At 37.4% G+C, this 49,977-nt stretch carries 53 protein-coding genes (1 of these 53 only partly in view); 24 read left to right on the forward strand and 29 right to left on the reverse strand.

What is annotated here, in order from left to right:
• The 4 genes from P5G61_RS22335 to P5G61_RS22350 all read right to left on the reverse strand — a co-directional run.
• A protein-coding gene (locus P5G61_RS22335; protein ID WP_024633671.1) for a thioredoxin domain-containing protein crosses the window boundary here: on the reverse strand, window positions 1-174 show its start. The gene continues 285 nt to the left of window position 1, outside the view; 174 of the gene's 459 nt are visible here — the first part of the coding sequence; it begins with the start codon at window positions 172-174; the stop codon falls past the left edge of the window.
• A gap of 177 nt (window positions 175-351) precedes the next feature.
• Complete coding sequence (gene nusG, locus P5G61_RS22340; protein WP_024633670.1) at window positions 352-1,065, reverse strand: transcription termination/antitermination protein NusG; 714 nt, start codon at window positions 1,063-1,065, stop codon at window positions 352-354.
• Window positions 1,066-1,085: 20 nt separating this feature from the next.
• Window positions 1,086-1,490 (reverse strand): hypothetical protein, encoded by a 405-nt coding sequence (locus P5G61_RS22345; protein ID WP_024633669.1) that lies wholly within the window; start codon window positions 1,488-1,490, stop codon window positions 1,086-1,088.
• Window positions 1,491-1,623: 133 nt separating this feature from the next.
• Complete coding sequence (locus tag P5G61_RS22350) at window positions 1,624-1,851, reverse strand: helix-turn-helix transcriptional regulator (RefSeq protein ID WP_217506324.1); 228 nt, start codon at window positions 1,849-1,851, stop codon at window positions 1,624-1,626.
• A 301-nt stretch (window positions 1,852-2,152) separates the two neighbouring features.
• Between P5G61_RS22350 and P5G61_RS22355 the strand changes: the two genes are divergently transcribed.
• The gene (locus P5G61_RS22355) at window positions 2,153-2,851 is read left to right on the forward strand and encodes a helix-turn-helix transcriptional regulator (protein WP_024633667.1); all 699 of its coding nucleotides are present in this window, start codon (window positions 2,153-2,155) and stop codon (window positions 2,849-2,851) included.
• 143 nt (window positions 2,852-2,994) lie between these two features.
• Here P5G61_RS22355 and P5G61_RS22360 read toward each other — a convergent pair whose 3' ends face one another.
• From P5G61_RS22360 to P5G61_RS22410, 11 genes are all read right to left on the reverse strand, one after another.
• A complete protein-coding gene (locus P5G61_RS22360) occupies window positions 2,995-3,750 on the reverse strand; it encodes a peptide arginase family protein (protein WP_024633666.1) in 756 nt (251 codons plus the stop codon).
• A 200-nt stretch (window positions 3,751-3,950) separates the two neighbouring features.
• Window positions 3,951-4,751 (reverse strand): hypothetical protein, encoded by an 801-nt coding sequence (locus P5G61_RS22365; RefSeq protein ID WP_024633665.1) that lies wholly within the window; start codon window positions 4,749-4,751, stop codon window positions 3,951-3,953.
• A gap of 226 nt (window positions 4,752-4,977) precedes the next feature.
• Window positions 4,978-5,967, reverse strand: a complete 990-nt coding sequence (locus P5G61_RS22370) for a site-specific integrase (protein ID WP_024633664.1) — start codon at window positions 5,965-5,967, stop codon at window positions 4,978-4,980.
• Window positions 5,968-6,021: 54 nt separating this feature from the next.
• Complete coding sequence (locus tag P5G61_RS22375; RefSeq protein ID WP_024633663.1) at window positions 6,022-6,903, reverse strand: coiled-coil domain-containing protein; 882 nt, start codon at window positions 6,901-6,903, stop codon at window positions 6,022-6,024.
• A 405-nt stretch (window positions 6,904-7,308) separates the two neighbouring features.
• A complete protein-coding gene (locus P5G61_RS22380) occupies window positions 7,309-7,848 on the reverse strand; it encodes an imm11 family protein (RefSeq protein ID WP_024633662.1) in 540 nt (179 codons plus the stop codon).
• Window positions 7,849-8,016: 168 nt separating this feature from the next.
• Complete coding sequence (locus P5G61_RS22385) at window positions 8,017-8,883, reverse strand: hypothetical protein (protein ID WP_024633661.1); 867 nt, start codon at window positions 8,881-8,883, stop codon at window positions 8,017-8,019.
• 25 nt (window positions 8,884-8,908) lie between these two features.
• Window positions 8,909-9,673: an abortive infection family protein gene (locus P5G61_RS22390; protein WP_052016829.1), complete on the reverse strand. Its 765-nt coding sequence runs from the start codon at window positions 9,671-9,673 to the stop codon at window positions 8,909-8,911.
• Window positions 9,674-9,764: 91 nt separating this feature from the next.
• Window positions 9,765-10,808 carry a S16 family serine protease gene (locus tag P5G61_RS22395; RefSeq protein ID WP_024633659.1) on the reverse strand — a complete coding sequence of 348 codons (1,044 nt, stop codon included), beginning with the start codon at window positions 10,806-10,808 and terminating at the stop codon, window positions 9,765-9,767.
• A 573-nt stretch (window positions 10,809-11,381) separates the two neighbouring features.
• Window positions 11,382-11,924 (reverse strand): hypothetical protein, encoded by a 543-nt coding sequence (locus tag P5G61_RS22400; protein ID WP_024633658.1) that lies wholly within the window; start codon window positions 11,922-11,924, stop codon window positions 11,382-11,384.
• Window positions 11,925-12,163: 239 nt separating this feature from the next.
• On the reverse strand, window positions 12,164-12,340 hold the full coding sequence (locus P5G61_RS22405) for a hypothetical protein (RefSeq protein ID WP_301248467.1): 177 nt from the start codon (window positions 12,338-12,340) through the stop codon (window positions 12,164-12,166).
• A 33-nt stretch (window positions 12,341-12,373) separates the two neighbouring features.
• Window positions 12,374-12,595 (reverse strand): hypothetical protein, encoded by a 222-nt coding sequence (locus P5G61_RS22410; RefSeq protein WP_024633657.1) that lies wholly within the window; start codon window positions 12,593-12,595, stop codon window positions 12,374-12,376.
• A gap of 537 nt (window positions 12,596-13,132) precedes the next feature.
• On the opposite strand from P5G61_RS22410, the gene P5G61_RS22415 reads away from it, so the two are divergent.
• Entirely contained in the window at window positions 13,133-13,576 is a 444-nt protein-coding gene (locus P5G61_RS22415; protein WP_024633656.1) for a hypothetical protein, read from the forward strand.
• A 499-nt stretch (window positions 13,577-14,075) separates the two neighbouring features.
• Window positions 14,076-14,684 (forward strand): hypothetical protein, encoded by a 609-nt coding sequence (locus P5G61_RS22420; protein ID WP_024633655.1) that lies wholly within the window; start codon window positions 14,076-14,078, stop codon window positions 14,682-14,684.
• A 79-nt stretch (window positions 14,685-14,763) separates the two neighbouring features.
• Here the strand turns inward: P5G61_RS22420 and P5G61_RS22425 are convergent, their stop codons facing one another.
• Together P5G61_RS22425 and P5G61_RS22430 are read right to left on the reverse strand one after the other, a co-directional pair.
• Window positions 14,764-15,597, reverse strand: a complete 834-nt coding sequence (locus P5G61_RS22425; RefSeq protein ID WP_024633654.1) for a tyrosine-type recombinase/integrase — start codon at window positions 15,595-15,597, stop codon at window positions 14,764-14,766.
• Window positions 15,598-15,787: 190 nt separating this feature from the next.
• Window positions 15,788-16,444 (reverse strand): hypothetical protein, encoded by a 657-nt coding sequence (locus P5G61_RS22430; protein ID WP_024633653.1) that lies wholly within the window; start codon window positions 16,442-16,444, stop codon window positions 15,788-15,790.
• A 129-nt stretch (window positions 16,445-16,573) separates the two neighbouring features.
• Here P5G61_RS22430 and P5G61_RS22435 point away from each other — a divergent pair, with 129 nt between their 5' ends.
• A complete protein-coding gene (locus tag P5G61_RS22435; protein ID WP_024633652.1) occupies window positions 16,574-18,706 on the forward strand; it encodes a type IA DNA topoisomerase in 2,133 nt (710 codons plus the stop codon).
• A gap of 642 nt (window positions 18,707-19,348) precedes the next feature.
• Window positions 19,349-20,350: a hypothetical protein gene (locus tag P5G61_RS22440; protein ID WP_024633651.1), complete on the forward strand. Its 1,002-nt coding sequence runs from the start codon at window positions 19,349-19,351 to the stop codon at window positions 20,348-20,350.
• A gap of 44 nt (window positions 20,351-20,394) precedes the next feature.
• On the opposite strand, the gene P5G61_RS22445 is transcribed toward P5G61_RS22440, so the two are convergent.
• The 3 genes from P5G61_RS22445 to P5G61_RS22455 all read right to left on the reverse strand — a co-directional run bounded on the left by P5G61_RS22445 (window position 20,395) and on the right by P5G61_RS22455 (window position 22,792).
• Window positions 20,395-21,738 (reverse strand): FtsZ/tubulin family protein, encoded by a 1,344-nt coding sequence (locus P5G61_RS22445; protein WP_024633650.1) that lies wholly within the window; start codon window positions 21,736-21,738, stop codon window positions 20,395-20,397.
• Window positions 21,739-21,742: 4 nt separating this feature from the next.
• Window positions 21,743-22,105 carry a hypothetical protein gene (locus P5G61_RS22450; RefSeq protein WP_024633649.1) on the reverse strand — a complete coding sequence of 121 codons (363 nt, stop codon included), beginning with the start codon at window positions 22,103-22,105 and terminating at the stop codon, window positions 21,743-21,745.
• A 516-nt stretch (window positions 22,106-22,621) separates the two neighbouring features.
• Window positions 22,622-22,792: a hypothetical protein gene (locus P5G61_RS22455; RefSeq protein WP_161634274.1), complete on the reverse strand. Its 171-nt coding sequence runs from the start codon at window positions 22,790-22,792 to the stop codon at window positions 22,622-22,624.
• A gap of 455 nt (window positions 22,793-23,247) precedes the next feature.
• On the opposite strand from P5G61_RS22455, the gene P5G61_RS22460 reads away from it, so the two are divergent.
• On the forward strand, window positions 23,248-23,487 hold the full coding sequence (locus P5G61_RS22460; RefSeq protein WP_024633647.1) for a helix-turn-helix domain-containing protein: 240 nt from the start codon (window positions 23,248-23,250) through the stop codon (window positions 23,485-23,487).
• A 153-nt stretch (window positions 23,488-23,640) separates the two neighbouring features.
• Here the strand turns inward: P5G61_RS22460 and P5G61_RS22465 are convergent, their stop codons facing one another.
• Both P5G61_RS22465 and P5G61_RS22470 read right to left on the reverse strand, forming a co-directional pair.
• Window positions 23,641-23,775: a hypothetical protein gene (locus P5G61_RS22465; RefSeq protein WP_268870912.1), complete on the reverse strand. Its 135-nt coding sequence runs from the start codon at window positions 23,773-23,775 to the stop codon at window positions 23,641-23,643.
• On the reverse strand, window positions 23,772-24,695 hold the full coding sequence (locus P5G61_RS22470; RefSeq protein ID WP_024633646.1) for a hypothetical protein: 924 nt from the start codon (window positions 24,693-24,695) through the stop codon (window positions 23,772-23,774). Before P5G61_RS22470 ends, P5G61_RS22465 begins: the two co-directional genes overlap by 4 nt.
• A gap of 159 nt (window positions 24,696-24,854) precedes the next feature.
• Between P5G61_RS22470 and P5G61_RS22475 the strand changes: the two genes are divergently transcribed.
• Window positions 24,855-25,403, forward strand: coding sequence for a hypothetical protein (locus P5G61_RS22475; RefSeq protein WP_024633645.1), 549 nt, complete (start codon window positions 24,855-24,857; stop codon window positions 25,401-25,403).
• Window positions 25,404-25,968: 565 nt separating this feature from the next.
• Complete coding sequence (locus P5G61_RS22480; RefSeq protein ID WP_024633644.1) at window positions 25,969-26,880, forward strand: ATP-dependent DNA ligase; 912 nt, start codon at window positions 25,969-25,971, stop codon at window positions 26,878-26,880.
• Between the two features lie 82 nt (window positions 26,881-26,962).
• Here the strand turns inward: P5G61_RS22480 and P5G61_RS22485 are convergent, their stop codons facing one another.
• From P5G61_RS22485 to P5G61_RS22495, 3 genes are all read right to left on the reverse strand, one after another.
• Window positions 26,963-27,814, reverse strand: coding sequence for a hypothetical protein (locus tag P5G61_RS22485; RefSeq protein ID WP_024633643.1), 852 nt, complete (start codon window positions 27,812-27,814; stop codon window positions 26,963-26,965).
• A 138-nt stretch (window positions 27,815-27,952) separates the two neighbouring features.
• A complete protein-coding gene (locus tag P5G61_RS22490) occupies window positions 27,953-28,492 on the reverse strand; it encodes a hypothetical protein (RefSeq protein WP_024633642.1) in 540 nt (179 codons plus the stop codon).
• A gap of 133 nt (window positions 28,493-28,625) precedes the next feature.
• On the reverse strand, window positions 28,626-29,324 hold the full coding sequence (locus tag P5G61_RS22495) for a phosphodiester glycosidase family protein (RefSeq protein ID WP_024633641.1): 699 nt from the start codon (window positions 29,322-29,324) through the stop codon (window positions 28,626-28,628).
• A gap of 389 nt (window positions 29,325-29,713) precedes the next feature.
• Between P5G61_RS22495 and P5G61_RS22500 the strand changes: the two genes are divergently transcribed.
• The 5 genes from P5G61_RS22500 to P5G61_RS22520 all read left to right on the forward strand — a co-directional run bounded on the left by P5G61_RS22500 (window position 29,714) and on the right by P5G61_RS22520 (window position 33,384).
• Entirely contained in the window at window positions 29,714-30,196 is a 483-nt protein-coding gene (locus P5G61_RS22500; RefSeq protein ID WP_236642283.1) for a hypothetical protein, read from the forward strand.
• A gap of 29 nt (window positions 30,197-30,225) precedes the next feature.
• A complete protein-coding gene (locus P5G61_RS22505; RefSeq protein ID WP_024633640.1) occupies window positions 30,226-30,549 on the forward strand; it encodes a hypothetical protein in 324 nt (107 codons plus the stop codon).
• A 467-nt stretch (window positions 30,550-31,016) separates the two neighbouring features.
• Window positions 31,017-31,325: a LytTR family DNA-binding domain-containing protein gene (locus P5G61_RS22510; protein WP_024633639.1), complete on the forward strand. Its 309-nt coding sequence runs from the start codon at window positions 31,017-31,019 to the stop codon at window positions 31,323-31,325.
• Window positions 31,326-31,591: 266 nt separating this feature from the next.
• A complete protein-coding gene (locus tag P5G61_RS22515) occupies window positions 31,592-32,593 on the forward strand; it encodes a hypothetical protein (RefSeq protein ID WP_024633638.1) in 1,002 nt (333 codons plus the stop codon).
• Between the two features lie 281 nt (window positions 32,594-32,874).
• Window positions 32,875-33,384 (forward strand): AbrB/MazE/SpoVT family DNA-binding domain-containing protein, encoded by a 510-nt coding sequence (locus tag P5G61_RS22520; RefSeq protein WP_024633637.1) that lies wholly within the window; start codon window positions 32,875-32,877, stop codon window positions 33,382-33,384.
• Window positions 33,385-33,526: 142 nt separating this feature from the next.
• Here P5G61_RS22520 and P5G61_RS22525 read toward each other — a convergent pair whose 3' ends face one another.
• The gene (locus tag P5G61_RS22525; RefSeq protein ID WP_024633636.1) at window positions 33,527-34,390 is read right to left on the reverse strand and encodes a hypothetical protein; all 864 of its coding nucleotides are present in this window, start codon (window positions 34,388-34,390) and stop codon (window positions 33,527-33,529) included.
• 169 nt (window positions 34,391-34,559) lie between these two features.
• Window positions 34,560-35,684, reverse strand: coding sequence for a replication initiator protein A (locus tag P5G61_RS22530; RefSeq protein ID WP_024633635.1), 1,125 nt, complete (start codon window positions 35,682-35,684; stop codon window positions 34,560-34,562).
• Between the two features lie 489 nt (window positions 35,685-36,173).
• Between P5G61_RS22530 and P5G61_RS22535 the strand changes: the two genes are divergently transcribed.
• The 8 genes from P5G61_RS22535 to P5G61_RS22570 all read left to right on the forward strand — a co-directional run bounded on the left by P5G61_RS22535 (window position 36,174) and on the right by P5G61_RS22570 (window position 43,851).
• Window positions 36,174-36,695, forward strand: a complete 522-nt coding sequence (locus P5G61_RS22535; protein ID WP_024633634.1) for a DUF2321 domain-containing protein — start codon at window positions 36,174-36,176, stop codon at window positions 36,693-36,695.
• Window positions 36,696-36,931: 236 nt separating this feature from the next.
• On the forward strand, window positions 36,932-37,423 hold the full coding sequence (locus tag P5G61_RS22540) for a hypothetical protein (RefSeq protein WP_024633633.1): 492 nt from the start codon (window positions 36,932-36,934) through the stop codon (window positions 37,421-37,423).
• Window positions 37,424-37,759: 336 nt separating this feature from the next.
• Window positions 37,760-37,960: a hypothetical protein gene (locus tag P5G61_RS22545; RefSeq protein WP_024633631.1), complete on the forward strand. Its 201-nt coding sequence runs from the start codon at window positions 37,760-37,762 to the stop codon at window positions 37,958-37,960.
• A gap of 1,237 nt (window positions 37,961-39,197) precedes the next feature.
• Window positions 39,198-40,052: a helix-turn-helix domain-containing protein gene (locus tag P5G61_RS22550; protein WP_024633630.1), complete on the forward strand. Its 855-nt coding sequence runs from the start codon at window positions 39,198-39,200 to the stop codon at window positions 40,050-40,052.
• A gap of 127 nt (window positions 40,053-40,179) precedes the next feature.
• Window positions 40,180-41,517, forward strand: a complete 1,338-nt coding sequence (locus tag P5G61_RS22555) for a hypothetical protein (protein WP_024633629.1) — start codon at window positions 40,180-40,182, stop codon at window positions 41,515-41,517.
• A gap of 455 nt (window positions 41,518-41,972) precedes the next feature.
• Window positions 41,973-42,590 carry an SH3 domain-containing protein gene (locus P5G61_RS22560; protein WP_301248469.1) on the forward strand — a complete coding sequence of 206 codons (618 nt, stop codon included), beginning with the start codon at window positions 41,973-41,975 and terminating at the stop codon, window positions 42,588-42,590.
• Between the two features lie 37 nt (window positions 42,591-42,627).
• Window positions 42,628-43,368: a hypothetical protein gene (locus P5G61_RS22565; RefSeq protein WP_024633625.1), complete on the forward strand. Its 741-nt coding sequence runs from the start codon at window positions 42,628-42,630 to the stop codon at window positions 43,366-43,368.
• Between the two features lie 243 nt (window positions 43,369-43,611).
• Window positions 43,612-43,851: a helix-turn-helix domain-containing protein gene (locus P5G61_RS22570; RefSeq protein ID WP_024633624.1), complete on the forward strand. Its 240-nt coding sequence runs from the start codon at window positions 43,612-43,614 to the stop codon at window positions 43,849-43,851.
• A 198-nt stretch (window positions 43,852-44,049) separates the two neighbouring features.
• On the opposite strand, the gene P5G61_RS22575 is transcribed toward P5G61_RS22570, so the two are convergent.
• Window positions 44,050-44,574 (reverse strand): zinc-ribbon domain-containing protein, encoded by a 525-nt coding sequence (locus P5G61_RS22575; protein WP_024633623.1) that lies wholly within the window; start codon window positions 44,572-44,574, stop codon window positions 44,050-44,052.
• Window positions 44,575-44,827: 253 nt separating this feature from the next.
• On the opposite strand from P5G61_RS22575, the gene P5G61_RS22580 reads away from it, so the two are divergent.
• The 3 genes from P5G61_RS22580 to P5G61_RS22585 all read left to right on the forward strand — a co-directional run bounded on the left by P5G61_RS22580 (window position 44,828) and on the right by P5G61_RS22585 (window position 48,418).
• Complete coding sequence (locus P5G61_RS22580; RefSeq protein ID WP_024633622.1) at window positions 44,828-45,718, forward strand: DUF6710 family protein; 891 nt, start codon at window positions 44,828-44,830, stop codon at window positions 45,716-45,718.
• 105 nt (window positions 45,719-45,823) lie between these two features.
• Entirely contained in the window at window positions 45,824-46,036 is a 213-nt protein-coding gene (locus P5G61_RS32080; RefSeq protein WP_435874268.1) for a transposase-like zinc-binding domain-containing protein, read from the forward strand.
• 381 nt (window positions 46,037-46,417) lie between these two features.
• On the forward strand, window positions 46,418-48,418 hold the full coding sequence (locus tag P5G61_RS22585) for a C1 family peptidase (protein WP_301248470.1): 2,001 nt from the start codon (window positions 46,418-46,420) through the stop codon (window positions 48,416-48,418).
• Between the two features lie 109 nt (window positions 48,419-48,527).
• On the opposite strand, the gene P5G61_RS22590 is transcribed toward P5G61_RS22585, so the two are convergent.
• On the reverse strand, window positions 48,528-48,902 hold the full coding sequence (locus P5G61_RS22590; RefSeq protein ID WP_024633620.1) for a hypothetical protein: 375 nt from the start codon (window positions 48,900-48,902) through the stop codon (window positions 48,528-48,530).
• Window positions 48,903-49,977: the final 1,075 nt, after the last annotated feature.

The following is a 49,977-nucleotide window of genomic DNA, read 5'->3' on the forward strand; positions in this document are numbered from 1 at the left end:
ATCCGCTTTAACCACACTAATTCGTCCCTTAGATTGCTCATGAGCCTCATCAGGTGCAATGTTTTGAATCAGATCCTCATCTGGTCTGAATAACATGCCGGCACAAAAAACAATTACAATCCCTAATACCACCATAGGTAAATACAATTTCAGAAAACTTTTTTTTCTTGGCACACAATTACCTCCTAATGCTTAGCTGTGCTTCACTACTATAAACTTTTGATTATTTGATTAAAGATAGAAATAGGCTGCATTAAAATGCACTCATAAGAAAGAATTAACGAAATTATCTTCCGTGACATATACAGAACAGGAAGATACTGAGCACAAAAAAACAGGCCTTATCTGCATTTATTCGTTTAACACTTTGTTGCTAGTCCTTTTCATTGACTTCATATAATTCACAAGCGAATTCCACACATATCGCGGGCTTTTTTCATTCCGCAACTCTGTCAGCCCAGTGTCCCATTCCCTTACTTCCCGGTATAGAGAGATAGGAATTCTCATCAATGTGCGTTTGCCTTTACGCACGATATCAAAGGCTAGGCTAAACAAACTTAACTTTTCTACGTTGTTATCCGCATCAATATCAGAATTATAAATTGTTTGATAATCTTCTGTTACATTTGTTTCTTCTTCAATAGATTGTTGACAAGATTCAACAGTGTTTGGATTGTGTAATGAATCTAGTGATTGATGACTTACAGTAGGTTCTTCAGCCTTAAAAGGAACTTCAACTTCGACTTCACCCTTACATTGGTTATGTAAGTGTTCAATCTCTTCAGATGAGATTGGGGACCAATCCAACACTTTATAAACACCCGGAACTTCCTTAAAAAAGTGCCACAACTCTGCCGACAGATCCTCAAGCTTTACAAAAATGTATCCTGAAAGGACGGAATCCACATTTAGCTTACGACCTTTAGTTGTTAAATTTACAACTTTTTTAACTCCAGCAAATATCCCATGAATCAATCCATTCACCTTTTTTACCACCGCGTACTGATTTAACCGATGAGCGATCTCTAACTCAAAGCCTGTTTTAACTTGTAATGCATACCACATAGTCTTTTCCTCCCCAAGGTTTAATTCTTACTCGGATTACTATCTCGAATATGCTTCGTAAGCTTTCGCAGAGCAGTTTTGAATAATCGCTCGATTTCAGCCGGTTGCAAGCTTGGATATAACTCTTCAATCTCCTGGTAACCTTTACGATCCTCAATTACTAGTTTTACAATACACTGTTCCAATGTTGGAAGTTGGCTAAGTTGCTCATCATCGATCTTTTCTCCTACAGGGAACCCAATAGAGTTAATCGCATAATTACAATAAGAGATGATTCGGCTCATACCTCGATGACTCAAAAGTTCATAGGTTTCTTCCGGACTTAGAAAATCATCGAAGGTAATATTTTGCTTAACCCGCTTGTTTTTAAGGACTTTACTTCGATGTCCCTGGTAACTGGCTAAAAGCTCAATAGACGAATGCATTCTCAACCCACCTCTTTTTTTTACTATGCTTAATTTTCTGACCAACTTTTTTTTGCATCGTGCTATTCTTAGTCATTTTTTTGTGCTAAAATGTAATCAACGGTGTACATTTTCGTAATCCATTGAATACACTTTATTTCATATCAGCCTCAAATAGATCATCCACCATTACTTTAAAGTGGAAAGCTAGATGAATGGCTAATGTAAAATCCGGCACATGATTCTGTTTCTCAATTTTGCTGATCGTTTGTCTGGTAACGCCTACTGCATCAGCGAGGTCCTTTTGAGTCTCACCGTTCTTTTTTCGAAATGAACGGACATTGTTTCTAATTTTAAGTTTAGCGGAGTGACTTACAGTCAAAAGAACGTTCTCCTTTCCAGTTGCCAGTTGTAATAATCTATATGTAGTTAAATATCCTTTTGAAATAAGGCCTCCATTTGCAGATGGAGGAATAAGAACCTCTTCCATTGAATATATTACTTAATGATTAGTATAGGTGTCAACCAAGAATTACACAAAATATCACTAATGTAAACGAAGATTTACATTTGAATGCAGTAATTAGTAAATATGATGGCGATCATCGATCAGAGTTGTTTGGCTGCTTGATGTAAATATAATTTTTCTACTATTTTAAGACACTCGAAAGGCGGCACTTTTTATGACCACTACAAATAAAGATGTATCTATTGAACCTAATTCGGCTACTAGTTCACCATCTGCCATTTTAGGACAATACTTAAAACAGGTCAGAGAAGAAAAGAAATATTCATATAGACAAGCTATGGAAGTAACAGGAATAAGTCACTCTTACATTAAGAATGTTGAAAGTGGCGTTGACCCGCGTTCGGGAAAAGAAATCATTGTTCAAACAGACAAATTAGCTAAATTTGCAAGAGGATATAATATCCCTTATGAGACTTTGCTTCAAAAGGCAGGCATTGTAAAAACCGACACTCCAGACATTACGGAAATTGAACGAAAAGAAATCTTCCTTCAACGACTAAAACAACTGATAGAAGAGGAGTCTGTGGATCTCGTCTCTCTTGCTAAAAAAACCGAAATCCCCATGGAACAAATCACAGAAATTATGCAGGGAAGTGTATCTGCATCGATTGAAGATATCTACTCTCTTGCGGCTGCTTTACATGTGACTCCTGATTACCTAGCTGGTTATGCTGCAGATAAAAAAGGTTTCCATCCGGACACTCCTGAATTAAAGGAGCTCACATCCTTAATTAATGATGCCGGCTTACAATTGTATGGTAAGCCTCTCTCCAAGGGAGACAAGGATAAGATCATTGCAGCGGTAAAAGTCATCTTCTCAGATTCGGCTCAACGCCAAATGGATGAAAAATAAGATGGAAAAAGCGAGTTCCTAATATGGAACTCGCTTCTTTATTCTCATAATTCCCTCGCTTTACTAGTTACTACTACACCATCTCAGCTATCTCTAAGTTATCCGTCCAACCTCTGCAACAAAGTTAGACCCTAACCATTACCCTATTTCGGTTCTTCTAGGACTGCAGCAATAAAATTTAACAGTAACTTTTCTGCTTCATCCACCTCGAACTCTTCAAGTTTTAAATCATCAAAGCATTCTCTTTCACGAGCTATTGTAATTATTTCTGCATTCTCAATAATTTGCCTTAGAAATGAGGACCTCTCGGGTGAAAATGATGAGCGTTTCGGAAAATAGTCTAAATCAAAATCTAATATATAAGGTTTTTCCGGTATTTTAAAACCTGTTTGCTCTATGTAATTGTCATCTACACAGGAATTAGATTCTATCTCACCAATCTCATAGCTTAAGGAATCGTTTGTGTATAAGTGCTCTCCTTTAAACATTGCTATTGAGTCACTTTTGTTTATTACATGATATTCGTTAATAATAGCTAGCTCATGAGCTGTCGTAATATGTTCATCATACTCTAAATCTTTGACAGCGTTTAATAAGGAAGACAGGTCGTCTGTATCCACCTTCAATATTCGTTCCGAAATAATCTCATTTGCAAGTTGAAACTCATCTTTTGTCGAACTCTTCATCTTGTCCTCATATACTTTTCTAAAAGCATATTTATTAAAAGGAGCGACAGTATCAGTATGATAATCAAAACTAATAAGATTATAAGGCCGTTTGTTTTTATCTGCAGTTAAAGCCCATACTGGTAATGCAAAGTGATGCTTATCAAAAACGTAAATCATCTTCCCTAAGATATTTTCTATTCTTAAATTAGAAAAATCACCCTCGCTCAACATATGTGTTCCCCCTCACATTTATATGATTATCTGCATAATAACCTCCATAATATAACACGTTTACAAAAGTAAAAGTACCGCCGAAAACGCTCCCTATACAGTACTTCCAATATCAAGAGAAGTCGCTGTTTTCTATATTTGAACCTTACGAACTCAGCCCCCCAACTCCCGCCTTATGTTACTTCACTTGTTTGGAGGTTTTATTCAGGGGTTACCAGCAACACGGTATAAGATTGATCGTTCCTTTTAACCACATTCACTGGAAACCAAAAATTCAATGGCTGAACAACTTGAAATTGAATACGATGTTTCTGTTTTTGGTACTTTCCATCTTGAATTTTAGGTATTAGCGGACCAACAAACGGTAATGACTTTAGATTGATGTGTGAATGTATTGTAGTTTTATGAAGAAGAAAAGCGGCGGAAGTCAATGCCCAGTATATTAATGGATCTAAGTGCTGTTCATCAGTATATTTTGCAAAGCCGTCATTAATGAGGGCTAAATTAAAGCCAGCTGAAAATAACAAAGGGTTATCTGCGCCACCAAAGATATGTGCGACGGTATAACCATATAATCTATTTCTTCTCTTTGCATCTGTCAGATTAACGTTCGTATATTCTTTAAATGCGTGTTTGGCCCTTACATTATTTTCTGCAGCCCTATATTCCATACCTTCAAGCTCGACATAACGGGACCACTTTCTGCCATTAAAAGTTGGCTCTAGCCTCTTTGGAACAGTATATATCCCCATTGTCTTTGGGTATCTTATAAACTCTGGATGAATAATGGGAGTATCTTTAACATCATCTTGATGTATAAGAAAAACAAAGTTGAAAAAACTTTCTATCCTTACTAAGTCCTGAAAAGTTAATTGTTCACCTGTAATTGGATTTAAGCAAATATGATTGATCTTGACTTTGTCTGAAAGCGATGACTCCATTAACTGCAAAAGAACTTCGTTTCCATCCTGAATGACCGGATCACTTTTTAATGAAGACAACGCAATATCCTCCTTGGTTTGTTACATGTTTATATGCTCTGGCTTTCATATGTCAGCTGCAGCCAATCTGTTAGTTCAATAACAGCAAGCCTATTAGTATACACTTAGCGGTATCTACACGAGTAGGTAGCATCGGCCATTAATGCTGATCTAGGCACTGTAACCAAGCCATATACAAGAAGTCAAAATTGATATTGAATGATAATCATGGTTAAGTTCAGCTCATTCACAGTCCTAAATCATCTGCTGCATTTTGTTCAAAGGCATTCCCCAACCGAATGTATCTTCTTAAAGTTGTCATTGATTTGTGCCTGCTCTGCTTTGCAATTGCCCACTCGCTTTTACCTGCCTTAGCAGCCGTAGTTACAAAGCCAGCTCTAAGACTATGGCCAGAGTACTTCGAAATGTCATAGTTACATTTTCCGGCGTAGTTTTTCACAATCTCAGCAACTGCCCCATCGGATAGTCGATTGCTTGAAATCTTTCCGTGGCGATTAATGCTCCTAAACAATGGACCATTGTCAATTCCGGCTGCTGAAACCCAATCAATATAAGCTCGAACTGGACAAGTGTGATCGAACTGGCCATAAGGAATTGCTAAGTTCTCTGACTCACCAAGCTGATCCGTCTTTGACTTTTTCAATTCAATCATAAGACCGTCTTCAACTAGTGTAACATCTTCCAGATCAATTCCGGTCAATTCACTTCTACGAAAGGCACCCATGAAGCCTATTAAAAGTATCGCCTTGTCCCTCTTTTTTTTCACTTCATTGTCTATTCCATCTATAGCATGAACCATTTCTTGCAACATCGGGATTGTTATTGGATCTTTGCCCTTTTGCTTTGTTCCTAAGTGTCTCCTGGTACCAGCAAGAATCTGTTGAATAGAGTAAGTGAACGGAAATTCCATCTTCGCTGTTTCGTGTGCAAAACGTATAGCACTCAATTTCCTTGAAATAGTGTTGGCTTTATAATCATGAAGAACAAGATCGGATATGTAGTTACCCAAACATTCTTCACTTGCTGGCAAAGAAATATAGTCATATTCACGACACCATTTTTCAAACAATGCAAAGTCACTACGATATGCCTTGTTTGTATTCACTGACTGCGAATGTGAAATTAACTGTCTACTTTGCTTAATGAGTTCTTCTTTTTTCAATGACAAAAATACTTGTGTTTGAGATCCCTCAGGATCAATAGGGTGATTCTCCATTCTCCTCCCCCTTCTACTATCTAACTTAATTTATATAAATACTTATAGAACTATTTATTCTTTAATAGAGGGATTATCTCCATCGCTACTCTTTTTGTTTTCACCGTTAACCTCTTGTACTAATTTTAACATGGATCTAGAATGTTGTAGGTTCAATTCACTAATCTTTGCTGCAGTCTCTTCTTGAATTTTCATACGTTCTTCTAATAACTTCTCTTTATACTCCAATTCAATTTCTTTCCTCTGCTCATTCAGCTTCTTCTCGTATTCTTCTTCTCTCCTCCTTAAATCATCAACTTGTTTATCGATCAGATTCCTTTTTTCAGTAAGTTCCGTATTTAATTGGTTTATTACAACGTTTTGTTCAGTGATATTGCTTTGATAATTTTGCTCCATTGTATTTATCGTCTCTTTTAACTCCAGATACTCATCAGATATCTTCTGCAATTCATTTAATTGAATGTTTAGACGGTTATTCTCTTCTGCCATATGTCTATTAAGCTGCTCCAAAGTATCTGCTGATTTCTTAATACGTTCAGCCTCAATTCGTGCCTCATCCTTATGTTCAGCAAGAAGAGAATTATCTCGTTTTAGGACTGCTACCTCTTTTTTCAGTTCAGTTATCTCTCTATTTAACTCATTAAGCTCAATGGCATGCCGTTCGTTCTTTTCATCCAAGTCGACCTTTGTTTCCTCAACTACCTCTATTGCTTTTTGATTTATTCGGATAAAAAGACTGTAGATCACATTCATATGTTTCTCCAGGTCCTTTAAATCTTCTTCAATACGCGGATCATTCTTTCTTATATTGTGAAGCGTCTCCAACGCCATTAAGGATTCTAGCCATTCTGTTGATTCCAATCCAGTCGCCGAAATGCGCGCATTCACTTCTTCGAGCTTTTCTTCATCCATTTTGAATCCTTTTGTCTTGTTCATAATAGTCCTCCATAATATAAATTAGTTAACCAATAAACCCTTATATAATGCATAGTTAACTGGTTAACTGCTATTTTATGGTTAACTATAACATGGAATTTATCAAAAAACCAAGCCTGATAACTAACCCTCGATAAATTAACATTATCGAAGGTTAGAAAGTGTGATTTTGGGACTGAAAAAGAGGGAGGACCGCTGAGACTTAACCCATAAGTTTTCCCTTTGGCAAGCTTATGCTTCCAAAAACTTATTGCAAACTTACTTCTTCCAATTTCGACTCAAGGCAAACTTATGCTTCCAAATAATTTTAAAAATCACGAATATCCTTGTATGGGTTGAGTTTCAACCATAGACAGTAATATTGCGTCTCGAGCCCTTCATGTTCATCCCCCAAAACTATTCAAATTACATTTCTGATCTCTCAACCTTTTGCCAAGACTTTAAAAGCAACACCGGCGGAATATAATCTGGCATGATCCATTGATAAGACAAATCTTTAAGCAGCTCACCAGGCCAGAATTGTCCCTTCTGATCCAATTGCATCTTCCACGGGCCACTAACCATGGCTTCTCCCTGATCTACAAGTTCACAGGCGTCTTCATAGGAATGTTCTTCTTCCTTATTTCGTTCAATCACTTCAAGGGCTTGAGCATACAAAAGTTGCTCCTCATCTTCCATCTTCTGTTTAAACTCGGAATCGTATATGACCGAGAAATTCAAACCTTTAAACTTATGTTGCTCTACGACTTTTTTGAATAAATCTGTCACAAACACTTCCACCGTAGCAGTCTCTTTTATTTTAAACATAAAGGTGTCATTCGGTATTTTGGAGAAGTCAAACATCAATTTATTAAAGCCTGCGAAGTCCCCATCGTTATACCTTCTTACATCTGTAATGTTCCAATCCACACAGTCCAAGACATTCGTAACATTTACTATATACAACTCTAATTCATCGTGAATTAATGGTCATAATTCCGCCTCTTTTGAGATATAAGATTGGAATACCTCTTTGACATTCCCTTTTCATAGAAATACAGCGTCTATCAACGGATAGACGCTGTTTATTAATTAATAACCTGTCATAACCTCTCAGCTCCATCTGAAGATAACTTAAACAGGATTCGCGATAGGAATACTAAGGATCAATGGGTGAACGCGATCAATGAGTAGTTGGTAATTAACAAATAATGAGTTCATAGTCTCTTCGGATAATCTGATCCCAGTTGGATGGCCAGACTCGTTTCTTATTTGTCGTAAAAAGTCTAAATACTGAAAATGAAGATTAGAATTCTCTAAACCAAGAGACTCAAATAACCTTTCTTGATTGCTAACAGTTCTTTTAAAACCATCTAATCTAGCGTGTGCTTTTTTTGCTTGTACAACGTTTTCATCAAACTTTTTAGACTCAGCTTCTGAACCATGCTTTCGCAGATACTGCAGGTAGGATCTCGACAACAATAGCAGCAATTGCTCCGCCGCGCAGCCTAACATTGTTACTGCTGCTAATCGTTGTCCACTAATTGCACAAGCACAAGCCTCAAGTATATACATTTCCTCAATTGGATCCAAAGTACTATTATGAACTTTCGTCCTCAAATTTTCGTAAACTTGGTTTTTGCTGTAATATTGGATATCTCTATTTTCGTTGTTACTTGTACTCGTTAACCCTACGAGAACTCCAATTTTCAAGCCTGCATACCCATACTCATCTGTGTTTTCATATAGCTCACTACAATATCTATTTAATCTGTGATATAGATCATCTGCCTCTAAAGCTTTTTTAGAACGTACTGCAACTTTAAGATCCACATATGCGCTTCTCTGATTCCACAGTCGACCACTAAATCTGTCAGAATAATTTATAGACAGTTTAGAAGGCTCTAAATGCTTTAGTATATCTTCTTCACCTTCTGATTCAAGATATTCCTTTAAAGTACTTAAAAATAAATCACTTTCAGAATACTCAACTTGACTCATGGACAAACCTCCAAATGTAATTTATTTATTTCAACTTTCTATGGGTCCAAGTAGATATTAAAAAATTTGCCATCGTTCCAGATAAATTAACTGATAACTCAGCATGACGAACGCCAGGTTTAACAGGCTTTCCAGGCAGCGCCCGTTTAGTACTTGGAGCATGAGCATCACCATCATTATTTCTCAAACTTCCTAACCCCTGAATGATCGATGTACACCCTCGTAATATCTGCTTGAAAGTCTCTTCTGTGTGACCATCAGGTGATAGATTCAGTACAGTATGTGTTTTTTTGTAAAGTGTAGGTAGATCATCTGTTTTTTTATAATCAATGTTTTCACTGTCTAGAATGAACTTAATAGTTTGCTCTATCAAAGTAGAAGCAATTGTAATAGCTCCTTCAGGATCTTCCTCTCTTCGAGCCAATGCCTTGTCCCAGTTGTGCCGAACAAACTCATGGATGTTTTCCCCCGAGAGCCTTTCCCCGATAACTCCGTCAAGTGGACTATCCTGAACGCTCTCTAAATAATCAAAAATATTACTGAACGCATTCTTAATATGCTCTCTTCTTTCAGCATATCCTGGTATTATAGCTTTGAAATGATTAAAGATCTCCATGAGGCTTCGGCTATCTTTTATGAATGTGGGGAGTAAGTCTTTTAGTGCCTGTGATTTAATAATCTTGTTTCGCAATTGTTTATATTCTTCATCTGGCCCCGATCCACTACTTGTTGCAGCATCAGTAACAAGCTTTTTTAATCTCTCAATTTCTTGAATTCTATCCTTGATCATATTGAAATCCCCTTAAGTCAACTTTATTTATTAAAATGAACTTCCACTGTGTAAAACTGAATTTCTGATCACGCCAATTAGAACTTTCTTTTCACAACCAATATGCCTCAATATTACCGAGCTTCTGAATTGGAACGATATCAATGTCACTCTTCATCAGACTTTTCATTTCCATTGCTTCTGCATAATTCATCCCCTTAGGGACAAACATTACCGGAATTGAATTCTTTATGGCCAAATATGTTTTACCTTTTACTCCCCCGACACCTGATATATTCCCCTCTGCATCGATTGCTCCAGTAATAAGAAATTTCCCATGGTCTTTTGGTGGTTCTTCTCTTTGTTTAAGCATAACTTCATAGGCCGTAGCAGCACCACCTGAATTCCCTTCGATATTGGCTAAGTCAAATTTCATTAAGTCGCTAAATTTCCATAATTCCTTTATTGTATAGTGTACGTTAACTGTAGTACCATACAGCGCAGTTTCTAGAAAAACAGTTTTCCCATCATAAGATCTTCCTTCGATTTTATGAAGTTCCTTAGAAGCCAATATTTCCTCCACTTTTTCAAGTGTAGGAGGATAGTCATCTATGGTTACGATAGTTGAACCTAATAAATCTAACAATTCATTATCTACTTCCGAAGGGACACCCCCAATTTCAAACTCATATCCATACTGAATTGGAACGTTCGCTTCATTGCTTCCTGATATGTACGCCGGTAGAGCAACATATAATAGACTTTCTCTTATTTGTTCTGTATCAGGGAACTTCAAACTCCCAGGTGGATCAAGTTGTGGTTCATAGGGAAGACCTTCCTGTTGTTTCGGTTCTTCAAACTCCTGAAGTAACCCCCCGTATTGCACTTTAAGAAAAAGATAATCAGATAATCGGCTTACTTTTACCACATTCACGCTAGGGATATAAATAGAGTCCTCAGATGGATAACGAAATAGTTCTTGTGCTGGGTAAAGTTTTCCGGGTAGTTCATATGTTCTCAATTCTATGGGTTTTAGATACGTGTATAGCGGAAGGGCGGCCAGGGCAACAAGCATAATAGCAATAATACTTAAAGCAATAGACCTTGTACGTTTTCTAGTCGTTTTATCAATTGTTTTAACAGCTTCACTATTCATAGATCTACTCCAATTTTAGATAATTTAAACCCAGGGACACAGCTGATCGACTCCACTGCAGACGTATTATTTGCACCAACACAATTTTACGGTTTATCAAACTTCTTGATCGATCTTCATAATAAAGCTTATCTTTTCACCGTGAACCTGTGTGATTGCAGATACATTAAACCTTTCCATTAACCAACTGGAGATAGTAGCCTTGGGATCTGGACATGTAACCGAATGAAAGTGTTGTGGGATCGAAAACATTCTCGGACCGAACTATGACCTTCTGGAGAAAAATGGTCTGTGAGTAACTGACTTATACTCGTCAATGTCTCGCCGCCCTCCTCCCAAACCCTGGTCATAAAGACGGCTGATCCACAAACAGTAACTTGAGCCGATCGAAAGCATGGGTAAAGTAACCGGCTTGCCAGTGAGAGTTGTTGAATCCCCTACAGTCAAATATAAATTGTTCCCTAGCTTGACATGATCGCGCCTCGCTTCTCAAACAGTTCTTACCAATATGTACCTAGTAGTGACGGAACGTCCTTTATAACAGGTTCCTGCCCTGGCAAAACTTCAACAATCTTAGTCACCCGCTTTAAGCTCGTTAATTCGATATACCCCAAGCAACTCATACTTGATTACTAAATAAAATAGGAACTCATAGTAGCTGCGCCCCGTCTCCTTGTATTTCTTCCATTCATCGTCAATGAGACAGGTTGTCATTTTAATCTGACCACGTACAAAGTACGACTTTTGCTGATACTCTAATCCAGTTTCGTTCTTTTCAATTCTGATAAATTCATTGATTTGTTGTGTCAGCAATTCTCGAAATTGTTCTGGTTTTACACATACAGTAGGAAAGCCAGCTTCACTCATAAAAACATCTTCCTTTTCAATTACGAGAGTGAATGTATCGGGATAAATTGAGTTTAATGTTTTTAGCACACTTTCAGCTTTTTGTTCATCTCTGAATATAAGACGTTCTTCTTTCAAAAGAGTATCACTATAACTATGAGTAATCTTAGGCTTGAGCCATAATTGAGTTGTGTTTTTATGAGGAGCTACGGAACTTACCCATGAACCTCTTGTGTTATTTTTAATACTTGCGATATATTGTTTAGTCAATAATATTCAGCCCTATCTATCATAATGGTTTCTTATTTTCTACCTTCCACCTCTACAACGGTAAACGACTAGACTTGTCCGGTAACGACACAGTCAATGTACCACCTCGCCCCAACTTCCCATTTTCCATTTTTCAACTACCTCTTTCAAATTTTATGCCCACCTGATCGACATCGCTGCAATCTCCAGATCCTCAATGCGGTATTACGCGTAAACCACCTGAAGAAAGACATAGAAATTCAATAGCTGCAGTCACTTATATCAACCCCGAATTCTTTCGCTACTTCACCTATGAGCTGAATACAGTCTTCCGGATTTTCGTTTTCAGCAGCTGCTTTTTGAACTAGACGAAATGCCACAGCAAAAGAATTCCCTGGAGCCGCCAAAAACTTTTCTCTTATTTTTTCTTTATTCATCATTACACTCTCCTTTAAGTAGTTCTGAACTATTCATTTAAATGTTAACGTGGGCCGGAGCCGCTTCCAGCTCCCGGAGCATGAAGTCCAGCTGGTCGACTCCACAGCTACAGTAAAGTCCTTGAATCCTGGTGTTGTGTAAATTATAGTCTTTTGAAGAATATTGGGATCACCGGTTTCTTTGAAGTGTCCCATTAACAGTGCCACCTGATCCAGCAGTACGGATGGGTTATCTGTTAACAAGTTCATTTCCAAAAGTATGCCTCATGCTGTGACAAGCCAGAGTTTTCATCCTCGTTCGCTTCCCATACCTTTCCACGATATGTTGGACTGCACGAACAGACATCTTTGCTTTCCATTCCTTCCTCAAGCTTCTTGCATGTGCCGTTTGTAATTTGCAATATATCTTTGAATGACTGTACCTCGATCTTTAAGATGCGGATCTACTTGAAACATCCATTTTGAAAATTCACTCCAGCTCGCTTTGTAGTTTGCAATTGTCTTATGATCTAGTCCTTTCTCAACTAGGTGCTGTAAGAATGAATCAAAAAATTTGAGTCATTTGTAGTTCATTCAATTTTCAATTATAGAAGATGACGATTTTTTGCGTCTTACGTAACTATTTACTGTCGGTTCGTAAATCTATTATACCGCACTTTTGGCATCTTCTATTTAGAGAAGTCGACCAACGGTCCAATACCTCCTTTCGAACCGGAATCACCTCACGCTTTACTTTAGGTTACTTAAACTATATACTTTAGGTAACTTAAAGTAAAGGGAGAATTACAGCAGATGGAATGCATGAATTGTGGCAGTACAAATGATACCACTGATTTGTTATCCAATAATGAGAAAGTTATTTTATGTGTTGATTGCAGATTTGATCTTGCTACCGGGAAACTGAAGCTCCCACTCAAAACTATGGGCAGGCCCTCCCTGGGAATCACCAAAAAGGTTTCACTTACGATGACCAAACAGTTGTGGGAACACTTGGAAGTCAAATCCTACAATAACCGTTCTGATTACCTTCGCTCTTTGGTGAATCGGGATTTTCAGGAAATGATTAGCGATGGACAGTGGGATAATGAAGCCTGCTTGGGTTATGCGATTCTTGGGGCCAAACGGCTTGGCTATTCATCGGAACAGATCAAGCTGCTTGTTAAGGCGATTAACGGAGAATTTGATGTAATTTCAGTTGGTGAAGCTCGGAAGGAGTATGAAGAATCAGAGCACTAATTTATGACTATAACGGAATACTGAGAAAGGCCACTTCAATTTTGAAGTGGCCTTTTTTGTTGTCCGGTCACCAATGAAGTCTCACCTCGATATTTGACTTGTGAAAACCACTGCGAACTCCATTACTCTGTATTCCTTTTTATATCGATATCTTCGTCGCTTAAAACGGTGAAAAAACACACCCTGAAAAAATCAATTAGTTAAACCTGAAAGGTTTCCAATATTGATTTTTTCGGAGTGTATTTCATGTAAATACAGTTTCTCATGTATTATTTTATTGATTTCAGAGGTTTACGTATTCCCAGCCGTTTAGAAGTCTTTTGAGTCTTTTGTACAAATTTCAGTGCCGTTTCTTTGAGATCTGATTTTTTATCCATCAATGTACTTCTCCTTAAATTGTATTACTAAATCTATTTCCACTTTCGTTTGAAAATATACATAAAACCGACCTCAGCATAATAGATATATTTACAAACAGTTGTTAGGAGGAACACTAGTAATGAGATCTTTAAGCCAGATTAATCTATTGTCGAAAGGGTTAAATGAATTAGCCGATGAAAAGCGCGGCATCCATTCCTATCTACTTGGCAAGTTCGAAAAATACTCACGCTGCTACTTGGATATCAGACTTCCTCACTATGAAATCCTACGAGCTAAATCTTTTTTAGATGACGTCATGGAACTAACAGATCATTCAATCATGATCACTATCGAAGACTTGGTAGGTACTCTATATGATCAGTTTTTAAATCAGGTTCGTCATGCAGCTAAAATTTCCACACTAGGTACAAAAGTACTTAAGAAAAAGGAAGAATTAGAGGAAAACTCAAATAAGACAGTCACTTCATTTGAACAAATAAACCCAAACCACTGGGCATTAGTCGAAAAGAAAGTTCCAGCTAAAGTAAAGACAAAAATAATACGTATTGAAATGCATCGGAAGTATGTAGAGCGTGGAGAGATATTCCTTTACGATATGAGTAAAATTATACCAGAGTTCCAATTGACGTTAGAGGAATTGATCACTATATTACTCCTAGATTTTGTACATGAAGTAGAGAAAGGGAATAGTAAAAAAATCATGGACCAGATTATTAAGTCTACTTAAAAAATGGAATAATGATATTTAATAATCATATCGTAAATGAGATATTCCCCTCTACCACATCAGCTCACTAAAGCATTAATCATTCATTTACATCAATCGGCTTCCAGTTAATAATACCCAAAAGCGCCGATACATCATCACTGGAAAATCCCTCTTTATACTTATTAATTGCAAATGTATTTCTCAGAATTCTCGGGTAAACTTGAAAACCAATCTCTTTGCTTATCTTAGAGAAAATGAATTGGATTACCCTTTGTGACACCGGTTCGCTATTGTGATTAGTAAATAAGTATGGGGGGGCATCAACTTTATTCTTTTTCATTCCTATATATTTAACAATGAAATGGGCATCTTCGTTATAAATGGCCACATCTCTTCGCTTCTCACCTATTATTGAAATAATGAGACGATCTCTATCTTGTACAATGTCCTCTAACTTCAGATACTGCAGCTCACGGCCTGTCAGTCCACCTGATAAGCAAAGCGTCAATAGAGCCCGGTCACGATATGCTTTGTATACTTTGGTTATAGGGACATCCACAAGCCAGTTTCGTAAGTTAGTTTGCTCTAAAGGTGTAAGGACAATAGTTTCTGAAATGTTTTTCTTTAACCTCTTTATTTTACTAGCCGGATCCGTCCCAGCTAAGTACCCTTGACTCCATAGAAAATCAAAATATGAATGAAGTATCGAGATCTTTTTATCAATAGTACCTTCGCTTTTATCAATTCTTTCTGTTTCTAAATAACTCACAATAGCAGGCCGAGAAATTTGCATATATTCTGTTGTTGGATAATTTTTATTGAACCATGCCATAAAGCTATGAATTTCATCAGAATATGATCTTATGGTTAGCTGCTTTTTCTTATTTGATTGAAGGTATTCTACATACTCTTGTTCTTTATAAAATGACACAACCTCACCTCCGTTGCTATAATTTTATATCCTCTGAAGGATTTAAGCGAACAAAAAAAGCCATAACGTCATTATTACATGACATTATGGCTCTTTCATGTTTGCATCCTCTCGCTTCTTATCATCATTGAGCTTATGGCAGAATCCAAGCTAAGGTAATTCTTACCCACTCGCAGTGTTTCAGCCAAAACTATATTAAACTTCCGAAAAGTGATTCTGCATTCCAGGCTATTTTCCTCCTCGTTTTCTCATCCGAAAAAACGTGCTGAAGAGCAGCATCTAATACCTGATCTCTTAATCCAGGAGGACCCACAACAGATAGAATAAGGACGTTAAATATATCTCTTTTGTTCACTTTATGTTGGCTGCAAATGAACTCATGTTTATCCCAGTCAGCTTTACTTAACGATAAAACATTTTTGATCTCAATCTCTGAAAGAGAAATCCGTAGGTTTCTAAGCAAATAAGCCAACTTTAATATCGCTTCACCGGTATGAGATCGATCCTGGTAGAGCTCATTCAACTTATTATGTAACCATTCTAATTCACAACTTAAGTAGTCCATCTGCTTAAGTACCAAACGTTCTCTTTCAATCCATTTTATCGATAGGACAACATCATCGATTAATTCAGCCAGAGTAATACTGTACATCTTTATGATGATGAGGGCTTGTGCGCAAGTTTTCCGCTGTCCCCTTCTTCGCTCCAGATCATTCAATTCATTTAGATGTGGCTCATATTCAATTTTTCGATAACAATATGATAGCATCAATTTTTGAAGCTGCTTAAGCTTGTTAAACCTTTTATCGGGTATGAATTCTAGCGAATTCGTAACGCCCTCTTCCATACGACAATTCTCCCTATAAATAAAGTATCACTTGAAATATTAACTTAATAATACTACATTTAATTAGGTTGTAAATCAAAATATACATCTAATTATTATTTTGAATACAGTTAAAGGAGTGAATATTTTTTGATACTTATCATTGCTGAAAAACCGGACATGGGAAGAAAAATAGCAACAGCCTTGGGAGGGTTTAAACAAGAACAAGGATATCTTAAAAGTGAGCACTATTACATTACCTGGGCTTTTGGACATCTGGTTAGCCTCGCTGAACCAGAAGATTATGAAGAACGTTTCAAAATGTGGAACTTTGATGATCTCCCCATTGTACCTAAGCAATTTAGACTAGTGCCGAACAAAGATACTCAAAAACAACTTTCGTTAATTAAAAAACTAGCTTTATCTTCATTAAGTATTATTAACTGTACAGATGCTGGCCGAGAAGGTGAAGCGATTTTTAGATACATCTATGAATACCTTGAACTTAGACTCCCCTTTCAACGCTTATGGATCTCATCACTGACAAAAGAGGCTATCACCCAAGGGTTCCGAAATCTTAAAGATGGTTCAGAGTATGATAACTTGTATAAAGCGGCGAGATCTCGATCTACATCAGATTGGCTAATTGGAATGAATGGAACAAGAGCATTTACTACGAAGTTTGGGGGATCCAAGAATGTGATTAGTATTGGACGCGTACAAACTCCTGTATTGGCTATGATTTATGACCGTCATCAAGAAATCACTATGTTCAAAAGCAGAACTTATTACACTGTTGTTGTAGAGTTGCAGCAGCAACAAGTAAATTATTCTGGAACACTACACATTGATGAACCTATAACGGAAAAATTAACGGTAGATAAGATTGCTCAGACTGTACAAGGAAAGATTGCCAAAACGAAAAGCTACGAATCCAAAGAAGCTCTAGAGAAACCTCCCCTACTCTATGATCTGGGCTTGCTCCAAACTGAGGCGAACAAGAAATTTGGTTATACAGCTAAACAGACAGCTGATATTGCACAGCAGCTTTACGAACAATTAGAGGCCATAAGTTACCCACGTACAACATCTAATTATGTTGCTGCAGACAACTTGGCTGTTATGCATGAAATCTTTGATCTATTTAAAAATAGTAAATATAGTTCATTCACTATTAACGGGGATAAATGTTATGTAAACCCAGAAAACAAAAACCTTTGTCGCCCCGACAAAATCGAAGATCATCATGCTATTTTTCCAACTGAGAAGATTCCACATGATCTAACAAAGGATCAAGAAAATATCTATTCATTAATTGTGAAAAGATTTTTGACTCACTTTTATCCACCTGCAAAGTATAAACTCCATCGTATACTTAGCATCGTAGATCAATTTGAATTTAAAACAAACATCAAAGAACTAATCTCTCTTGGATGGAAAATCATTAATGAAGAAAAAAATAATAACAAAAACACCGAAGATAAAGGAGATAAATCTACCGAAGATTATGATCTACGATCTAATTTTGCATTTAATGAGGAGGAATTAGCTGTATGTACCAAAGCGGACGGCAAAACAATAGAAACTAAACCTCCAGGTTATTATACGGAGGGAAGTCTAATTGATGCCATGAAAAAGGCCGGGAAGCATATCACTAATGCAGAGTTAAAGTCGGAAATGAGCTATATACAGTTGGGTACTCCCGCCACAAGAACTGAGATCATTGAAAATCTAAAAAGAAAGCAATATATCATAGTTGATGGAAAGAAACTTAAACCTACAGACAAAGGCAATACTCTCGTTGAAATGCTTCGTAATCTCGGTTTAAATGTGCTAACCAGCCCAGAGATGACTGCTAAATGGGAACAACGTTTAAGTGAAATAGCAGTAGGCAAAGCATCAGATAGAGCCTTCTCACAAGTTGTCGTTAAATTTACGGAAAAGATTATATCTTGCTTAAAAAATGGTACATCTACGATTAGCCAGGCTAAATTTATGAATACAATTGGTAACTGCCCCAAATGCAAAAATCAAAGTATTATTGCCGAAAGATTCGCATATCTTTGCACGTCTACGGAATGCGACTTTAAAATCAATTCAATGCAATATGGTAAGGAGTTAACCTCCAAAAATATCAGTGACCTTCTCACCTCTGGTAAAACCAACACTATTTCTTTCAAAAACAAATCGGGAAAAGCCTACAAAGCTAAGTTAATGCTAGATGCTGCTTCTATGAATGGAAAGCTCACCTTAGAATTTGTTAATAAGAATATAAAAAGATAGCGATATGTTGTTAAATATACGTGTAGATCAAAGAAGATTAGGTTGATCAATCGTTACGAAGACGTAGATAAATATCTACGAATTAAGAAGATAAAATCATCCATAATCTTCATTTATAATTTATTCAAGGTTAACAACAATCCATTCGTAGATATTTAATCTTCGGTAAAATATTAAATCATTGAGCTAATCACTTTTTATTCATTTTATGATTAGATCGTAGACTAACGCAGATCAAAGTCACAATATTTAAATGTAGCCGTAGAGAATTCATCTAATCATACCAGAGATTTCGGTCTACACATCTTTTCTTCATAATATATACCCTTCATCTGATCGTAGACCGTAGTTTACGTTAGATCTGTGTATAAAATTCTAGCGTAGATACAGTCTTCGTTATCCAATACGCTGTTTTTCCTCATTCAAGCCGTAGAAATGTTATCTACGGCTCTTTTTTTGTTGAATTCTTCCGTAGATATTCATCTTTTCTAACAATTTAGCCTTTAATCGTAAACCAACGTAGATTTAAGTGAATAAACTAGACGTGGACGTAGTCTTTGATATAAAATTGTAAAGCAGAGCTTACATAAGCCCACAGGAACGGCTCTATAGTCTATTCTCAGTAGGGTAGGAGGGGATTATATGACTGATACTAACGAGCAGCACAACAGCACAACCGCTAACCAATCACGGAATATAGAAGAGGTTGGTCCTAGTGAGGAAATTAAATCATACTTTGAACAATCGGATATTCTATACAAATACGTAAACCATGAAAAATTTGAAATGGTAAGCACAGATATTCTTCAATTGGACCGTACAGCACGGTATTCTACGTCCAAAGTAGCTGAGATACTCAAATCATATGATTTTCTAAAATCTCCAACAGGGGACCATCAGATCGATGATGCCCGTTTGCGTTGGTGGCTAAACGCGAAACGAGAGGATAATCTTATTGATTACTTGAACGTACAAAAGACCGGGAATACATGGACTTGGGATGTATATGCGATTATTAGAGCAAAGATCGTTGCTACTTTAAGATACTGTAATAAATACTCTCAGAAAGACATTAAAGTGATGACTACTGGAATATCAACGGTCTCCGCTGCCAGAATGTCTCCAGACACTATTGTTTCTATGATAAACTCTGGCGAGATCTATAATATTTCAAGTTTAGATACACTCAAAAGTGCATTCCTAGCCTACATTGACCATAATGAAAAAAGATTCGAAAGTGATATTGCTGAAGGTATTGAATTCATTGGTGAACAATTCAAGGAAATATCTGAAGAACACAAAGTACAACTCGAGAAGCAAGGGGAGCTTTCGGTAACCCAGGAGAGGTTGGTTCAAGAACAGGAAAAACTTGCTTCACAACAAGCTGAGCTTGATGAGAGAACAACTAAACAACAAGAGCTTATTCAAAGAAACCTTGACCTAGAGTTTAAGCTTAAACAACAGCAAATGAAGAGGTTGTTAAGGCTAGAAGCTATAGAACAGTGGAAGAGTAGGGGAGCCCTAAAAAATCTCTTTGCTAGTGAGAAAGATAAAGAAGCGTTTATCCAGTCTTACATTGATAACGGGCTGAAAGAGTTTCCCTTAAATGAAAGTGCAGCAACATTAGAAAGTGGAAATGAATAAGACAAAAAAGGTGGCTCTTAAAGAGCCACCTTTTACTTTCTATTTTAGAGGTCTAGATCATCAAGATCACTTAAATCAGCAAGTGCAGCTGGTTTGTCTTCAGTGTCTCGTTCATCCAGATCATCAAGAGTCAGGAGTCCTCCTTGATTTGTATTAGTCGAAGTATTAGTTGAGAAAAAGTCATTATAGTCGCTCAAACCAGCAGCAGTCTGTTCTCTTGCTCGTTTTTGCTCCTCCTCAATCACTTGCCATTCCTCACGCTCATGTTTTAGTTCCTCAATACGGAGTGGAGGATCTGAAACTACTGCTAAACCATACAAAAGAATCTCATTATATAGACGATCGTTTTTCGAGATTGCATGATTAACCCGAGTATTTAGAATCTCTGAAGTATCTCTGTAAATGTCATCTGCAATTTGTGGGGAAATCTTACGGTTATTCGGGTAGATAACTGCAATTGCACCTGTCAGCACATTATTTAGTCTATAGTTTGCAAGGACTTCATTACGTTTAAATAAGTTCTCAATCTCAGCTTTGTAAATTACGTCATCACTGAGTGGAATCGATCGTTTAGATACTGATAACCATCCAGGCGTAGACCAAGTAGATAACAATTCAGTTTTATCGTAGACAGATCTACCTTCCAGAAGAGGAAGAGCAGCTGTATCGTAAAGTGTTGAGGCAACAACCATATTTGTGTAAGATCGAGCATCGACACCCTGAACTCGCTCTCCATTTTCATAGTAATCTTTTAGTTTCTCGTTATCGATTACAAGAGCCGCGCCCATTTTCCCTTTAGCCATGAGATCCTGTATAACATAAATGCCTGCTAATGCATTATCTCTAAACGCAACCCCACGCTCATCAGTAGAAGGAAGGGAGCAAATAACACCTAAAGGAATTTTCCCACCTGGCAGCTGTTTTCTTTCCCTAACCTTGGACAAGATCTCCATAATAACTTTGAGGGCCCCATTTCCACTACCTCCACCTAAAGAAACAGTTACCCATACGAAATCGGCTAATTGAACATCAGGTTGTATTGCAACTTGCTTGTATAAATCAATGTTCTCTTTAGCTATTTCAAAGCCAAGTTTTGCATTTTTATCCGTACCTTCGAGCCCGACTAAACGTTTAGAAGGTGTTTCAATCCTTCTATCATCAGGAATAAGGTTTTTATGTTCGTTTAAATCACTTTTTGAACTATTGAAAAGATAAGTAGGGTGACCGCAACGCGACAATTCTGCTGCCATCCGACCACCACCTTGACCTAACCCGATAATAACTTGGTTTGGAAGTCGATCTATTTCGTTTAAAATGCTTTCAGAAAAGACATATGGAGAGATCATTCTCCGTAGATGCCCCAGATTATTCACATCAATTTTGCTCATCTGTTTATTCCTTTCTTTCACTCATATTTTTTCGTTCTTTAATTACTAATCCCAGCAATTGCTTCCCTCTATTAGTTAAATAATAAGGAGCCATAGTTCCGACTTTTCCACGTTTAATGAATCCCTGCGCTTCCAATACAGTTAATGCAGAATCAATGAAGAATCTACGATCACGATAATCATCTATCCTCGTCTTAATAAATCCTTTGTTCTCTTTATTCGTAACTGCAATCAGTAAGAATATATCTATTGCAAAATCATTTAGCTTGCTACGAAAGAACGAAAGGGTTCTTTCCGAGAAGAGCAAATCGTCGTATTCATCTAGCTGATCCTCTGCATGTTCTCCGTTGTATTTCAGATTGATCACCTCACTCAATACCTTTTGAGAGGATTATATTGCTAATTATAGTGGACACTATTGGAAGATGTAAAGAAAAATATAGTTACACAATCATGTGACACTATTATGCGACATATAAATAACTTTCTATGAAAAACTAAAAAAACCTTATATGATAAGGCTTTTTAGATCAGCATGTAGTAACACTATTGTGTGACACAATAGTGTTACTACTCAAAACAAGAACAGATGATCTGTATTTCACTAAATTAGCATGATTATGTAAACTAAATCGTTATTCATACCGAATTTTAGGTAGTTTAACTTTCTGTTTCTTATATCTCATTTAAATTCATAATTATCTACGTATCTACGACTAAAAATAAAACTACGCTTCAAGCTCTAACTTAAATATCTACTTCTCTAACGATGCGCTGCTCATTCCTTCAATATATCTATTCATCTAATCAGATGATTATGATTATTCATAGAACAAAACCGATCTATTTGAGATCGGTCAAGCTCCAATACACTTTGTAGTGTTCAAGGTAGCGTTTTCTTATCTTTGATCAAATCAATCAATTCCTTTAAGGTCCGATCCAACGTATCAAACTTTTCCTTAATGTTGTCCATAAGATACTTCAATAGCATAAACGTGATTACTACAGGGAATCCAAAACTAGGAACTAACTCGATGAATTTTTCAATCTCCATTTCTTCACCTCCTTCTCATAAATATAGGTAAAAAAGAACGGTAGTTTACAACTTTTAACTGGAAGAAAATCGGAGATTCCAATATAATTAAATAAGAACATTTGTTCCTACAATTCATATTTTTGGTTGTTATTGCGTTCTTATTTTTACCTATATAGTGAGGTGAGATAATTGGAGATGACAAAAGAACAATGTAGATCCGAGCTAAAGAAGATGGCTTGGAGACTTCAGTACAGGTCTAAGGTGACAGCTAACAAGGAATTTGGGATGGTGTTTGATATCACAACAATCGATTCTTTTGAAAATGATTCTATTTCAAGAATCCATGTGGAGGAGATATTTGCTCTCATTCCATCAGACGTAGGAAAGAAAGTAATTCATGATGTTTACCTTTGTGGCAAGTCAGAAAAAGAGGTTTCTGCAGACCTTCAAATTTCACAACAAGGAGTAAATAAATGGAAAAAGAAGACATTAAGCTTTCTATCGACGAAATTGAGTTCATGAATCTTGTTCAAAGATCTAGGAAAGGTGATCAAGCAGCTTTTATGGCTATACTCGATATGTTTGAGGAGGAGATGGAGCAGATGGCAAAATATATACGAATGCCAAAGGAGGATGTGATGCAATCACTGCGTTTAGGCTTACTTGAATTAATTATAAATCACACCACAGATAATAACCCAAAGAATGAGTGAAAGGAGGGAGGAGGGCACTTTGAATAGCTGTGCAAAAAATTGTATAGCTTTAATCATTTTTAGCTTACATATATCTATCGTGTTCTCATTCATATGGCCTTATCAACGACGAAAGTAGCCTTCCCAGTTCGGGAATAGCTACTTTTTTATTTTTTAATCTACAGATTCTTTGAAACTCTTATACATTTCATAGATACCAATAACAGCAAACAGCAAGATGATCGCAATGAACCATGTGGGAACAGATACAGCGTTTCCACTACCAAATGCTAGACCAACGTTCTTCATTTTGTGTCACCTCCTTTCGTAATTACCAATGAATAATCACTAACTATTTCTGACCAATGATTATTTACAAACCATTTTATCCCTGAACGCATCTCAATATTGCAAATCAAGAGTAGCAAAATTATACGAGTCATGTTGAGTTTATAATTGCCTGTATTTGATGGCCATAGAATTCCAAGCTCACCAAGGGATGCTCCAGCTGTTCGCATCATATGAATGATGGAATACGATTCTCTAAAGTCTTCTTCATTTGTATCTTGAATCTGCTTTTTCCAGTCCATTCTTTGTAACCAACCATTTACAGTGCCTTGAATAATCTCGCTCATAGGCTTCCCATCAATTTCGTCTTGAAACATGATTCCTTTCGATCTGCTGAGCTTTTCAATATGTTCAATAGAGATATTTCTATTACTGAGGGCGCGAGCCAGGTTACTTCCATCCCAAAGCATTTCTACCTTAGCTGCCTGTTCATCTTGTAATTCTTTTTGATCAGAGTTTGACGGCCTTCCGATTTTACTTCTTTTCCTAACATCCTGTGAAGCGAGCAAATCTATAAAGTCTCCATAACTATTGTCTTGACTGTACTTTGTTATTTCATTGAAAACAGTTTGTACATCTTCATAGAAGCTAAGGAGCCTTATCTTCAATTTTTCCAAATCCACATCGTAACCTTCCCAGAACAATACAAAGATTAGATCTTTTTGATTTTTACTAATTCCTTCTTGTTTAAGTTCGTTAATATGTTGAATTGTATCTAAATCCGCGTGATTGAAGTACTTCCTCGCCCCTTTGCCCCTGCCATCGCCGGTCCAGGATCCACTTAGGAATCCTAATTCTAAGTATCTATCAAGCAACTTTGGAGTTAAGTGAATGCCATGCTCAATCGCTTGAGATATCATTGTCTTTTTGGTGAGTAGCATATTTAACCGACCTCCTGTTATAGAGTTTACCGGCAGCGGGATTCCAAAACAATTGGTCAAAAGAGGGGAAGTGAAAATATTGTTCTTCATCTCATAAATATGAGGTCATGGTATACTCTGTAATAAGAAGGACTTTTAAAAGTGAAGTGAGGACGGTAGATGGACAATTATGACAAGCATGCCGAAGTTTTAAACACGCTGGTGTACACCTTAAATAGTGGTGTGAAGGGTTCTATTGAATTATCTAAGTCACAACTAGAAGAGTGGGAAGAGTGTTATAAGACTAACAAAAGATTTGTGATTGAATCCGGAAAATATGTGTTTGGTCTCAATCCAAATCTTGTAGCTGATTTTAAATGTCTTCGTGCACAAAGCATTGAAACGAGCTCCGTACATATAATTCAGACACATATTGAGGAAGCAGAAGAAGAATTAGAAGAGGACCCCTTGATATCTTTTAAGATAGTTTGTAAATGCAGCGCTACATACTTAACGCCATCACGAAAGAGTAGAAGGAAGTCCAATTGTAAGTATTGTCAAAGTCCAGTATTTGTTGATTACTCAAGTGGAATTATTGAAACACATTATGGGAATGGGCTCCTTATGACTAATACTAAATACGTAGATAAAAATGCAGCCCGACCAGAAGGTTATGATGATTTGAAGAGAACATACTCAGGGTCGAGGAGAGAAGAGATACGTGTTTAATGGTTTATAAAGAGAGGTATGGAAGGGGATCTAGTGAGAGATGTTTTCTCACTAGATCTAAAAAGATATCAGTAAGAGACAATAAAACATTAACCTATCTCATTATATGAAGTTAATCCTCTTGTCCCCTGAGTTTTTATTTGAAATTCATTTTTAAAGTAGTAACACTATTTTCCAAGTTTTTATTCCATCCTAGTAAGTATTAAAAACAGCAGGGGTTGCCCCTGCTGTTTTTCTGGACCATAAATCTGTGTTTATTGAATTGAAAACTAAATACCAGTTCCCCATCTGATCCAAAAACAAGGTAAGTACGTCGTCATCAATGGATATATCTCTAACTAACTCAGTTCAACCTCCAGTAGAATCTGAGAATTTGTTTTGTCTTCTTGTACATTCCCGATATCTGTAAATATATAAGGGAGTAACATCTTAATTTTCAAGTCAAACGAATCTTTTTTTCCATTTCAGGACAATTACCTGCATGAAAAATATCTCAAACTACCCAGCAATCTTAAATAGGAAATTCAATACTTCCTATGCTAAGGTTAGGGCGGAGGTTTTTGTCATGTTGAATCAACCAATCAAGCCTATGTTATTGCAGCCATTACCACCAAGTGGGATTAAAGAGGGCTGGAAATCCAGTATTAAATGGGACGGGTTTAGAATATCCATTCACTACGACCATGGAAATGTCCGTGCTTACACTAGGCATGGGACTGAGGTAACTGAAAGGTTCCCTGAACTGCAGAAAATTAGCCTCTCGGCAAAGACAGCGATTTTGGATGGAGAATGCATTGCATTTGATGTCACTCAAGCAACTGACCAAACACCTAAAATTTGGTGGGATGATGCTATGGCACGTTTTCATACAAAAAAGGCTTCTGCGATCAAGCAAATTTCTAAAAGCTTAAAGGCACATTTCCCGATTTGGGATGTATTGTGGATAAATGGTCAATCCGTCATGTCAAAGACTTTTACTGAGCGGCGCGAAATCCTTCAAGCTATATTGCCACCCTCAGATACTATATCTATTACACCTTTATACGATGATGGAACGCAGCTCTTCCTCAACATAAAGCAACAGGGACTTGAAGGTATCGTACAATATAACAGCGATGCACCATATTATTTAGATTCTCGGCCCCAGGATGTCATTACAAAAATAAAAGCCTATCAGTTTGCCATTTGCGATGTTGTTTCAATAAGGAAAAATCGATTTGGGTGGGGCTTACAAATGAATGATAAGTATGTAGGTCTTCTTGAATTCCCACCACAAAGAGCCCTGATACAGCAATTTCATTCTATTAAGAAGAACCTTGTACGAAGTGAAACTAAGGATTGGATATATCTAGAGCCTTTGATTAGCTGCAGAATCAAATTTCAGTGTTTCACTAAGAATGGTAATCTAAGATCACCAACACTAGTTGAATTCTTTCCTACAAGTACTGTTTCAAAAGAGAATGTGTTAGCTAATTAAGTTAAGTTGCATCTACCTGTAGCTTGTTAATCAAGTTAAGTATAAAATGGATCCACAGTGAATGTACTGTAGATCCATTTTTTTAAACTCCGTTAATCTGCATCCAGACCTTATGTAATCCTTCAGCAATTGGTTTTATAACTTTATTACTGTGAAGATACCCATTGTGACAAAGGGGCGTCCATTGGTCCAGTATAGTCCCAACGTTAACGTCACGGTCTTCATGAACCGCCTTATCATACTCAGGATGTATACTCTTCAAGGGATAGCCTAATACATCGTCTTTGTCATAAAAATTGATCCATTCCCCAGCTATAGCAGGATACTTAGCAGAAAACTCCTTGCTAGGTACCTGGATGGGGCGGTCAAAGGATGCATATCGTAGACTCCATAAAGGCAAAGTAGTTCCACAAGTATAAAAGAGAGACAAGGTTTCTCCTCGCTCCAAAGCGGAATTAGGGTTTGTTATTTTAGTGTTCTCCTTAGCGTGTTGTAGATCGTAAAAGAAATTACTTGCAATAACACTACCTAGACTATGCGAAATAACACAGAGAGGAGCATCCAACCCGGCCTCTGTACTCAAACTATTCAGCTCCTTACTTATGGCCTGATGAACAGCATCGTAGTTTTGTTCTCCACCGTCCCTTAAGGGTTGGTATGCGACAGCGTCTGCCAGATAGTGAATCATAAATTCTCTAAGCTCTACATATCGGAGATTATGCGGTGGGCCCACTAACTTTCGTTTTAGCTCTTCCTCCCGACTGGCAAAAATAGATGCCCACCAGACCGGTTTAATTTCAATGCAGGACTCAGGATTTTTCTCACCACTGATTGCGGAGAATGTCTTGAGTAGATTATCAATAAATATGGAAGCAAAATCTTCCTGTTGCTTACCCAAACCATGAATAACAATGACCGCTACCTTCTGTGACATATGGAATCATCCCCTTGTTTTCAAAATCTACATACAAAAAAAGACCCAACTCTAAAGTTGGCTCCTTTTAAGTTTGCCTTATGTGACTAGCATTATTCCTCACATGATGCACAGGTTTAGTGGAATTACGCAAACAGATCAATCAATTGTGTAGATGGACCACTCACCTTCATTATTCATCCGGATTGCATACATCATTTTAACGTTCTCAATCGAATCTGATTTCGAATCTAATCGTTCCCCAAGGACTGTAACGTGAACTTGATTTTTGATTGATTCACTTTTTTGAATGCTTTCAATGGTTGAAAAATGATATTGGAAATCATCACTATAATACCCCTCCATAGCATCGGCTAATTTTTCAGTGACAAATCCAGACCGATACTGATCGTGGTCATGCTCAACTAGTCCTTCTAAATTAAGTTTAAGAACATCTAGAATGGGGGATTGATCTTCCGTTAGGGAGGATTCCGCCTCTTTAAAATCAATATCATTACCAGAATTAAATTTTGTTGAAGACTCCGTTTCTGAATCAGGATTCTTAGATGTATCCGATGCGGAATTCTGAGATGTATTCGTCGTATTCGTCGGTTCTTCTGTTGGTGAGTTTGTATCACCACACGCCGTAAGAAGAATAAATGAAGTTAGCAACGCTGTTAAAGCAATAGATTTCAGCATGATATCCCACCTTTATAAAATTCATATAGATAAAGACGCTACAATGTTGGGAAAAGTTACAAATTATTTTTAAGGAAGTGAATAGGAAAAAGGGAAATCGACATGCGATTTCCCTTTGAAAAAACCGAAGTATTTAGGACCAAGTTGCCCCGTTCACTGTAATGATACTGTATACGAGACGAGGTCCACCAGAAGTGTAGTTAGTACCATCTGGTTTTTTGGCACGTATTTGTGCCGCCGTGCTGCCATCCAGCATAATAGCATCTGTACATCCTAGAGACTTCATGATACCTCTAGTTTCTAGAGGGGTACAATCCGTAGCCTTACTCATCACTGCCAATACAATTTTACCACCTTTATACCCGATGGCAGCGCGTTTGTTGTTTCCAAAATCCACTCCGCCTTTTTCATCTTTCACCAGGTTATTGAATGCAGTTTCACTTGAAACCGTTTCTTGAAGTTTGAGACTAATGCCTCCGATAGCCCATTCAATCCAACTAGCAGGGGTGGATAGGTCAGCTAATTTGTTAATCACGAATACGTTCGCTACTCGGGAAGTACCGGCGTTTGGCCTCGAACAAACCAGCGTGCCACGTTTATACGTTGCATTCGTAGAAGCATAGTTCCTTACCGGGCTACCTCCTTTAGAAACTGCAATGCCGTGGACATAACCAGTACTGTCATCAAAGAAAGTGCCATTAATGCCATACTTAGTGGATGCGGTCAGGTTTTTACCGCCCAAGTCCTCAATTTGGATTGTAGACATATCCGCTTCAATGTAATCCACTGTAATTCCATTCCATGTGGTTTGTCTGTATTTTGCATCTGCCATTGATATCATCCTTTTCCCTATAATTTTTTTATGAGATGAAATCGTGGGAATCAACTAGATGATTGCCATTCCCGGGCAATCCCTGTTACCGATTTCCTTCTCACTGATATAGGTAAAATGGAGAGACATCATACAACCATTAAAATAATAAATCGAAACTGGATAGAATAAGTATGTAACTACATTATGATTTACGCTTAGTCCTTACACGCGATTAGAATCACTTTCATCACTAAAATCCGCACCCATATATCCTTGGCTTTACTTTCCTAAAAGGATGTTACAATTAATTAAAAGAACAGAATGGGGAGGTTGTTAAAGGAAGAGAACGTTCACTAGTTAAGTACTCTTGAAAGAAATACATTGTAATTTAATGGAGGCTGAAAACTATGAAAACACTCGATCAAATTTGGAATGCCATTAGAAAGTTCGAGGATTCAGATTTTCATCAACTGAGAGGTAAGGCTTTTACATATAAACTTATTCATAATGCGGTTATACCAAGCACAACGAACATTACAATCCCTAGAAGTCATTTCGAAAAGGCTTGGGAGCGTATGCCGGTAACTGGACCAGGCGAACTCCAAGATCTTAGGGGCCCATCTTACTTATTTGCAATTCTATCCGATCCTCGCATTTCGGCGTCAGACACTGAACGAGATGAGGGCAGTAGCATGCAATATAAAGAAGGATATGCTAAAGGTAGAGAGGATGAGGCAGAAACCACTTTGCGAAATTTGTATATTATTCTTGATGAAATGAAAGAGCCTCCTCAACAAACAAATCATATATTAACTTATATACGTCACCTAGAAAAACTAACAGGTAAAGATCGTGCTTTCTTTGATTCTGAAGGAAATGCATACGAGTAATTTAGAAAGCAATTTAAGGAGTGTAACTTATGAAGAAATGCCCATTCTGTGAAGTATTAATTAAGCAATCCGTTTGTCATGTTTGCGGACGAAACTTTAAAAAATCCAAAGCAGTAAATAATCCCGATTTAGGAACTGAAGTAGAAATTGAAGGTTCTCCAATTGAAGGTGATATTATCCTGGTGGATGGAAAGAATTATTTTCTTTATGTGGAAAGCCATTATTATTGGTCCACCTACCTACTTAAAAAGAATTTAAAACGAGATATGAGAAGCGATATCGTTGCACTTAGTGCAGAAGATGTAGCAAGGGGAGTGATATTAAATCGAGGAGTAACGTTAGATAAAATATAGTAAGATTTTTGACTTGAATGATGGATCCACAGCAAGCATCAGTATATGATAATCCAGAGGACGTGTCGATTACTTCTCCATCGATCCTCTCCCGTATTCCTAGATAAACAACTCTCCCTTTTACTCAAGTGCTAAGCCCTATAACTGGGCTTTTTTTATTTATTGATGATCAATTAAACAACTTATAATCTAGTAATTTAGATTGTTATTTTTTGTCGTACTAAACATACGTAGATTGCTCTCTAAAGGACTTTAATCTCAATAAGTATACATAGGTTCTTTTTCCGTTAAAGCAGCTTAGAATCTGCGTTATAGCTAATAGGAGAGTCTTTTAACGATAGAGTAACAATTCACTATTTGAATTTTGCTTATATTTAATTCAGCCACTTAATGCAGTCTATTTATATGGAATTGGGACTAAAGACATAGTAAGATTGAGAGGATAACAGAAGAGGGAGTTGGTAGTAGTGCAGATTCAAGTATTTGAAATATCCAATGATACGCCGGCAATGATTCATGAAGACGATATTTTATATGTGACTATTAATAAAGTGGAAGGATATCGTGTTAAGACAAAAGAAGGCATGTACTTCAATTTCCCCACGGCCAAATTTTTTATGGGTCATATTCCTTTCGTCCAAGTAGATCGAAACCTCTTAGTAAATAAAAATAATGTAGTTAGCATCGAAGGAGCAACCATGAAGTTAACGAATGGAGAAGAACTTAAAGGATCCCACTCGAAGCAGGTTCAAATAAAGGAACCGCTCTGCAGATAAGCCTAGCTTATCTAGCCATCTTCAAAAAGTTAGGATAAAAAGGGGGGTATAAAATGCATAATCACGGTACAGGCCACTAAGGTATACATAACTACTACACTATCCCATTCTCCTTGTATTACTCAGAGGGGGGTGGGGTAGCCACTCTCTTAATGTATTTTTACTCTTGCTTAATAAAAACAAATGAGAATTCGAGAGAAATAGGAATATTCCGATCATGTTCAAGAAAGTAGGGGACGAAAATTATTCAGCACAATGGATCAAGTTTGAAACAACAGTTAAAGGTCATTATTAGTTTAGTAACTATATTATTGGTATTAGCCGGCTGCTCGTCAAAAAATACGGTTGTAGACTTGGTCGTAGATAAGGAAATAGATTACTCTAATGGGAAAGTTAGGATTGTTGGGAGAACTAATATCCCAGATAACATGGAGTTGATTCTTACTTTAAATGGTAACAGGCGTGCATATTCTGCTCAAGACAAAGTTGTTGTCACAAACGGGGAATTTCAAAGTGGATGGTTTTCAAACAATGGTCATGGGTTAGATCTCGACGACTATAATTTGATGCTTATCTCACGTCCTGCAAGTGTACAGCCAGGACAAGTACAGGAGAAGATAGGCTTACTAGGAGAAAACCTTTCTGGAGATCTTGTTGTATCAGAGCTTGGTTTTGGAAATAAGATAAAATATACATATGAATTCAGTTTGGAACGTGGACAAGAAGTATCAAAAAATAATGAAGAATCATTAGAAGAAGACTTAACAGAAGATGGGGCAATTTGGGACCTGATCAATGGATACCTTGCTACAGGTCAATATATGGAGGTAAGTAAGCTAATTAAATCTATAACCAACCCTAGTAATGACCTTCAAATGATGTACTTGCTGGCCATGTATCATGTGTACGGTCAGGATGGTGAAGATGAGAAAGCTTTGAAGTCCTTAAATCAAATTCCAAGTAGTTACACGGGAAGAAATGAGGATCTTGTTTTCTACTACAAATACACTCATGAGGCTTATGAACAAAATGGCCAAAACTCTTCTCTCAGTTTTAACGATTACGTTCAATTGTATAGAAAGAACAGAATTACTCCGGAGTCCTTTGCTTATTATAAGGATGAGCAAATCCAAAGTAGTTCACGTACGACTTCAAATGATGCTGACTACAACATCTATGGTGAGTATCAGCCAGTTGAGTCAATGACTCCTGATGAAATGAGAGCTGAACTCGAGGCAATTTTAGAACAAAATCTTCCCTCTAATTAATTTTATACAATACGGTGCAGCGCCCCCTTAACCTTAAACCCTTCCTGGACCACAGGAAGGGTAGGGTATCTAATAAATGAGTTATTATCTTGAATACTGAATTAGATACATACAAACCATTTGGCCATTCGTCCAGGTAAGAGAGTGGGATACTTTTTAGTGAATACTGATTTGTATATATTTTTATGTTACTTTATTCCTTATTTTTGAAAAAAGTAGTTGTAGTTGGATAAATTCTTTTTTAGAATAAAGATAGTTGAAGGTATGAGGTGAGGGATTGTATGAAAAGAACCGGTATGAAGAGATCATTGGATCGCCTTGGAAGAATTGTCCTACCAAAGGAAATGCGAGATACTATGCAGATTGACATTGGTGACCCGCTCGAATTTTTTATTGAGGGGAAGGAACTGATTCTAAGAAAGTACAAATCTACAATGTGTGTTTTTTGTGGTTATTTTGCAGCCGAGACGTATTATAAGGAGCAGTTTGTCTGTAGTACCTGTGCTACTCAGTTAAAACATCCAGATAAATCTTCCGAATGGTTCTTACCAGAATCCGAGTATTCTCCTACGCCTGCTGAGAAGGTAATCTCTGAATCAATACCTGTATCAAAAACTCAATTGGACGACAGTGCTACCAATAATTATCCAGACGTACGCCCTAAAACGGCCCGTTTACTTCAACAACTGAAAGAAACTATGGAGCAACATCCTGGCTTAGCTCAAAATCAGATTGCACTCAAGATGGGGATCAGTCAAGGACGCGTCTCTCAATTAAAAAAAATGCTCTAATGAAATATATTCTTATATGAGGGCACTAACTTACAGAGTCGATGCGATACCACAATGATCTTTTGGAGTATCGAACAAGCTAGGTCGCTTAATTTAATTAAATACAAAAAAACATCCCAACTTCTGGGATGTTTTTTGTAACCTATATAGAAGGAGCCAAACCATATTTAACTGCTTCTTTTTTCAGACTTCGGAATATCATGGCATTAGAAATGGTAGCAAATACAACTAAAATAACCAATACTTTTCCAATAATCCCTGAAACAAGATACGCGTCTGCAGCAGCGTACATTGATACAAATGTACCAATATACGAAGATGCCTTTTTTAAAGTAAACTCGTCTATGAGATTGTCTTTGAGCTTATCGACTTTTCTTAGATTACGAAGGAAACCCAAACTCAATATAGGGAAGATAAGAACCATGAACAATGTGCTGCCTGTACACCATATGTATGAATCGCCTATTAAAATATATGTCTTAGGTACCCAATGCACAATCCATTGAAAAATAAAATTATCTTGTATAGGTTGATACACATCATGGATAAAGTTTTGGTAAACTTTTGAATGCATGAGATCGAAATACCAGTCATAATTCTCAAAAAGCGAGATAATATCTGTATACTTTTTGATAATATGTTTAAGTAAGGAATCATAGATTGGAAACGATAGGATACTGATAAGGAGATACCGAACCCAGTGTAATTTCACTTTTTGATCTTTGTCTGCAATGGACCAGTAAGGATCCATATAAGCCTGTAATCGTTCATACTTATCTAATGATACCCTAATCGCTCTCTTTTTCTTAGATTCATACGTTCTAATCTGTTTCTTTTTCTTAGTTGACTTAGGCTTTCTTTCTACTAGCTCTAAAGTATCTATTATCGCAGGTCGCTTTTTTGTATGAGGATTAGAATCCTGATTTTTTACTTGTTCGCTTGCTATCTTTTTTTCTTTCCATTTCCTCCTCTTTTGTCTTCCTCTTCTTCTTGACCTTTTGCTCATTCGCACCTCTCCTTTAACTTTGCTTAATCCCTATAGTTAATACGTTTTACTATGTTATTCGTTTCATATAGTTAGGAACATATACAGAGTTGTGGTAATTTAAAGTTTAACTTAGTCCATTATATTATCGGGGTTGAAAGGACATGAAAAGAAAACAACTTACGTTCTCTTATAGAGAGAATGTAAGTTGTTGGACGGTCTTAACACTATTTCCTGAAGTGAGTAGAAGTTTGGATGGTCGGATCTCCAGAAAAATAGATCCAGATTCGTCCTCATGTAATTTGTAACCATCGAGGAGGGAAATCTCCATCATATTCTCACACGCTTCCTCCACGATTTGTTTCTTCTTGGCTGGCCTATTTGCTTTAGACCCCATTAGGAGGGCAATCTCATCCAAAGGCCACCGTGTGATCCCCTGAGCCACTTGTGCAGGCAAAAAAAGATATAGGTTCTGCGCAGTGCCTGTCTTTAAATCTTCTAGAATGGCTAAACTCAAGTAAGCAATAGCACCTGATTGTAATGAACGGTAGACAGCATCAGAGAACATTATTTTGAATGTCTCGTTGCGGTCGCGCCGTCCAATTGCCTGTAAGATATTGATTCGGTCTAAAGAATCAATCAACCCTTTATCATGATAATAGGTGAATTCAAACTTGCTATCTTGAAGAACCTCAAGGGACTGCCAGATCTCTAAATACGTCTTTCCACCAGTATCACGATTCATGGCCTTAGCAAGAGAATAAATGGTGAATTCAAACTCTTTTTGTTTCCCACTTTCTTCCCAAAGTTTATGAATTCCAATTAACACCTTTGCGTCTTGGAGGGTCAGTTCCTTTTTAGCTGGATGATAAATCTTAGTTCTTCTGTTGTCGCGGACCAGTGTATCTCCAGTTTCTGAAGCGGGTGCTACCGTCCTAGATGTTGATATTGAACTGATCGCACTCTCTGAGAAGATATGTCCATAGGGATGAGAAGGCTTATTGTAATAGGTAGCTCGTCTGATTACCTGGGATTGTTCCCAAATCTTTTGTTTTATTTGATGTTTAAAGATTTCCTTGTTTATTTGGTCCTTTTCTTCATCCGTGAGTTGATGTTCCTGAACGAGTCGTTTGGCTAGTTGCAGTTCACCGGTTCCTTCGTTTTGTATATGTTTTAGAGCAACTTCCTTTGATTTCGTCTTCAATTGGTCAGCTGCCTTGATAATGAGTTCCTGGACTTTAGGATCTTCAGCAGGTAGATCTAGCGCTGTTATTTTACCAACCCATTGTTCAATATTAATTCTCCGAGGGGGCATTTGATAACAGCTCCTTTCTTATATACTCGTTAATGTCTGTGAATATAGAATACCATAGCTTTAAATATTGAGTATAAAATTGATCGAAATGTTCTTTCACCCCCGACCTTTTGTCCTTTCAACCCCGATAATACGTTCTTTCATCCCCGACGTTTTTATCTAAGATAAATGTATAGACTTAAGGGGAATAACCCCTGGCAATTATCTCTTCACAATTTTAGATAGATGTTAGAGGAGAGATGGGGCTCAACTCCCCAGGAAGAGAGGAAATGCCATAGTGGCCATGAATTCTGCGAATCAGCGTCCATAAAAGCTACTGGTCCAGTCATAGACAAGAGAAACAGACTAAGATTCAATTATAAAAACTATGGAGCAGCTTCCTGGCTTAGCTCAAAATCAGATCGCACTCAAGGGAATGGAGTGTAGACCATCTTGTCCCAAAGAGGTAGAATATCCCTGATGTTAACAGAAGCTTAAGGGGGATTCTATGTGGATTGGTTAGGGTATGGCTACGGTGGACAACAGAAGCAAAATTGGTATGATCAAGCACAAGTATGTAAAAATGGTCATTTAATTAACAGTGCTATGAAAAAATACCCTGATGATAATAAAAAGTTTTGCCCTGAATGTGGTAAAGAAACAATCTGTACTTGTGAAAAATGCGGTAATGCTATCCAAGGTGAATTACACGTCGAGGGGGTTGCTAACTTCGGTGGAAGTACCGTACCTAGTTTCTGTAAAGATTGTGGAGCAGCATTCCCCTGGACTAAGGCCAAGTTGGAAGCGGCTATCGAACTCCTCAAAGAAGATGAAGAATTAGTAGCTGAAGACATAGCGAAATTTGAAAATAATATTCAAGACGCTATGTCTGATGGACCTAGAACTCTTCTAGCTTCAACAAGAATAGGAAAGGTTTTGAATAAAACTACTAAGTTCATTGGAGATGGCGTAAGGGATATCCTTGTAGATGTTTTGAGTGAAGCAGCAAAAAAAACTATCTGGCCATCCTAGCACCTTAACCGGTGCTTTTCTTTTGCCTTCTATGACAGAATATGAGACATTTAAGCCTGTGTAATTGATTGCATCCGAATACAGGAATCATTCCATAGACGAGCGGAGAACAGCAACTGAGTGAGCGTATGAAAGCATACGATGGACACCCAAACGTTGAAATCAACTCAACTCAATTATTACAGAAGGACATGTACTGATTTATGTCGAATTGTGATATCTGAAAGAGGTGAAAAATGAATTCAATTCCAACCCCATTATTGTCTGCAGGAATCTCAGCTATAATAGCAGTTTTAACATTTCTTATTTTACATTTCTTTATAGAACCGTACAAAGAGAAGAAGAGACGCAAATTCGAAAGGCTACATAACTTATACAGTCCGTTATACGCTTTGATTCTTGCTAGAGCACATCTATATGATTCTTTTACAATCCCTAAAAAAAGTGTGGTTATGCTTGGAAGTATCAAAGATCATGAATTCTTAACAAAAGAATTTACTGACAAACTTATGTTTGATAATTCTGCATATGCTTCTACTGAACTATTGGATGCATGGGGTAAATATGTATCATCCATAGGAATTACCCCAAACGATGTTGTAGAGCGCTTCGTCAAAATAGCTGTTAAAGATTACAATGAATTGAAAAAGCAACTGCGTATGGAGTATGACAGGGAAGAATACGAAACCGGATTACCTAAGATTTTTAGACAAAGAACATCCAAGTAAAGATCTTGGGTGTTTTTTCTACATAAATTAAGGAGGTATAGATAATGACATCCCGTGCTACTCGATCAGATCAATGCAGCAGTATAACCCCCGGGTTGACCTACAGCCAGGCAATTCCCGAGTATGAAAAGCTGAAGTGTAGAATTGAGGAATTGGTTATGTCGAGTCGATCGTCTGGAATGAACGCACAGGGAACATGGTCGGTGGTCATCAACTATGTAAGATCCTGGTTTATGAGCAGGGCCATACCGGTCTGCAGGTTTCTTTTGTGGATCTAGACTATCAGCAGGAACGGCTCCTGAATATCGCTTTAAAAATAAAGTATCGAGAATTGGGATGACTGGGCAGGTCGCTGGACGAATTACAGGAGAGCTGGGCAGATTTGACTTTATCGGGCTTGGATCTGAAGAATTCGAGGATCTAATCGAAGAGTTTGGGAGTATTCCAGATCCCGAGATTGAGGATCTAGTGGTTGAGGATAACTTCGATGTTCAAGTGCTTTGGATAATACTCAGTTCCTTAGACGAAGAGGGGTAACATCTGACAGCTCCCCTTTTAACGTTGCAGTCAAAAGTGTTTCTGCACGATTGGCTGCCGATGGGCACAGTAGGATACAGAATGACGACATGCCTGCAGAGGAATTTGTGGGCTATTTAAATGCCCTTTTTGAACGTTATGCTAGTTTGATGGATCCAGCAGCAGGTAATTACGTTTACCATCCTTCGTCCTATCAGAGGGAATTCTAAGACGCAATGAATGCTGCAGGTATTGTTGTTCACAGCCAGTGAGTATGAGTTAAGAATTCAGCATCATTCGGCTGGTCGCAGTATCGTTGGCACATAAGCCTGTTTTCTATGCTCACTCGATGGCCCCTTCTTGGTACGGGGATCGTCGGCAAAGCACAGTTTGACGAGCTGGCTTACCAGTTAAAGAGGCAGAACCGTCCACGGTTTGGGAGGTGTAACCCGCGGAAATGTTGGTAAGCACGTTCATCCTATGCAGAAGCCGCTGGAACTATTACCATAACAATTACAGCAGCCGACCTGGGAATATCGTTGTGGATCTCTTCGGAGGTAGCGGGTCTAACCAGCAGCCTGGCATTCAGCCTGTTTTGGTAAGGCGAAAGCTATGGTCCGAATGATGAAGTATTGCGATTAGCCTACTTGGAGGTTACTTTCATACAGTGAAGACAATCAGTGAAACAGGGGGAAAAGGTGGAATAGCGTCCTTTCAACCCCGATAATATGGTAGGTTGTCCTTTCAACCCCGATATTTTAACGTTCTTTCAACCCCGATACTAAAAAAAATCTTTAAAAGTTAACTGTGTTTTTCAACCCCGTCATAACGTTCTTTCAACCCCGATAGGTTGTTCTTTCATCCCCGACTTTATGTCCTTTCAACCCCGATAATTCAAAAATGTCCTTTCAACCCCGATATCTTGACTCACTAATTAGCAAAAAATACAATGGCGATAAGGCAAATTAGTAGTTTATGCCACAAGGCAAAAAGTTATACCTAAAAAAAAGCTCCCTAAGGGAGCAGGCCTCATGGCCAATTAGAAAAAGCATTTGATTCACTCGCTATCTAGAGGTGCGAACTCTTGACAGCAGTTAAAAACGAAACCGCAGGTAACTGTTTCTGGAAAAAACAGATATCCTGGGGGCGTGTTAAAGTCGCTTAAATACAACATTAACATGCCGGTTCCCTTATTATACGGAAGAAAAGCTTCAAATTCAAGGGGATTGGCATGAACGAACTCTAAGGAGGACTATTCATGCTATCTAATTTTAATTCATCTGAACAGCAATTGATTAAGGGGTTACGAGGGATATTGGATAACTCTGATCTTAAAACATATGAAAAAATGATAATGATTGTGATAAAAGTCTATCAAGCTGAGCATGAGCATGTCTTCCCAGATTATGATACGATCGCAGCAGCTGGAGGGATGTCTAAACGCAAAGCCCAATACGTTGTTAAGGATCTGGTTAGTCGTAATTTAATTGAAAAAAAAGCTCGCTTTAAAGAGGTAGTAGGACACCCTGTCAAACAGACTTCTAATCAATATACCGAGACCAATACTTCTCAAGTAGCTTATGAATTCAAATCAAAAATACAGGAAGATGCACATCATGCACTTAATAATGCACAGCATGCATATGAAGCTGATTTTTCACATGCACAGCATGCACCCTATAAAGCAGGTTTTATTAATCAAGATTCTTTAGATCTTTATCCTTCAACAGATCTTGAAGAAGAAGAAGATACACCACCTATGCGCGAACACATGCCTGAAGTGGCACAATATGCACGATATGCAGACGTGGTAGAAAAAATGATAAAGTTTCAAGGAACAGGGGCAATCTGTTTCCATCAAGAGGAATTTTTATCATGCTGCAAATTGTTTAATCTTCCACCGCGATTGATCTCTGAACTATATCCATCTATCGAGAGTAGCATCCAAAAGTACCATTTTGATTCGATTTATAGAGCTTTAAAAAAGTTCGCGGAAGGTTTAATAAATAACAAGATTGATAATCCAATCGCCTGGTTTAAGTCTACCTTTAGCAATGAAGACTTGAAGGTGAGATCAGAAATAGAATTAAGGAAGATCGGACAAGTGTCTTAACCCTCCTATAGAACAAATCTAAGCTTACTTGATAGCTACGAAACTCATAATGTTGAAACTTTGTGAGTAGAATAAGGCAATGATGATATAATTTCAGTAGTTATCAATAATTTGGAGCTGAATAAGAGTGAATACTATCCTCAAAACGTTCTCTAAAAATGTTCACAAGATGATTTTTCATATTTCTCCAATTAGTAAGATAGGAGCTGAAGAATTGATAAACGGAGATAGTCAGGTACCAGAGAATGATTTTCATAACAAATTGGGTGACATCTACCCCTATTCCCTAATAAGATATCTTTCAGGAGTAGGAAATCTTATGACTGATTCGACATCTATCCCTGTTTCATGGGAGTTTTGTTTAGATATTACGGGGACTAGTCACTTTATTCTAAAATACCAGGGGATACACTATTATAAACCTGATGAACACAGTTTTTCAGGACGCTGTAATGAAATGGAAGGTTGGTCTGTTAATATTGAAAAATTGTGGATCGAATCCACTAATTCAAAGGGCCAGACAAATGTACTTTACTGTATATCACCAGAGTTTACTTTCGAAAAAAGAGGAGTAGAAGGTATTCACCCTTCTAAAGCAATAGCCTATATAACAAATTTCGAATTTTTGGGTCTTGAAAAAACGGAAACCAATGGTGGTTTTAATTTTGATAAGTTCTCGGTAGATCTGAAGCGATTAGCTTTAGAATTTAAATTGACGGAGAATTCTAATGAGATTAGGGAACTCATTGATACTAAGAGGATTAATCATGGTGTATTATCTTATATTACAGTAGTACCTCACGAATGCCACTCATTAGAGGAAGTTAAGAAGGAGATTAAATCTATTACTTCTTTCCTAAGTTCAGTAACCTTAACAACTAACTATCCACAAAAAATCGAATACTATGATGAGAATAATGAAATAGTAAGATTCGATGTTATGGAAACTACTAAATTAAGGTTTAATAATGAAGCTATTATTGATAACTTTTTAACAAGGAGAGGACTTAAGCATCTATTTGATTCTTCGTATCAGAAGTATAGAGAACTAGAAGACTCCTTAAAGTTAAATGAGTATACGAATAGAATCGTAGATATACAAAATCAAACATTCATTGATAACAAGCTGGCACAGTTAATTATGGCGTATGAATTCCTCATTTCAAACTATCTCGTCAGCCTTGGTTGTTTAAGTAGAGATGAATTAGAGCTAATGAACATTCAAAAGAAAATGACATCGATTAATAAGCAGCTTCGATTTATACCTAAAAATTTATTGACTGACGATCTGAGAAAGGTACGGAATCCATTGTTCCATACAGGCGCAATTCCATTTATGAATAGTAATGAACTCTACAACTTTTATACTGATTATAACGATTTGCTTATGAGAATCTACCTCAGGATCATTGGATATGATGGAGAATACATTTCAAGGAAAGATTACAAACCAGCACAAGTATAAAAAGTACAAAAATGAAGTGTAAAGCCACCTCTATCATTGTTCTATGTATTTGGCATTCATAAAAAGAGTATCATTTAACTAAATTTGTATCACATCACCTAAAGGAGCTTAGCTCCAATTTACATAGTAAGACATCAACTCAAGGATTAGAAGATTATTAAATCAATAATGTTGAAACCTAGCCGAGATCGAATACAAAAAAAGTCGCTATTTAAGCGACTTTTTTTGTATTTTTGAAAGAACTTTTATTAACACAAAAGTCAGATAAATATATATTTTATTTCATTCATAGGGTGAGGTAAGTAAATCAGTGGACAACATAATATGAACTATATTTCACGATTCAGTCACTTATTTTTTAATCCAATATTTATCAATTAGTTACAAATTGTAACAAATTATTGGTTGGATATGGTAGTATAGTTTTGTATAAAATCTGGAGGGGGTTAATATTTGTGGTAAAATGGACTAAGCTAAGCAGTAAGTATCTCGTCTTATTTGTATTTGCAATCGTATCATTCTATGTACCAACCGGTAAAATTGATGCTGCCCTAGCTTCATACCAAAAAAAGCAACCTGTTTATGACGTAAAGACAGCTGGATTGAACATACGTAGCGGAATGGGGACTTCCTATCCAATAATAGCTCAAGTGAGTCAAGGTACGGACTTAGTTGACTATTGTCCAGACGGCGTATGCTCCAACACTACTGCTGACAGCCAGGCGTGGAAACGTGTATATTATCCAAATGCAAGTATTGGATATTATGCTAACGCTGCTCTAGGTTACGCTGCATGGTACAACACAGTTGGCAATAGAACTTTCAATTATCATTATACTTATGTAGCAAAAACGAGCAGATGGACTCAAATGTTCTCAAGTGATTGTAGCAATATGAGTGGCGTCATGAAGGGTCTGAATGAAAATTATTACCTACAATCCTTTGACTCAGAATTGAAGGCATCTGCTTGCAACCCGAATGCTTGGAGAGTACAAGACTTTCAAGCCGGTTCAAACTCATCAGGAACTTTTGACAATGGATTTGTAAATGGCTGGAACTTAAAAGCAGAATAAAGCGTTATAATTGTAGCGAAAAAAGGAGGAATCCCCTGTGAAGAAAAAGACAATGGCTTCTTTGCTAACATTACCACTGGCAGCTGTCGCTGTAAGTGGCTATATGTACCTCAATCAACCAACGATAGTTAGTGCTCAGAGTGATGTTCTAAGTGCTGCCAATAAGGCAACACAAGGCAAGGTGGAATACATCAAAGAAACCATGGAAGACGGGTCCTACATCATTCGCTACCGTGATCGTGAGAACCTCACTGAAATCACGGAGGAATACCGGGACAACCAACTTCATAATAAACTCGTCATTGAAGATGGCGGGAAGAAAATCACTTCATACGGACGGGATTTTGAAACAGGGAAGTTAGTGGGTAACACCTGGACTATGCCAGAGAACATCGCTGCAGAAAATGAAAAGTTACTGCAGATCTCTCTGTTAGAAGAGGCGAAGAATGAACTGGAAAGTCAGGATTGGACGGTACTTGAGTCTAATGAAATGAAATCCTTGACTTCTTCAGACAAAAACGAGCAACAGGCTCTTGCTGAAGATGACCTTCATAAAGAGATAGTAACCATTGATTTGGATACTGGATTACCTACTAAACGTGAAATTTTCACAAAAGATAAAGAGGGTAATATTATCGGAAGTTCAACTAAAACGGAGGAGTATAAATATCTGGACTCCATGCCAATGAAGATTCAAAGCTTTGGTCCCGAAGAGTCGATTGAGATTACAGAAATTCCTGCTCCTGTTATAGAGGATAAGGTTCTCGAAGGTTCTTAAGACTATACGATGGGCTCTGGCAACTCCTTGAAAACACGAATTAAACAAGAAGGACCACTTCGAAATTGAAGTGGTCCTTCTTGTTTGCACTTATAAAGCTGATTTACATAGTAAACATACGTGTAAATCAAAACATACAAAGTTGTATAATTTGATTTACACCCTGACTTTATAATGATATATTTCAACTAAATCGAATTAAAGTTATTTTAAGACATATGAACAAAGGAGATACGCGAATTTATGAATCAAATTAATAACCCAAACGCATTCCCTATTGGAGACAAGGTTATTGAACTAATGGTTGCAAAAGGTATGGATCTGGATGATCTCTCAAAGAAAACAGGAATAGCAAATGAAAGTCTAGCGTCTTTTTTCATGAGTAAAGAACCAGTAACCCAATATTTTGCTGATGAGTTAGCAAAAGTCTTTAAGCCACCGGCTGATTATTGGATTAACCTTGATAAGGCATATCGAAATTAACACAAAAGAGTAAACTTGGCGTGATTGTGAGATGGAGTGAACAGAGTGGGAGTAAGCATTAACAGTAGAGAGTAAGTAAACATTCGTATTAGCAAAAGAGAATTATCAAAGCGAGCTAACACAATCATGTGTAGCTCGCTTTTTCATTAGATGAAGTAAAAGGGAGTTAGAGTCCACGATAGGCACAATGTAATTGGGTCAACAGCAGAATTTTGATTTCAAAATGGTATATAACTTGATCTGGGATCGTTCTCCTAAGTTCCTAATAGAATCCAGTTTATTGTAGGTAAGTTGCAGGATTTGATCAACAGTATTTAAACCATACCGCTTTAGAGAAAGATAAATCCTCCTATCAAATTCATTATCCCCTTCATAAAGTGACTCAATGCTTATGTTAGCAGTAAAGTCCTGTGGCAGCCCTAGTACCTCAATGAGCTTCATATTAGGGTTATGTATCAGATCAGTAAAGGTGCCCGTTAATGGGTTTTTATCTAGTTCCTTATTAGCTTCTAGTATTTTCTTAGCTTCTCGCTTACATTGAATACAACCGTTATTTCGAACACGAATCCTGATGGGATCAAATTCCTCATGCCCAGAGGCACATTTCCACCAAACTCTTCGGTGTGAATCAGCTGTGACTTCTTCCGGAAGAAATTGATTGGTTTTAGATAAGTTCCATTCTTTAACTAAATGGATATGTGTATGCTGAAGGGAGTTAATCAACTTGTCGTTAAAAATAATAAATCACCTCACCCCATCTATAAGAGCCTTCAACCATTATAACCTTCTGCCCAATGGATTGGGAATTGGGGGCTTATATTAATCAGCGGTTTACTACGGAATCTTGTTGAATTAGAGCTTTTAAAGGGACGATATATGAGGTGCTTGTGGAGTAGTTTGTACTGACTGCATTTACTATAATTAAATTGTGTGTCAAAAGAAGAGTAGCTAATAAATAGATGAAGGAAGGAATGGCATGTTTAAACGAAAAAGAGAAGATACTAGGAAACTAGAACAGGAACTTCAGCAAAGAGAAGAAGCAAGTAAATTAAAGCAAGAAAATAAGCAAAGAGAAGAGTTTGAAAATATACTATCCCTGGCTAGAGAAATACTAAACACACCTACTGATTACAAATATGGAGATACTCATCCAATCTATATTTTAATTAAAGGTTTAGTAAATCAAGAGTTTTATAAAAACGTTTATCGCTCCGTCTCTACTCATGATGATGCTAAGGTATTTACAGTTGGTATTAACAAAATTCTTCCCAATCCTGGATCGAGAAGTAAACGAACGCACTATATTTCAGTTGATGAGGGAGAGAAGTACTTGTACAAGACATCACTTTCTCATTCTGTCAGTTTTCATACAATGCTTGAGAGGTCTCGAGTCTCTGGACAACGCATTTCTGAAATTATTCAAACCTCTGGAAAAGAAGTTCTTATTAATTTAGGAGAGGACCCAGTCTTAACTCGTCCGTGGCATATAGACAGGCTGTTGAGAGCATTTCTCTGTATTGGCGAAAACAAAGAGTATGGTGATTGGACACAGGACGATAATCATCGATTAGAGCTTTGGTTACCATTTGGAGTAACATTCGTGAATAGTGGAAACCATTCTATCACTACTGGTATTTTGAATAATGAAGGCCAAATAAAGTTAGATTTAGATGAAATATATAGAATGGAAAATGAAGTGTTTCACAATATCAGTTGTGATGGCGTAAATTATACTAGAGTAGTTGATAACAGTCATCTTGCGCCTGTAACCAATCTAGCTTTAGCTGCTGTATTTGAGATTGGTAAGTTAATCAACAAAAATGAATATCAGAGAAAGATCAGATTTAAAGGGATAGATGTAAATTAAATTATAGATAAATCTTAGGATGGTCATTTACCTGGAGAGATGCAGGAAGGTAACACAACCGAAGACGAATGACTAGAATTTTAAGAACGGAGGTAAGAATTTGAAATGGGATGGACTGAGTACATAAGGGTTTCGAGGTGCCCACACTGTGGATCTACCCACACCAATAAATACGGAGTAAATTCTGTATCTGGGACGCCAAGGTTCAGATGTATAGGATGCGGTAAAACGTTTAGCTCTCGTACTGCACAATTGTTGCTTAATAAGAGGTTGAAAGAAAAATCAGCTGAGAGGAAACGTAGACCCGGAGAAAGTTAAGTAGTCTGGATAAATATATAGAAACATTTATCAACCAGAATCTTGCTCCGTTAGTACTAAGTAATTCTTAGTTGTAATGATCAAGCTAGATTGGACCTGAACTCTTTAATGAGAATGAGTGGGTTATGACAACACATAATGAACAAAAAATAGAGAACCCTACATTCTTCTGGGATTCTCTATTTTCTGTTCAACTTGTTGGGTCTGCTCTTTAAACGAGTGCATCGTAACTTAACAGGCTTTTAGCACTGCACTAACAGATAGTTGTCTAAATACGATCAAAGGGTAAGTGCAGTATAACCCCAGCTAAATGCTAATGAATAAATTTTATTCAAGTAACAGAAGCTTAGGCTTAGAAATTAAGCCTGTAGGAGGTCTGAAATGTCATTAGATGAATTTGGGTTTGGGGCTGTACCGTCCCCGCCGGATGAAAGAGACATTTTATTTTCTGCTATTATTCGGGAATTCCCTGCCGAGTTAAATTTGGCTACCATTCCTGAAAAATATGAGTCGCCTTATGGTACTCCGGTTAAAAGCCAGGGTAGTGAAGGAACCTGTGTTGGATTCGCCTGTGCTGTTGGTATGAAAGAGGCTCAAGAATCGAAGGAAGAAAATAAATACATTGAATTATCACCGCGATATCTGTATCAAAAATGCAAAGAGATTGATAACTTACCGCAAGAAGGGACTTACATTAGAACCGCAATGCAAGTTCTGACAGATCGTGGGGTATGCGAATGGCAATATTGGCCGTATATCGCGTATTCAGTTAATAATCCACACCCCAATGCTGATTCAAATGCTGCGGATAATAAAGTTTTATCATATGCTAAGCTTGATTCATTAGACGCAATGAAAAACAGTATATTTAACAACGGACCTTTTGTTATGGGAGTACCAGTCTATGACAATTGGACCGAAGCCAAGACAACTGGGATTATTCCTCTTCCAGGAGATTCGACGTACCGCAGTCATCATGCAATATGTATTGTTGGATATGATGATACCAATCAAAAGATGAAATTCAAAAATTCTTGGGGTGATTGGTGGGGAGATAAAGGTTTTGGTTACCTGAGCTACGAGTACATTAACCGTTATCTTAACCAAGAGAATGGAATTGAAGCTTGGTGTGCATTAGACTTCGTTATTCGCCTATTCTTCGTAAATGATTCAGAACTTTCTGGTTGGATAGGTAAATTTAGTGGCAGCGAAGACCAGTTGTTATTTTTTGATTCAAATAATGACTGGTGGCTTTGTTCAAAAACAGGAGACGGGAATGCAAAATGTAAGCCTATTGGAAATACAAATGGATTTGGTGGAGCACCACGAGGTTGTCCAACCTGGATAGGAAAATTTTCTAACAATGATAACGATGAGATCCTTTTTTACTTTCCAGGTGATGATAACTGGTGGCTCGGTTCTTACAATGGACCAGAATTAAAGTGGAATCTTGCCGGTAACACTGTTGGTTTTGGACATGGGATCAACGATGGGCGGCCGTTCTGGGTAGGGGATTTCAATGGTGACGGAAGAGAAGATATTCTGTTTTATTTCCCAGGTGACGATAATTGGTGGCTTGGAGCATTTGAAGGTACGGAGCTAAAATGGTATTTCGTCGGTAACACTGCTGGTTTTGGACACGGGATCAATGATGGTCGGCCGTTTTGGACGGGAAAGTTTTCTAATTCCACAATGGATGAGATTCTATTTTACTTCCCAGGTGATGATAACTGGTGGCTTGGCTCTTACAATGGATCGGAATTAAAGTGGAATCTTGCCGGTAACACTGTTGGTTTTGGACATGGGATCAACGATGGTCGACCGTTCTGGGTAGGGGATTTCAATGGTGATGGAAGAGAAGATATTCTGTTTTATTTCCCAGGTGACGATAATTGGTGGCTTGGGGTATTTGAAGGTACGGAGCTAAAATGGCATTTCGTCGGTAACACCGCTGGTTTTGGACATGGGATCAATGACGGTCGGCCGTTTTGGACGGGAAGGTTTTCTAATTCAACGATGGATGAGATCCTTTTTTACTTCCCAGGGGATGATAACTGGTGGCTTGGCTCTTATAATGGATCGGAATTAAAGTGGAATCTTGCCGGTAACACTGTTGGCTTTGGACATGGGATCAACGATGGTCGACCGTTCTGGGTAGGGGATTTCAATGGTGATGGAAGAGAAGATATTCTGTTTTATTTTCCGGNNNGACATGGGATCAACGATGGTCGACCGTTCTGGGTAGGGGATTTCAATGGTGATGGAAGAGAAGATATTCTGTTTTATTTTCCGGGCGATAATAACTGGTGGATAGGAACTTTCACAGATAATAAACTTGTGTGGAAGATATATACCAGTAATTTAATGATATCTCGTCAATAAAAAAACGGTTGGTTAAAAAATGAGCAGCTGACGTAGTTACAGACTGCTCATTTTTTATTGAATGCGAGGTAGAGCAGGTTATCTTAATGCCGTTTCTTACTTTATATCTTTAAGGTTGTTCAATTCTATCTAAAAAGTAGTTTTGCACCCATCCCCATGTTTGATATTTATAACTATATACATATAAATAAGTCATGCCATCAGCAATTACACTCTCTGTGCCACCATATACAATATCACCGTATACATGAGAGCCAATATTTACTCCTGTTGGTGAAGGGGTTTTTCTGAAGTTAGAATAATCATTTACTTTATAATATGAAGACAAAGCCAAAGTAGAAATATCTGAATTGCTTAACTCATTAGCGATTGCTGGGGTGTATGACGGTAGAAATACTGTGTTTACATCTTCAGCTGCAAAGGCTCCTGAAACAGGGAGTATTGTAGTGGTAATAAGAGAAGCAGCGATAAATTTTTTTAACACGTAACCATCTCCTTAGTTTATTTTGTAAATAAGACTAATTTTTACATGTTAAAAGTATCATTTTATTCTATCAGACTCTATTACAATATTCATTGACAAATTCTAATCCTTGGTGGGAGTGACATAAAGTTACCTACCAGACTGGAGAATGACATAAAGTCCTACCAAAGTTCTCCGTTAGGTAACACTGTTGGCTTTGGACACGGAATCAATGACGGCCGGCCGTTTTGGGTAATGGATTTCAATGGTGATGGAAGAGAAGATATTCTGTTTTATTTTCCTGGTGATAATAACTGGTGGATAGGAACTTTCACTGATAGTAAACTTGTGTGGAAGATATATACCAGTAATTTAATGATATCTCGTCAATAAATGAAGAAACTTAGCCGAAAATTTAATATGCAATGAACGGATTGCAGTTTTTAGCACGCTGCTCTTTTTTCGTTGAATGCAGGTGTATAAAATCGTTATTTATTGGATACCATATGAGAAACGCTGTAAACAACATGGATAGGTAATTTGTGAAGGGTGGTAGTGACAGAAAGTTACCCACCAGACTGGGTCGAGGGACAAGAACATGTTCCCATTGAAGTCGCTATTTTAGCGGCTATTTTATTTTATCGGTACAAGTTCTTGTCCCGAGCCAAGGACAAGAACTTGTACCGATTGCCGAAATGGACAAGAACATAGTCCGATTGCCGATTAGATGGATATCTAAATATCGATCACATGCACTTAAAGCTTCATTAAGTATCATAAAACATGAACATGTTCACATTGTTATGTGACAACTGACAAGGTGAGAGGTTAAAGACGGTTGCTCGGTATTAATAAGGCGACTTATCTGACTGAAAATAGCTGCTGAGGACAAGAACTTGTACCGATTACCGTGTTGGACAAGAACATGTTCCTATTGCCGATTAGGCGTGTATCTAATCGTCATCTTTCCTTCAATTCATTAAACTAAGGCAGGATAGCTCGTTTTAGTCATGAAGAATCGTATCCATAAATAGCGTGGGAAATTTTAGTGTGGACTAAAAAAATCAGATGATAAGAAAAGCTTACCCACCACTGC

The sequence above is a fragment of the Paenibacillus vandeheii genome (assembly GCF_030433635.1).
In the GTDB taxonomy this organism is placed as follows: domain Bacteria; phylum Bacillota; class Bacilli; order Paenibacillales; family Paenibacillaceae; genus Paenibacillus; species Paenibacillus vandeheii.

Bases quoted from the DNA above. Each gene is read 5' to 3' on its own strand.
- nusG (WP_024633670.1), bottom strand. From the start codon at position 1,065: ATGTGGTATGCATTACAAGTTAAAACAGGCTTTGAGTTAGAGATCGCT.
- P5G61_RS22345 (WP_024633669.1), bottom strand. From the start codon at position 1,490: ATGCATTCGTCTATTGAGCTTTTAGCCAGTTACCAGGGACATCGAAGT.
- P5G61_RS22355 (WP_024633667.1), top strand. From the start codon at position 2,153: ATGACCACTACAAATAAAGATGTATCTATTGAACCTAATTCGGCTACT.
- P5G61_RS22360 (WP_024633666.1), bottom strand. From the start codon at position 3,750: ATGTTGAGCGAGGGTGATTTTTCTAATTTAAGAATAGAAAATATCTTA.
- P5G61_RS22370 (WP_024633664.1), bottom strand. From the start codon at position 5,967: ATGGAGAATCACCCTATTGATCCTGAGGGATCTCAAACACAAGTATTT.
- P5G61_RS22375 (WP_024633663.1), bottom strand. From the start codon at position 6,903: ATGAACAAGACAAAAGGATTCAAAATGGATGAAGAAAAGCTCGAAGAA.
- P5G61_RS22385 (WP_024633661.1), bottom strand. From the start codon at position 8,883: ATGAGTCAAGTTGAGTATTCTGAAAGTGATTTATTTTTAAGTACTTTA.
- P5G61_RS22390 (WP_052016829.1), bottom strand. From the start codon at position 9,673: ATGATCAAGGATAGAATTCAAGAAATTGAGAGATTAAAAAAGCTTGTT.
- P5G61_RS22395 (WP_024633659.1), bottom strand. From the start codon at position 10,808: ATGAATAGTGAAGCTGTTAAAACAATTGATAAAACGACTAGAAAACGT.
- P5G61_RS22405 (WP_301248467.1), bottom strand. From the start codon at position 12,340: ATGAATAAAGAAAAAATAAGAGAAAAGTTTTTGGCGGCTCCAGGGAAT.
- P5G61_RS22415 (WP_024633656.1), top strand. From the start codon at position 13,133: ATGGAATGCATGAATTGTGGCAGTACAAATGATACCACTGATTTGTTA.
- P5G61_RS22420 (WP_024633655.1), top strand. From the start codon at position 14,076: ATGAGATCTTTAAGCCAGATTAATCTATTGTCGAAAGGGTTAAATGAA.
- P5G61_RS22430 (WP_024633653.1), bottom strand. From the start codon at position 16,444: ATGGAAGAGGGCGTTACGAATTCGCTAGAATTCATACCCGATAAAAGG.
- P5G61_RS22440 (WP_024633651.1), top strand. From the start codon at position 19,349: ATGACTGATACTAACGAGCAGCACAACAGCACAACCGCTAACCAATCA.
- P5G61_RS22445 (WP_024633650.1), bottom strand. From the start codon at position 21,738: ATGAGCAAAATTGATGTGAATAATCTGGGGCATCTACGGAGAATGATC.
- P5G61_RS22455 (WP_161634274.1), bottom strand. From the start codon at position 22,792: ATGGAGATTGAAAAATTCATCGAGTTAGTTCCTAGTTTTGGATTCCCT.
- P5G61_RS22460 (WP_024633647.1), top strand. From the start codon at position 23,248: ATGGAAAAAGAAGACATTAAGCTTTCTATCGACGAAATTGAGTTCATG.
- P5G61_RS22465 (WP_268870912.1), bottom strand. From the start codon at position 23,775: ATGAAGAACGTTGGTCTAGCATTTGGTAGTGGAAACGCTGTATCTGTT.
- P5G61_RS22470 (WP_024633646.1), bottom strand. From the start codon at position 24,695: ATGCTACTCACCAAAAAGACAATGATATCTCAAGCGATTGAGCATGGC.
- P5G61_RS22475 (WP_024633645.1), top strand. From the start codon at position 24,855: ATGGACAATTATGACAAGCATGCCGAAGTTTTAAACACGCTGGTGTAC.
- P5G61_RS22480 (WP_024633644.1), top strand. From the start codon at position 25,969: ATGTTGAATCAACCAATCAAGCCTATGTTATTGCAGCCATTACCACCA.
- P5G61_RS22485 (WP_024633643.1), bottom strand. From the start codon at position 27,814: ATGTCACAGAAGGTAGCGGTCATTGTTATTCATGGTTTGGGTAAGCAA.
- P5G61_RS22490 (WP_024633642.1), bottom strand. From the start codon at position 28,492: ATGCTGAAATCTATTGCTTTAACAGCGTTGCTAACTTCATTTATTCTT.
- P5G61_RS22495 (WP_024633641.1), bottom strand. From the start codon at position 29,324: ATGGCAGATGCAAAATACAGACAAACCACATGGAATGGAATTACAGTG.
- P5G61_RS22500 (WP_236642283.1), top strand. From the start codon at position 29,714: ATGAAAACACTCGATCAAATTTGGAATGCCATTAGAAAGTTCGAGGAT.
- P5G61_RS22505 (WP_024633640.1), top strand. From the start codon at position 30,226: ATGAAGAAATGCCCATTCTGTGAAGTATTAATTAAGCAATCCGTTTGT.
- P5G61_RS22520 (WP_024633637.1), top strand. From the start codon at position 32,875: ATGAAAAGAACCGGTATGAAGAGATCATTGGATCGCCTTGGAAGAATT.
- P5G61_RS22525 (WP_024633636.1), bottom strand. From the start codon at position 34,390: ATGAGCAAAAGGTCAAGAAGAAGAGGAAGACAAAAGAGGAGGAAATGG.
- P5G61_RS22530 (WP_024633635.1), bottom strand. From the start codon at position 35,684: ATGCCCCCTCGGAGAATTAATATTGAACAATGGGTTGGTAAAATAACA.
- P5G61_RS22540 (WP_024633633.1), top strand. From the start codon at position 36,932: ATGAATTCAATTCCAACCCCATTATTGTCTGCAGGAATCTCAGCTATA.
- P5G61_RS22545 (WP_024633631.1), top strand. From the start codon at position 37,760: ATGACTGGGCAGGTCGCTGGACGAATTACAGGAGAGCTGGGCAGATTT.
- P5G61_RS22550 (WP_024633630.1), top strand. From the start codon at position 39,198: ATGCTATCTAATTTTAATTCATCTGAACAGCAATTGATTAAGGGGTTA.
- P5G61_RS22570 (WP_024633624.1), top strand. From the start codon at position 43,612: ATGAATCAAATTAATAACCCAAACGCATTCCCTATTGGAGACAAGGTT.
- P5G61_RS22580 (WP_024633622.1), top strand. From the start codon at position 44,828: ATGTTTAAACGAAAAAGAGAAGATACTAGGAAACTAGAACAGGAACTT.
- P5G61_RS32080 (WP_435874268.1), top strand. From the start codon at position 45,824: ATGGGATGGACTGAGTACATAAGGGTTTCGAGGTGCCCACACTGTGGA.